Here is a 57,671-nt window from a genome sequence, read left to right on the forward strand (position 1 = left end):
ATGGGCCGCGCTGACCAAGGAGCTGGCCGGCGATCAAGCCAGCATCTACACCGCCACCAACGCCTTGCAGGACCCGCATCAGGTGCAGGCCAAGCCCAGCCTGATCGCCGCCGTGCGCAATGCCGAGCTGATGGTGTGCACCGGTGCCGAGCTGGAAGTGGGCTGGCTGCCCGTGCTGCTGCGCCAAGCCGGCAACCCCGCCGTGCAGACAGGGCAGCCTGGCCAGTTCAACGCGGCGGACTACGTCAGGAAGCTGGAGGTCCCCACCCGCCTGGACCGCGCCGACGGCGATGTCCACGCCTCGGGCAACCCCCACATCCAGACCGACCCACGCAACATCGCGGCGGTGGCCCAGGCGCTGGCCAAACGCCTGAGCGAGGTCGATGCGGCCCATGCGTCCGTCTACCAGGCGCGCCTGCAGGACTTCAACACGCGCTGGAGCCAGGCCATGCAACGCTGGGACAAGCTGGCCGCGCCGCTCAAAGGCATGCCCATCGTCGTGCAGCACAAGGGCTTTCCGTACCTGGAAAACTGGCTGGGCCTGAACGAGGTGATCTCGCTGGAGCCCAAGCCCGGCGTGGAGCCCAGCAGCGCCTACCTGTCCACCGTGCTCACGCAATTGCAGAAGCAGCCGGCCAAGGTGATCATCCGCGCGGCCTACAACGATGGCCGAGGTTCGCAGTGGCTGTCTGAACGCGCGCACATCCCCGTGGCCGTGCTGCCCTTCACCGTGGGTGGCAGTGACAAGGCCCACGACCTGTTCGGTCTGTTCGATGACACGATCGAGCAACTGCTGAAGGCCACCAAATGAGCCCCACCTTGATCGCCAGCCTGACCCTGCACGAGGTGGACTGGTCCATCGTCGGGCCGGCCCTGATCGCCGGCTTGCTGGTGCTGGCCACGCACGTGCCCCTGGGCCTGCAGGTGCTGCGCAAAGGCATCGTGTTCATCGACCTGGCCATCGCGCAGATCGCGGGGCTGGGGGTGATCGCCGCCGATGCGCTGGGCTGGGAGCCGCAGGGCTGGGCCGTGCAAGGTGCTGCCGTGCTGGCCGCCCTGGCCGGCGCCGCCTTGCTGACCTGGACGGAAAAGCGCTGGCCCGACATCCAGGAGGCCCTGATCGGCGCGCTGTTCGTGCTGGCGTCCTGCGTGGGCATCTTGCTGCTGGCGGGCAACCCGCATGGCGGCGAGCACCTCAAGGACCTGCTGGTCGGCCAGATCCTGTGGGTGACGCCTGGGCAGTTGTGGGCCGTGGCGGGGCTGTCGGCGCTGGTGCTGGCGGTGTGGTTCGGCCTGGGTGCCCGACTGGGCCGCGCGGGCTTTTACCTGCTGTTCGCGCTCGCTGTGACGGCCTCCGTTCAACTCGTCGGTGTCTATCTGGTGTTCAGCAGCCTGATCATGCCGGCGCTGGCTGTGCGAAACGCGCCACCTGGGCGTCAGTTGCCGCTGGCCTGGGGCGCGGGCGCCCTGGCCTACGCCGGGGGGCTGGCCTTGTCCGCCATGCTGGACATGCCCTCCGGCGCCGTGGTCGTTTTGATGATGGCACTGGTGTGCATCACCCTGAGTGGCCTGGTGCAGAAACGCCTTGACACACCTGGGGCCGCCTCCTCCCTTGAATAAGGGCGGGGAAAGCCCCTCCTAGGTGGGGCGCAACCGCGTCGCGGAAGCGTCACCCCTGGGTGCTACACTTTTTGGCTTTGGTTGACTGGGGAAAGTGTCCCTGGTGCCTGAAGCCCCCGCTTGCCCCGATTGGATTGATAGCTCCATGTTGCCCAAGATACTGACTTCGATTTTTGGTAGCCGTAACGAACGCCTGCTCAAGGAGTACCGGCGCACGGTGGCCAAGATCAACGCGCTGGAGCCCACTTTCGAGCCCTTGAGCGACGACCAGCTGCGCGCCAAGACCGAAGAGTTCAAGCAACGCGTTGCCAAGGGCGAGTCCCTGGACGCCATCCTGCCCGAGGCCTTTGCCGTGGTGCGTGAAGGCTCCAAGCGCGTCTTCAAGATGCGCCACTTCGATGTGCAGATGCTGGGCGGCCTGTCGCTGCACAACGGCAAGATCGCCGAAATGCGCACCGGCGAAGGCAAGACGCTGACCGCCACCCTGCCCGTCTACCTCAATGCCTTGAGCGGCAAGGGCGTGCACCTGGTCACCGTCAACGACTACCTGGCACGCCGCGACGCCGAGTGGATGGGCAAGCTCTACACCTTCCTGGGCCTGTCCGTGGGCATCAACCTGCCCCAGATGCCCCGTGAAGAAAAGCAGGCTGCCTACGCCGCCGACATCACCTACGGCACCAACAACGAGTACGGCTTCGACTACCTGCGCGACAACATGGTCTACGAGGTCGAAGACCGCGTGCAGCGCGGCCTGAACTACGCCATCGTCGACGAGGTGGACTCGATCCTGATCGACGAGGCCCGCACCCCGCTGATCATCTCTGGCCAGGCTGAAGACCACACCGAGATGTACGTGCGCATCAACGCCGTGGTGCCCAAGCTGAAGAAGCAGATCGGAGAGGCCGACCCGCGCACCGGTGAAGGCGTGATCGAACCCGGGGACTTCACCGCCGATGAAAAATCCCGCCAGATCTTCCTGACCGAGGAAGGCCACGAGAACGCCGAGCGCCTGCTGTCAGAAGCCGGCCTGCTGGCCGAAGGCGCCAGCCTCTACGACGCGGCCAACATCACGCTGATGCACCATGTGTACGCCGCCCTGCGCGCGCACCACCTGTTCAACAAGGACCAGCATTACGTGGTCCAGAACGGCGAAGTCGTCATCGTTGACGAGTTCACCGGCCGCCTGATGGCCGGGCGCCGCTGGTCCGATGGCCTGCACCAGGCTGTCGAAGCCAAGGAAGGCGTCGAGATCCAGGCCGAGAACCAGACCCTGGCCTCGATCACCTTCCAGAACTACTTCCGCATGTACGGCAAGCTGTCGGGCATGACCGGTACGGCTGACACAGAGGCCTATGAATTCCAGGAAATCTACGGTCTGGAAACGATCGTCATCCCGCCCAACCGCATCCTCGCGCGCAAAGACCAGCTCGACCTGGTCTACAAGACCGCCAAGGAAAAGTATCAAGCTATCGCTGCGGACATCAAAGCGTGCCACGAGCGTGGTCAGCCTACCCTCGTGGGCACCACCAGCATCGAGAACTCTGAACTGATCGCCCAGTTGCTGACCCGCGAAGGCCTGCCACACCAGGTGCTCAATGCCAAGCAGCACGCCCGTGAGGCCGAGATCGTGGCCCAGGCTGGCCGCCCCGGTGTGATCACCATCGCCACCAACATGGCCGGTCGTGGTACCGACATCGTGCTGGGCGGCAACATCGAGAAGGACATCCAGGCCATCGAAGCCGATGAAACGCTGGACCATGCCGCCAAGGAAGCCAAGATCGCCGCGCTGAAGGCTGAGCAGGCCGCGCTGAACGAGCAGGTCAAGGCCGCAGGCGGCCTGCGCATCATCGCCACCGAGCGCCACGAATCACGCCGCATCGACAACCAGTTGCGCGGCCGCGCCGGCCGTCAGGGTGACCCGGGCTCTTCGCGCTTTTACCTGTCGCTGGACGATCCGCTGATGCGCATCTTCGCCGGCGACCGTGTGCGCGCCATCATGGACCGCCTGAAGATGCCCGAAGGCGAGGCCATCGAGGCCGGCATCGTGACCCGCTCCATCGAAAGCGCCCAGCGCAAGGTGGAAGGCCACAACTTCGACATGCGCAAGCAGTTGCTGGAGTACGACGACGTCTCGAACGACCAGCGCAAGGTCATCTACCAACAGCGCAACGAGATCCTCGAAACCGTGGACGTGGTCGAGGCCATCACCAACCTGCGCAAGGGCGCCATGACCGACGTCGTGCGCACCTTCGTGCCGGCCGAGAGCCTGGAAGAACAGTGGGACCTGGTCACACTGGAGAAGGTGCTCAAGGACGAATGGCAACTGGAAGTGGACCTGGTCAAGTGGGTGGATGGCCAGACGGCTGCCGACGATGAAGACGTGCTCAACCGCGTGATCGAGTCCGCCAACCAGCGCTACCAGGACAAGACCGGCGTGGTGGGCCGCGAGCAGTTCGCGTCCTTCGAGCGCATGGTGTTGCTGCAGTCCATCGACACGCACTGGCGCGAGCACCTGGCTTCGCTGGACTACCTGCGCCAGGGCATCCACCTGCGCGGTTACGCCCAGAAGAACCCCAAGCAGGAATACAAGCGCGAAGCCTTCGAGCTGTTCGGCCAGTTGCTGGACGTGGTCAAGATGGACGTCACCCGCGTGCTGATGACCGTGCAGATCAAGTCGCAGGAAGAAGCCGAGCAGGCTGCCCAGGCCATCGAGAACCAGGGCGAGAGCTTCATGAACGTGACCTACACACACCCCAACGAAGACGGCACCGTGGCGCAGGAAACCGATCCTGCCACCGTGGCTGCCGAGGTGCCGCGTGTGGGCCGCAACGACCCCTGCCCTTGCGGCAGCGGCCAGAAGTACAAGAACTGCCACGGCAAGCTGGCCTGATCCAGCCCCGCTGCAAGCGCATCCCCGGATGCACCAGAAGAAGGCCCCTCGGGGCCTTCTGTCATTGGGGAATCCTTTTGTCGCCCAGGCTGCCCCCAGAGGCACAAAACGCGCCGTGAATTCACCCACGAATGCAGGAACCCACTGGCGAACCCTAAGCACATCCTGTCGCGCACGAATTGACAATGCGAGGGTCGCCACCTAGCGTGTCGTCACTTTTGCATACATGCCACGACGGCGCCTTGATGCGCCGCAACAGGAGACACCCTTGAGCACCTCGTCAAACGCATCATCGCCAGGGCGCAACCTGGTTGGCTGGTTTGCCAACCTCTCCACCCTGTTCCTGCTCATCATGATCCTGGTGATCAGCACCGGCGAGATGATGCATGGCCAGTTGCTCAAGTTTGGCGAGGTCCTGTTCAGCGATCCACAGCAGCAGGTTCAGTACTTCCTGCTGCGCGCCGACCCCGAAAAGCCCACCTGCAATGCCAACCTCAATGTGGACCAGGAAGTGGCGCGCCAGGAGGCTGAAGCAGCCAAGGGCACACCCGCGGGCGGCACGGCAGATGACGTCGACGACCTGTTCGGTGCCCGCAAGTTCAACGCCGCAGCCGTACGCGAATCGCTGACCGCCACGGTCAAGAACTGCGCCGAACGCCATGTGATGTACGACCACATCCGCGCGCACATCACGCCTCAGTTGAAGTTCTACCGTGGGCTGGAAACCAGCTTCTTCACGCTGTTCAAGTTCGGCGCCGACAACCGCGCCATGACGCTGCTGATCCTGCTGACCATCACGGCGGCCTACACCACGCTGGGCTTCCACCACATCAGCCTGCGCCCGGCCCGCTACCTGCGCGACTACCAGGCCCAGGCCTGGGCCATGCTGATCTGCAGCGGCATGATGATGTACTCGTCGGTGCGCTACTACCAGATCTCGGTTGACTCAGGCGTGCCCCTGGAGGACCCGCGCGTCTACTACATGTGGATCGTGCTGTTTGCGGTGATGTCGGCCGTCAGCGCCTTCCGCATCGTGCGCCCACCTCGATCTCAAGAGCCCACCAAGGGCAGCTGGCTGCATGCACTGGAGGCCGTGCCCCTGATTGCCAACCTGGGCATCTTCACCAGCGTGTATTTCTTCATGCACGACCACCCGTCGGGCCCGGCCATCTACGCCAACAAGATCCTGGACTTCATCAGCCTGCCGCTGGCGCTGGCCCTGCACATCTGGGCCGGCATGCTGTTCAAGCAAAGCCGCATGGTCGACATGTTCATGAACATCATGCGGCCCTGGAAGCTCTCGCCTGAGGCGCTGACCTACATCATCTTGCTGGCCGCCGGCCTGCCCACGGCTTACGCCGGTGTGTCCAGCGTGTTCGTGATCGCGGCCGGCGCCATCGTGTACCACGAGGTGCGTGCAGTTGGCGGCACCAGCCAGTACGCGCTGGCGGCCACGGCCATGTCGGGCTCGCTGGGTGTGGTGCTCAGCCCCAGCCTGCTGGTGGTGGGCATCGCTGCCTTGAACCGCCAGGTCACCACGGCCCAGTTGTTCTACTGGGGCTTCTTCGTGTTCGCCCTGACGTCCACGGCCTTCTTCATCGCCTCGCAGATCCACCGCCACAACCGCCATCAGCGTGCGGCCGTTGCCTCGCCCATGGTGGCGGTGCCAGCCATGCTGCGCGAGATGAAGGCTGTGATCCCTTACGTGCTGGTGGTCGGCGCCATTGCCATGTTCTACAGCCATGTGCTGGACACGCCCTTCAACGAAATCTCTGCCCCCAGCATCCTGCCCATCATGATGTTGCTGGTGCTGGTCTTCGACAAGAAGTTCCAGGCCCGTGATGCTGCTGCGCGCAACTTCGCACCGGTTGGCGCCGCAGCCGTGCAGGCCATGCCCATGCCCGAGCCGGCCAGCGAGACCACGCACGTGGAACCGGCCTACGCAGCCCAGCGCCAGAAGACGGCTTCGGGCGCCATCCGCGCCGCCACCACCGAAACGGTCGAACACGTCGGGGCTTACATCAGCCTGATGCTGTTCACGCAGCTGGTCAGTGGTGTGGTTGAGCGCTCCGAGATCATGACCATGGCCCCCCAGGTCTTCCCCAATGTCTGGTGGGCCATGACCTTCCTGGTGATCGCCAAGGTGATCTTGGGCATGGTGATGGAGCCGCTGGGCGCCATCGTGCTGGTCTCCAGCACCCTGGCCCCCATGGCCTACGCCAACGGCATCGAGCCCGTGCACTTCTGGATGATGGTGCTGGTCGCCTTCGAGCTGGGCTACCTGCTGCCGCCTGTGGCCTTGAACCAGTTGCTGACACGGCAGGTGGTGGGCGAAGCGGAGATCGACAAATCCGACGCCGAGGTGGCGGGAGCGTCCTTCTACAGGCGCTACGAGCGCTGGATCCTGCCTTGCCTGGTGATGTCCATCAGCCTGGCCATCGTGGCGTACGGCCCGCTGCTGGTGCAGCGCGTGGACTTCTTCAAGCCCATCGCGCACCTGTTCCACTGATTGCCACCCACACGCAATGGCAGGCCTGTGGGCCTGCCCCACAGAGAGCCTGATCCGGGCTCTCTTTTTTTTGTGTTCACGCCACCCACGAACACCGCCTGCCATTGGCGCCTGCGTTGTGCTGGCCATCTCATCCGCATTGACGCTGGCAAACGATCGGACAATGATCATGAACGCTCCGATGTCTTTCAGCCTGCAGCCTCGTCCATGTTGCCGCCTCCATCCCTCGACCTGCCCCCTCATCAGGCGCCACCTCTCTCGGAAACCAGCGAGGCCACACTCAATCCGCTGCGCACGCTGCTGATCCCCAATGCCAAACGGATCTTCATCACCATGGTGGTGTGGTCCATCCTGATGGCCTTGTACTCGCGTCTCATGGAAGAGCAAGGCATCGAAGCAGCCCGTCAATACGGCCTGTGGCTGTATTTGAGCGGCAACCTGGGCGGGGGCCTGATCGTCTTCGTCGTGAGCATGGTGGGCTGGTACACCGTGGCCAGCCGCTTGTGGCTGCGCAGCGAGGCCGCACGCCTGCGCCATGCCACGGAAGGCATGTATGCCTTGCTGCCCTGGAAGGTGTTCCTGCCCCTGATGATTGGCCTGAGCCTCATTGGCAGCACCGTGACCTACGCGATCTGGGCAGCCTTGATGGCACGCACCCAGGAGTGGGCCACCATGCGCCAGCAGATGAACCTGAGCGGCAACCTGCTCATCACGCTGCTGTACTCCACGGGCATTTTTTCGATCGACTTCTTCCGGGTGCGGGCGGCCATGCTGCACATCCGCGTCGAGACGGCGCAACGCCTGCACGTGGAGGCCCAGCTGCAGCGCCTGCAAGCCCAGATGGAGCCGCACATGCTGTTCAACACCCTGGCCAATCTGCACGCCCTGATCGAGACGCAACCGGGCAAGGCGCAGGACATGCTGTCCCACCTGATCGACTACCTGCGTGCCACCTTGAGCGCCAGCCGGACCGGCTCGGCCCCCCTGCGCGACGAGATGGCCCGCGTGCAGGACTACCTCGCGCTGATGCAAATCCGCATGGGAGAGCGCCTGCGCATCATCACGGATGTGCCCGCCGACCTGCGTGAGGTGATGCTGCCGCCCATGCTGATCCAGCCGCTGGTCGAGAACGCCATCAAGCACGGCCTGGACCCGCTGCCCGGCGGCGGCACGCTGCACATCCTGGTCAAACGCGAGCGTGACATGCTGGAGATCACCGTGCGCGATGACGGCCAGGGGCTCGATGCCGCCCGGGCCACGCCCAGCAACAGCGGCTTTGGCCTGAGTTGCGTGCAGGCGCGCTTGCAAGCTTGTTATGGCCTGGAGGCCCGCCTGATTCTGGAGCCGGGCTCGCAAGGGCCTGGCCAAGGTGCAGCCCACCTGCGCCCCGGCACCGTGGCCATCCTGCGCCTGCCCATGCAGATGCCGGCCCTGCCTGCGACCTCACCCTTGATCACACCATGACCCCGCCACTCACCGCCCTGATCGCCGAAGACGAGCCCGTGCTGGCCGATGCACTGCGTCGCCAACTGCACAAGCTGTGGCCCGAGTTGCAGCTGCTCGAAGTGGCCGGCGACGGCATCCAGGCCCGCGAAGCGGCCTTGGCACAGCAACCGGACATCCTGTTCCTGGACATCCACATGCCCGGCGCCAATGGCCTGGAAGTGGCCGAGCTGGTGATCGACGAATGGCCCATCGACCAGCCACTGCCCCTGATCGTCTACATCACCGCCTTTGACGAGTACGCCGTGGCCGCGTTCGAGCGCGCCGCGGTGGACTACGTGCTCAAGCCCATTCGGCCCGAGCGCCTGGCCATCACCTGCCTGCGCTTGCAGACCCAGTTGGCCGCGCGCCAAGGCCCTGCGGATGACGACGCGTTGATCAGCAAGACGCTGTCGCTGCGTGCGCAGCCCATGGCGCAGCAGGAGCCCCTGCGGGTGCTGCAAGCGGCCGTGGGTGCGTCGGTGTATGTCATCCCGGTGGAGGATATCCTGTACTTCGAAGCGGCCGACAAGTACGTGCGCATCATCACCATCAGCAAAGAAGCCGGCCGGCCGGAGATGCTGATCCGCACGCCCTTGCGTGAGTTGATGCCCCGGCTTGATCAAGGCCTCTTCTGGCAGATCCACCGCAGCCATGTGGTCAATGTGCGCGCCATCGAGCGGGTCAGCCGCCAGCAGCAGCGTTTGCGGGTGCACCTGCGCGGCCGGCATGAAACCCTGGACGTGAGCCGCATGTACGCGCATTTGTTCAAGGCCATGTGAGGCCGACCACTCGCGACCGTATCCGACCATTGACGCAGGGCATGCAGCCATTCGTCTCACCCCTCTTGCCAGGGCTCCGCATGGTTTTCAAGATGGCGGCATCCAGAAAATCAGGAGCCCCTCATGACCACCGCCCCATCCAGATCTGTCCGCGCGCTGGCACTGCTGGCCTTGCTCGTGGCCGCCTTGTTCGGCCTGGCCAGCCTGGTCTACCCGATCAGCATGCTGCAAGGGCAATGGCCACTGGTCAGCCAGCTGATGGCCGCACTGGTATCCCGCGACTTCGTCATGGGCGACCCGCAGACCGTGCAGCAGGTCATCCACAACTACACGCGCGGCTTTCTGGGCATCAGCGCGCACACGGCACTGGGTGGGCTGGCCCTGAGCGCCTGCACCCTGCAGTTCCTACCCACCCTGCGCCGGCGCCATCCACACGTGCACCGGGTGGTGGGCATGGTGGCCGTGGGCAGCACGGTGGGGGCCATGATCGGCGCCATGGCGTATTTGTGGGTCACGCCGGCCATCGACAACGTCTCGGGCCCCGCCTTTGCCGCAGCCTTGTGGCTTCAAGCCGTGACCACCCTGCTCTCCCTGGGGCTGGCTGTGGCCAGCATCCGCCGCCGCGAGATCCGGGCCCACATGGGCTGGATGGCCCTGATGATGGCCAGCCTGATGACGGCGCCACTGTTGCGCATCGGCGATGTCATCGTCGGTTGGCTGCTGCCCCTGAACCTGACCCAGACCACCGCCGGGCTGGCCGCGATCCTGATGCCCCAGGCCGTGCTGCTGATGGCCTGGTGGATGCAACGCGTGGGCCGACTGAACATGCCCTTGCTGCCCCCCCAGTTGAGCATGCTCCCCGCGGCGCTGCGTGCCCTGGTCTGGCTGGGCGTGGGCACCGTGCTGCACGAAGGCCTGCTGGCGCCCTGGGGCCTGGATGCCCTGGCCCACTGGCGCGGCGCCGATGTGCGCCTGCCCGGCATCGCCGGCATCTGGGCGGTGAGCAGCGCGGTGCTGCTGCCCAGCCTGCTGCGCGAGCTGCCCGAGGTGCTGCGCGGCCGCCCCATGAGCGCCCGCACCCTGCTGCTCATGGCCACGGCTGCCTGTGGTGCCTTGGCTGTTGCCGGGCAGCTGCAAGGGCAAAGCCTCGACCAGATCGGGCACCGCTTCTACTGGGCCGCCTTTGGCGCCAGCAGCCTGGCCTGGAGCGTGGCCGGCATGCTCTGGCGTGATGGCAACCGCGTGCAGGCCAACTGGCGCATCCTGGGCCTGATGAACGGCCTCACGCCCACCGTGTGGCTGCCCTACGCGCTGGCCCTGGGACTGACAGGCTGGCCGGCCGCCACCATCACCACCGGCGTGCTCACCCTGAGCTGGGGCTTCTTTGCCTGGCACGGTTTCGTGACCGCGTTCGGCATGCCCATGCCCGGCGTGCCGGCCACCACCCCGCAAACCGGCCAATCCTTGGCCTGACACGCGATTTTCCGCGGGGTGAAAGCCCATGCTGCGGCACAATCTGGCTCCTTGATCGGGCTTCGCGCTGAAGCCCACCCGGAGCCCACACAACATGCCCGTCAACCTGACTGCCCCCAACCCTTCCGATCTGCACCCCGTGCCCGGCGTCAAGCTGGGCATCACCATGGCGGGCATCCGCAAAGTCAACCGCCGTGACCTGACCGTCATCACGCTGGACGAAGGCAGTGCCGTGGCCGGTGTGTTCACCAAGAACCGCTTCTGCGCCGCGCCCGTGCAACTGTGCCGCGAGCGCCTGGCCGCCAGCAGCGAGATCCGCGCCCTGCTGATCAACACCGGCAATGCCAACGCCGGCACCGGTGAAGACGGCCTGGTGCGCGCCCGCGCCACCACCATCGCCCTGGCCCGCCAGTTGAGTGTGTCGCCCGAACAGATCCTGCCGTTCTCGACCGGCGTGATCATGGAGACCCTGCCCGTCGAGCGCATCGAAGCCGGCCTGGCAGGCGCCATCGCCGACCTCAAGGCCGACAACTGGGCCGTGGCCGCCGAAGGCATCATGACCACGGACACGCTGCCCAAGGCCGCGTCGAAGCAGATCACCATCGGTGGCCAGACCGTGACCATCACCGGCATCAGCAAGGGCGCCGGCATGATCAAGCCGAACATGGCCACCATGCTGGGCTATGTGGCCACCGACGCCAACATCGCCCCCGGCCTGCTGCAGGCCCTGGTGACCGAGGCGGCCAATGCCTCGTTCAACCGCATCACCATTGACGGCGACACCTCCACCAATGACTCCTTCGTGCTGATCGCCACCCGCAAGGCCCGGCACACCGAGATCACCGACCTGAACAGCGCAGATGGCCAGGCCCTGCGCGCCGCCGTGATCGCCGTGTCGCAACAGCTGGCCCAGGCCATCGTGCGCGATGGCGAAGGCGCCACCAAGCTCATCACCATCACCATCGAGGGTGGCCGCAACGAAGCCGAGTGCGCCCAGGCCGCTTATGCGATTGCCCACTCGCCCCTGGTCAAGACTGCGTTCTTCGCCAGCGACCCCAACCTGGGCCGCATCCTGGCGGCCGTGGGTTACGCCGGCATCGATGACCTGGACCAGAGCCTGATCGAGCTGCACCTGGACGACGTGCACGTGGTCACCAAGGGTGGCCGCCGCCCCGAGTACCGCGAAGAAGACGGCCAACGCGTGATGAAGCAAAGCGAGATCACGATCCGCGTGGGCCTGGCGCGCGGCACGGCCACGGCCACCGTGTGGACCTGCGACTTGTCGCACGAGTACGTGACGATCAACGCGGACTACCGCAGCTGAAAATCATCCGGCGGGGGCCTTGAAAAGCCTCTGCCCGCCCGCATATCGATGAATAAGGCCAGCGCGGATTCGCAAGAACACCTACAATGGCCTGACTTTTCCTGGGGCCGACCTGGTTTCGACGTGGGTGCGGATTCGGGACAGGGCATGTCGAGGACCAGCCACCTCGTAAATCCATCTGGAAACAAACTAACTGCAAACGACGAATCGTTCGCACTCGCCGCTTAACACCGGTGAGCCTCGCAACAGTTGGCCGATGGGCTGGGCTGTAGTCGCAAGACGATAGCTGCGAGGTCATTCACATTGGCTGGACTTCTACCGGGTCACTCGGTAGGGGTCAAGATTAAGTGACTGGCTGGCTTGGTAGCGTGCTGCTGCGCGATCAGGTCGGCGAGATTCAAATCAGACAGCTACACATGTAGATCTGCTCGATGATGGCTTACGGACGGGGGTTCAATTCCCCCCGGCTCCACCATTCAAACGTCTCAAGAAGTCTCTTGAGACCTAAAAATCCCTAAGTAATCAACGACTTAGGGATTTTTTTCGTCTCAACACATCCCATGGGGTGTCTGGACATCCCGGCCTTGTTGTGGGTAACTATGCGGGTAGCCTGTCTGCGCGAAAACCTGTTACCCGCAACGAAGGGGGCCAGCCATGAGCGCGAAGAATGCAACCAACAAGTTGACCGACCCGGCAATCCGAAACGCCAAGCCACGAGATACCGTCTACAACCTGCCCGATGGTGGCGGGCTAGGGCTGGAGGTGCAGCCCAGCGGCGCGAAGTGGTGGCGCCTGCGATACCGGTTCGGCGGCAAGGAAAAGATGCTGTCGCTGGGTACGCACCCAGAGGTCAGCCTCAAAGACGCACGAGAACGGCGTGACAACGCCCGCAAGGACATTGCGGCAGGCATCGACCCAGGCGCCAAGCGCAAGGCCGAAAAGGAAACACGCACCGCCCTGGCAGCCAACACGTTTGAAGCCGTGGCGCGCGAGTGGCACAAGACCGTGCACACCGCGAAGGTGTCGGAAGGCCATGCCGAACGCACCTTGATACGCCTGGAGCAAGACGCGTTTCCCTGGATCGGTGCCACGCCCATTGCCAAGATCACCGCGCCCAAGCTGCTGGAAGCCTTGCGCAAGATCGAAGCGCGCGGAGCCATCGAAACGGCACACCGCGTGCGGCATGCCTGCGGCCAAGTGTTCCGCTATGGCATCGCCACGGGCCGATGCGAGCGTGATCCAGCCGCCGATCTGCGCGATGCGCTCAAGCCCGTCATCGTGAAGCACCACGCCGCCATCACCGACCCCAAACAGGTGGGTGGCATGCTTCGCGCCTTCGATGACTACCAGGGCATGCCGACCACGCGGGCGGCCCTCAAGCTGGCACCACTGGTGTTCCTGCGGCCAGGCGAACTGCGGCAAGCCGAATGGGTCGAGTTCGACCTGGATGCTGCCATGTGGACCATCCCCGCGCCGAAGATGAAGCGCAGCAAGCAGCAGAAGCTGAGTGGTGCGCCGCATGTGGTGCCGCTGTCAACTCAGGCCGTCGCCGTGCTGCGTGACTTGGCGCCGCTAGCTGGCCATGGTCGTTATGTCTTCCCCAGCCCACGCGGTGGTGACAGGCCCATGAGCGAAAACGGCGTGCTGTCTGCCCTGCGGCGCATGGGCTTTGCCAAGGACGAGATGACCGGCCACGGCTTTCGGGCGATGGCTCGCACGCTGATGGTGGAGCGCCTGGACGTGCCGGAAGCGGTGGTGGAGGCCCAACTCGCCCACTCGGTGAAGGACAGCCTGGGGCGGGCCTACAACCGCACCGAGTTCATGGCACAACGACGGGCCATGATGCAAGCGTGGGCCGACTATCTGGACACCTTGCGACGCGGGGCCGAGGTCATCCCGTTCACGACAAAGCAATCTTGAATCACACCGTTGCCTGGCGTTCATCACCGTCCGAGGTACACCGCCGTTATTTGCTCCCTCTCGTGGCCCAGCTCGCGTGAGATGGTGAGCCTGGCTTGCCTGTCGATGGCCTTCTGTTCGAGGCTCAATTGCTTGGATGTGGGCCCGCCAGCAGCCGGTGCCTTCCAGCCGGTCAACTCAGCGTATCGCGTCTGTGCATACGCATGGCGGAAGCTGTGAACACGGTCGATTCCGGCGAAGGCAGTCTGAGCCTTGAAACGGTTGAGCTGGTCTATGTAGGACATCTCGGCCGGGATCAAACTGCCCTTGTCAGCCAGTGCCTTGGCCTGATTCAGTAGATCTCGCTGCATCTCATTGAGGATCGGGATCTCCCGCTCCTTGCCGCCCTTTGTCCATGTGGACTTGAGCACCAGCACGTCACCTCGATCGGCCCAGCCGGGCTGGATCTTGATGCTTTCTTCGCGGCGCAGGCCAAAGGCCTCTTGAAGCCGCAATGACATGGCTGTGTATGGATCGGACACCTTGCCCAGCTTGCCCTGGTCAAGCTCTTTCGCTTTGGACTCATTCGTCACGAAACGCCGATCAGCAATGCCATAGGCCGCGTTGTCACGAGCCACGATGTTTTCCTTGCCGATCTTCTCGGCCATCCAGCGCAGTGCCGACATGCGGTTCTTCATCGTGCCGGTGCTCGCGCCTTCGGCCTGCCAACGGTTCACCAGGTGTTCGATGTGCTTGGTGCGGATGCCCTGCGCCCGCAGGTTCTTGAAGCCATCTTCGTGAAGCTGGTTCGCCACCATGGTCAGCAGCCGTTCGCGGTCATGCTGGGTAGCGAAGGAGCCATCGCGGTTGCGTTGGCACATGAGCTTGAAATCGCGGTTGAGGGTGCGCATGGGCGAGGCCTTTCAAAGACTGTTCATCGATCCGCTTGCCGTGCCGGAGGCACGGACTTGTGTGTGGTGTGAAGAGGTCAGGTAAGTGTTTCTGTCCGCCCCTCACGCCGCAGCGCGATGGGGACTACAAGGGACGCGGGACACCACTCCCGGTTTGTGCAAGGTTGTTGACTGCTTGCCTGCGTTGCACGTCGCTGTAGCACTGCGCTGGCTTGCCTGTTGGCATAGCGCTATGCGCAGGGACCATTGACCCAGGGTCCGAGGGGTGTGTGTCTCACACACGTCCGGGGTGGCCATCTGACAGGTGGCCTGACGGTGCCTTGCGGTCGGGCCGCAAAGGCACGGCACAGTTGAATGTCATTGGGCTTGCAGCCCAGTGGATTCATGCTGTCAGTACGAATAGGCTCACGGCCCATTGCATGCAGCAACTGACAACAGGCTCGCAGCCCATTGTCGGCATGCTGTGCCCGATAAATGGGCTCGGGGCCCATCGGATCACTGAAGGTGGTCTGGCCATCCTTCGATCCACTTCGATCAACGCCTTGACGTTGATCGATTTGCTGGCATCACTGCGCAGCATCACTGGCGCACGTCACGGTGGTTGACAAGGCGCTCGGTCGTGCTACTGGCGTCGTCACTGTCAGCAAGCTGCCAGTGACGACGCGTGGCGTTTTAAAGCCGCACTCGTGATAACTCGGCCCCATGCGCGCAGGCATTGGATCGGCTTCGAAATGATCGCGGTCGGCGTCGGGCGCCAGCACGCGATCTGCTCAGGTGGGGACAACGATGGAGGCGGGTAACGACCGCAACGCCTTTTCTCCGCAATGGAGGGGACAAGGAGCCCGCGATATGCCCACTCAGTTGACACCCACGGACAACATGGGTCAACAGCCCATCGAGCCGCGCCTACGCAATGCCCCGGCATTCGCCACCATTGCTGATGGCGCTTGACTGGCATCAACCGCATAGGAGCCTGATTGCTGACAACCGGAGAGCAACCATGTGGCGACTCAGCGACCACAGTTTGACGTACCTCGCAGCGGGCACCAATCGACAGCAATCAATCGGTTTATGTGATTCGCGAATAGCGAATTCTTTTTTTGCGCAGCAGAAAACATGAATTAACCTATGTAAATCAACATGTTGAGATAAACGGTAGCATTTTTAAGTACAAAATCTCCGTATACGCCGTACAATCACAAAATTCAGAGAAGAGTTCTCTACGTCTTGAGGGGTTATTTCATGGTTGATGTCCTGCGAAAGAAGAGCCCAAGAGCCCCGTCAATGGCTCTGGATGAGGCGCTGGATCGCGTGATGAAAGCCTACGACAAGGACCGTTTGCATCCTGCGCCGACTGAGGTTGTGGCCCAGAACTTGGGTTACAAGAGTGCAAACAATGGTTCTGCTCTATCGGCAATTGCCAGTCTTCGATACTTCGGCCTTTTGGAGCGCCCTAGCGAAGGTTATCTAGCAATCAGTAAGGACGTAGAGGCGTATAAGTTTGCTCCTGACCAGGCGCATAAGCAGGCTTTGCTGGAAGGCTTCTTGACGAAACCGCCGCTCTACGCTGATCTACTTGAGAAGTTCGGGAGCGGCCTGCCGTCGGAAGCGACCATGCGATACGACCTCATCCAACGAGGCTTCTCACCTCAATCAGCTGATGTGGCGTTAGCCGCATTCAAACGATCAGCTGACTTCGTGGGCTACTTCTCTGCTCAACGTAGATCACAACAGGGCGATGCTAGCCTCGCCCCTGATTTTGAGGAGGATTCACTCCCGACGCCGGCCCTGGTGGAGCCAGTCCAAAAGCCTGTATCACATCCAAGGGATATGCTGGATATCGATGAAGAAACAGACCGGATTCCGGTTCGTTTGCCGGGAGGGCGTCGTGCATGGTTGCTAATTCCTTCGCCCTTCTTCGAAGGCGACAAGGTGAGACTGAAGGCGCAAATTGACCTCCTTCTCACTCAAGACGAAGAGGCGTGATGGCAATCAGAGGTAGACAAGGTTTTCTTTATTCGCGAATAACGAATACGTGGAAGAGGAGGGGCCAACTCGATGCTGAGTTACGATGGCACCTTCAATTCGCGAACTGCGAATAGGCGTTTATGCGAGCCTTTGGATCGAAGCAACCCGTATTGAAGCCTCAGGACCTCATCGTTGTCCTGAAGGTCGCGACCATGAAGGACAACGAGCCGACCTTCGCGGGGATGGCTCGCGACCTATTCATGTCGGCATCCGAGGTTCATGCGGCGGTGCAACGGTGCATCACGTCTCATCTGCTTGAGCGAGATTACGGATCATTCAGCGTAAACCGGGCGTCATTGCGGGAGTTCCTCCTCCATGGAGTGCGCTATGTGTTTCCGGTTGTCGCTGGCCCGGTTATGCGTGGATTGCCTACAGGCGTATCCGCACCACCGCTAAGCGAGCATTTTGAGCATGCCGACGCGCTACCACTAGTCTGGCCCGACCCCGAGGGGCACGTTCGGGGCATTTCGATTTGCCCGTTGTATCCCTCGGTTCCGGCTGCCTGCAGACTTGATCCGCACCTCTATCGAACCCTCGCCCTTCTTGATGCTCTGCGCGGAGGGGCTGCGCGCGAGCGAGAGCTAGCAGAACGAATGCTGATGGACTACATACAGTGAACCAAGATCCGAACGTTGCTATCGTGGAGCTGGTTGTTGCAGCGCTCGGTCCGCTGGCTGATGAGCTTGTATTGGTGGGCGGTTGTGCTGTTGGCCTGCTCATAACTGACCGCGCCCGTCCTCCGGTTCGCCAAACAGTCGATGTCGATCTTCTGACAGAAGTCGCACCGACGGCAAACTACTACGCGTTCTGCGAACGGCTAAGAGCACAGGGGTTCAGAGAGCAGCCGACAGAAGAAGTCATCTGTCGCTGGGCGAAAGGCCATTTGCTCATCGACGTGATGCCCACAGATGGGACGGTCATCGGTTTCACCAACAGTTGGTACGCCGAAGCAGTCACAAGTGCGAAGTTTCAAGCGCTACCAAATGGGCAGGCGATTCGTCTCCTCAGCGCCCCGCTGTTTATAGCCACCAAGCTAGAGGCGTTCAGATCGAGAGGTGCCGGAGACTATCTCCATCACGACATGGAAGACATAGTGAACTTAGTTGATGGGCGGGACACAATTGTTGACGAGGTAACGACCGCGTCGCAGGACGCACAAGACTTCCTTGCGGACGAGTTCGATGCGCTGCTGTCCGATCCAACGTTTGTGGATTGCCTAAGCTGGCTCTTATCTGAGCAGCAGGCACGCAAAGACATCGTCCTTGAGCGAATGCGCCGGATTGCGGGGATCTGAGTTGGAACAGGGGCGGAGAGGTCGCGGCGCGACGCGAACCACCAAGCGAACACACGACGAGCGAACGCATCGAAGGCGGGTAACCCTAAGACTTGTGGGTAACTTTGCGGGTAGCGCGCATCTGGCAAAGTACCAAACCCAGCATCCATACGGGTTCCCAGCCACAGTTCAAGTGACCCCGGCCCACCACACACCCGAACAGCGCCAAGCCTCTTGAGAGGCTTGGCGCTTTTCTTTTTCAGGCCAGCGCCAGCAGCTTGAGCACCAGCCCCACCACCGCACACGCCGCAATAACATGGATCACATTGCGCTTGTAGCGAAACAAGGCCACAGCGGCCCCGAGGGCAATCACGGCAGAAGCCACGTCAAAATGCCCTGACAAGCCCTGCGGCCACAGCACGTGGTAGCCAAAGAACAGCGCCAGGTTCAGGATCACACCCACCACGGCCGCCGTGATGGCCGTCAGCGGTGCGGTGAACTGCAGCTCGTTGTGGGTGGACTCCACCAGAGGCCCACCTGCCAGGATGAACATGAAGGAAGGCAGGAAGGTGAACCAGGTCACCAGGCTCGCCGCCACCGCGCCCGCCAGGAACAGGCTCTCAGGCCCGAACAGGGCCTTGACGTAGCCCCCCACAAAGCCCACGAAAGCCACCACCATGATCAGCGGCCCGGGCGTGGTCTCGCCCAGCGCCAGGCCGTCCATCATCTGCGTGGGGTTCAGCCAGCCGTAGTGCGTCACCGCACCCTGGTACACATAGGGCAGCACGGCGTAGGCCCCGCCAAAGGTCAGCAAGGCCGCCTTGGTGAAGAACCAGCCCATCTGTGTCAAGGGGTGCGTCCAGCCATACAAGGTGGTCAGCAAGCCCATGGGCACCAGCCACAAGAGCCCGCAGACCAGCACGATCCCGATCAGGCCCGACCAGCGAAACCGCGCATGGTCCGGTGTCGGGGTGTGGTCGTCGATCAAGGCGGCACCATAGGAGTTGTCTGCCCCACCATGCCCACCGCCGACCTTGAACCTCTCGGGCGACACCCGCCCGCCCACATAGCCCACGGCTGCGGCACCCAGCACGATCAGCGGAAACGGCAGGTTCAAGGCGAAGATGGCCACGAACGACGCCGCGGCGATGCCCCACAGCACCTTGTTCTTGAGTGCGCGCGAGCCGATGCGGTGCGCAGCCTGCGCCACGATGGCCGCCACCGCGGGCTTGATCCCGTAAAACAGGCCGGCCACCAATGGCACCTGGCCAAAGGCCATGTAGACCCACGACAGCGCGATGAGGATGAACAGCGAGGGCAGCACGAACAGGCCGCCGGCGATGACGCCGCCCCAGGTCCGGCGCATGAGCCAGCCAATGTAGGTGGCCAGTTGCTGAGCCTCAGGGCCAGGCAGCACCATGCAGTAGTTCAGGGCATGCAGGAAGCGCTTTTCAGAGATCCAGCGGCGGCGCTCCACCAGCTCCTGGTGCATGATCGAAATCTGCCCAGCAGGCCCGCCGAAGCTGATGAAGCCAAGCTTCAGCCAGAAGGCAAACGCCTCCCAGAACCCGATGGGGGCCGGCTGGCCGCCCTGATCAAACGCCACAGCCCTTGCTTGGTCACTCATGTCCAGGGAACCCGCTGTCAATGGAAGGGCCCCGAGGATAAGGCATCGTCAGCCTCGACGCATCAAGGCTCGATGCGCGGCTGCCCGTTGAGCTCATGGCGCAACTTGGAGACGGTCAGGTACACGTCCTTGCGCACCCGCGAGATGCCGCCCAGCGGCCGGTGCTCGGCGATGCTGTGCCAGGGCGTGAAAGAGCGCGCCTCGCACACCTCGGCGGCCTCCGGCGTTTGAGCTGGAATCATGATGCGGGCCACCGGCACGAAAGGCGACTTGGCCTCCTTCCACTCCACCGTCGGGTCTTCGATCGGCATCTCGGCGGGCACGGTACGGGTCTGCACCATGAAGTCAAAGCAGGCCCCGCCCTGGGCCAGCTGGGCGCGCAGGTTCTCGCCCAGGCGGTCGGCCGTGTCGGACTGCTCGTTGAAGGTGCTGCCCGCGCAGGGCTTGGCCGAGAACTTCATCTGCTCGGTGCCCAGCCTGGAGGGCGTGGTGCTCCAGTAGCGCGAATTCAAGGGGTTGAGCAGCTTGTGCCCGGTGAAGGACAGGATGATGGGCACCTCGTAAAACAGGTGCCCGGCCAACCAGCCTGTCAGGCTGAGGCCCCCGCCACTGACCGCCTTCTGGAAGGCGCCATAGTCCACCGCGTTGCGGATGAAGAACACGGGGTGGTTGGTCATCAGGAAGTCCTGCGTGCTGGCCGTCTGCTCGTCATCGAGCAGCTTCAGGCCCGGCACGCCCATGACCTTGACGGCCATGCCGCGCGCATCGTTGCTGTGGTCGTCCTGTGATGAGCCCGAGCCATTGGAGAAACGCACCACGGCGTTGTAGGACTTGGGCGTGGCAAACAAGCCTTGCGCCAGCTTGGGCGGCAGCTTGTCAAGCACACTGAAGGTCGCCTGCACACAACCATGCGACTTGCGGTGCGCATCCCTGAAAGCATGCCCGTTCTTGTCAAACCCAGCCTGCACCGAGGCCTGGATGGCGGTGACGATGCCGGCTGTGGCCGCCGCTTCACCCGCCGGAATCACTTCACCATCGGCCGAGGGCACGCCCGTGGGCACCGGCGTGACGGCGCAACCCACCTGGCTGAACACCATCAGGCTGACCAGACTGGCCAGGCGAGTCAGGGACAAGGGGCGTGCAAGCATGGGGCTCTCCGGCTGAATGATCATCGTTTATCTGAAGGTGTTCGACTATGCCCCCGGATGCATGCGTCCCCATTGGGATAATCCCGCCGATGCGCATCTTGAGAACAGACATCCAGATTCTGAGGGCCATCGCGGTCCTGTCCGTCCTGGTCTTCCACTTTGATCTGCCCGGCCTGCAAAAAGGCTTCCTGGGTGTCGACATCTTCTTCGTGATCTCAGGCTACCTGATGTCACGCGTCATCATCGACGAAATGGATACGGGGCGCTTCAGCCCGGCCTCCTTCTATTTCAGACGCGCGCGCCGCTTGCTGCCAGCGGCCATGGCCATGTTCGCCCTGGTCACGGCGGTGGTGCCCTTCGCGCTGACCATGGGCGCCCTGCGGGACTACGTCCAGCAATTGCTAGGGGCACTGGCCTTTGGCGCCAACCTGGTGCTGTGGGCGCAAAGCGGCTATTTCGACGGGCAAGCCACGCTCAAGCCCCTGCTGCACACGTGGTCCCTGGCGCTGGAGGAGCAGTACTACTTCGTGCTGCCGCTGGCGCTGGCCTTGATCGGGCGCCGCTGGCGTGCGGCTGGCCTGGTTGGCCTGTTGCTGGCCAGCCTGCTGGCTTGCCAATGGTGGCTGGGGCGTGACCCGTCCGGCGCGTTCTACCTCTTGCCTACCCGCGCCTGGGAGTTGCTGCTGGGGTCGGTGTGTGCCTTGCGCCGTGTGGAGGCGACGAGCAAGGGCTTCGACAGTGGCTGGCTCTGGCTACCCATCATGGCCTGGTGCCTGCTGCGCGGCGTGGACAGCGTGCACCCTCGCACCGATGCGCTGCTGGTCTGCCTGAGCACCGCCGGCCTGATCCTGCAGCCATCACGCATGCTGCAGTCCACGCGCCCCTGGATGCGCCCGCTGCAATGGATCGGTGATGTCTCCTACTCGCTGTACCTGGTCCACTGGCCCTTGATCGCGCTGGCCAAGAACATCTGGCTGCAAAAGGTGCCCGACACGGTCCTGTGGGCCTTGCTGGGGCTGTCTTTCGTGCTGGCCCAACTGTCGTACCAATACGTCGAGCAGCGCTACCGCAACGTCCCCACACCACAGGCCCTGCTCAGGCACATGGTCTGGCTGCTGGTCCCTCTGCTGCTGGCCATGGGCGCCCTGGCCTTGCACATGCACAACCACAGCCAGGCAGGTGGCGCGGCCCAAGGCCAGCAGCCGGTCTACGGCTTCGACGCCCGTTGCGACCAGGAGGGCGACTTTGAACCCCTGCCAGCATGCATGAACGCGCCCAGGCCGCACACCATGGTCTGGGGCGACAGCTACGCCATGCACCTCATCCCTGCCCTGCAGGCCTCGCCACCCGATGGCGGCGTGATCCAGGCCACACGCAGTGCTTGCGGCCCGTCTCTGGACATGGCCCGCCAATCACCCAAGGACCCGCCAGATCGGGGCCAACGCTGCATCCAGTTCAACCGCTCGGTGCTGGCCTACCTGCGTCAGCATCCCGAGATCGATGTGGTCGCGCTGTCCGGCCGCTGGCAATACTATTTCGATGACCCTGTGGTGGACGCACGCGGGCGCTTCATCCACCCAGGCCCGCATGAGATCGCGGCCTCGTTTGCACGCGTCGTCCAGCAACTGAAGGCCATGCACAAACGGGTCGTGCTCGTGTCGCCGCCGGCGCTGCTGGGTCCCGATGTGGACCTGGGTCGCTGTGGACAGCGTGCCGCGCAAGGCCTGTTGACCATGATGAGCACGCTTCAAACAGATTGCGCCTTTGACCGCCATCAATTCGAAACCCGGCAGGCCCGAACCCTGGCCGTGCTGGCTGAATCACAATCAATGGCTGGCATCGACATGATTGCGCTGGACAACTTCAACTGCGATGAAGCGCGCTGCGTCTCGGTCATGAACAAGGTGCCGCTATACCGGGATGCCGGGCATTACAGTCTGGAGGGCGCGCGCCTGTTAGGGCAAGGCCTGCAACTGGGCCCCCTGGTGCGTGCCAGCGCGCGCTGAGCCGCCGCAAGGTGGCTATGATGGACAACCACGCCATGTGAAAGGTCAGACTTGGCAAATCGTATTTCCGGATTCAGCAAGCTGCTTGGCGCCGTCCTGGCCGCAAGCCTGGCCACACCGGCGGCCGCGACCTACTCGCAAATCATCGCGTTCGGCGACAGCCTGTCCGACACCGGCAACCTGTTTCGGCTCACCTCTTTTCTGCCGACAGGCGGGATGCCTGGCTCGCCTTATTACCTGGGGCGTTTTTCGAACGGCCTGGTCGCAGTCGAATCCATGGCGGCCGTGCTCGGTGTGCCCGTCACCAGCCAGGCCGTTGGCGGCGCCCAGACCGGCCCTGGCAATGAAGGCGGCGCCCTGCTGTATGGCACAGGCGTGAGCGGCCAGATCCAGAAATTCGAAGCCAGCAACCACACGCTGGACGCCGGCGCGCTGTACTTCCTGTGGGCTGGCGCGAATGACTTCTACACCGGCAACAACGTCTACTCGACCACCACCTACCTCACTTCGTCGTCGAACATGGTGAGCAACATCCGCAACCTGTACGACCACGGTGCACGCGATTTCTTCGTCCCACTGATGCCGGATCTGGGCCAGACACCCGAGGCCCTGAGCAGCTCCACTGGTTACCAGAGTGCGGCCCAGGCACGCACCCAGGAGTACAACAGTGCACTCAGCACAGGCTTGCAAAGCCTGAGTGCCAGCCTGCCCGGCGTGAACATCATGGTGTTCGACACACCGGCTTTCATGCAAAAGACAGTGGCCAACCTGGCCTCGGCCGGGATGGATGTGACCGATGCTTGCTACGACGCCAAACTGAAATCTGTCTGCGCCTTTCAGGAGCAATACCTGTTCTGGGACTCTGTCCACCCGACCAATACCGGGCACTGGCTTCTGGGGCAGGCCTTTGCCGGTGCCGTGCAAGCCGTGCCGGAACCCGGAACGGCCCTCCTGGGAGTCAATGGATTGATGTTGGTGGCGTGGGCCGTTCGGCGGCAGCGGGCATCGTGACATAGGTCCACGGTCTTCGTGAACATCAGCGGGTGCAATCAGCAGGCGGGTCAACGCCACCTGTTCAAAGCCAAGGAGAGCAAGATGGCACGGCTTCTTCGGGATCTGTTCTTCGTGGCCGCCGCCACGGCGTTGCTGACGGTGGCAGCGTCAATCGGCCCGGCACGGGCGCAAGCCAGCACTCACCACCACGAAGCAGCCTCGCCTCACAAGCTCACCCTGAACCATGGGCGCAAGTGGCCCACCGATGAGTCATTGCGCGCCGGCATGGCGCGCATCCGCGACGTGCTTGAACCGCAGTTGGGCGCCGCCCACGCTGGCCAGCTCACACCTGAGCAGTACAAGGCGTTGGCCGATCAGATCGAGACCGAGGTCGGCGCCATCGTCGCCAACTGCAAACTGGAGCCCCAGGCTGACGCGATGCTGCATCTGGTGATCACCGATCTCGGCGATGGCACCGACGCCATGAAAGGCAAAAACACCCAGTTGGGCCCGGCGCCCGGCCTGGTGAAGGTGACACAGGCTGTCAACCAGTACAGCCGCTACTTCGATCACCCCGGGTTCAAGCGGCTGCGCGACCTTCACTGACCGCTGCGCTTGATTGTTATCTGGTCGGGGTGAGAGGATTCGAACCTCCGGCCTCTACGTCCCGAACGTAGCGCTCTACCAGGCTAAGCTACACCCCGATGTCGACCCTGCACACGCGTTTCACATGCCAGTCATCACGACGACCTGTGGATCGAATCAAACGATAATTCTAGCAGAGCTTCCCGGTACTCAGATGCCGGCAAGGCATCCAGGCAGCCCTTGGCCAGCTCGGCCTGCGCCTGTGCCGCTTCACGCGTGGCCTCCAGCGCGCCGGTGGCCTTCACGATGGCCACGATCTCGGCCATGCGCTCCACTTCCCCGTTGATGATGGCGTTGCGGATCATCTCGCGCTGCTCCGGGGTGCCGCGCTGCATGGCCACCAGCAAAGGCAGCGTGGGCTTGCCCTCGCGCAGGTCGTCGCCAATGTTCTTGCCCAGCTCGGCCGTGCTGCCTTCGTAATCCAGCAGGTCGTCGATCAGCTGGAAGGCGGTGCCCAGGGCGCGACCATAAGCGGCGCAGGCCTCTTCCACATCAGGTGTCGCATCGGTGATGACGGCCCCCAGACGGGCGCTGGCCTCGAACAGCTTGGCGGTCTTGTATTCGATCACGCGCAGGTAGTCGTCCACCGTGATGTCGGGGTCGTGCATGTTCATCAGCTGCAGGACCTCACCCTCGGCGATGACGTTCGTGGCCTCGGCCAGGATCTCCATCACGCGCATGCGGTTGGTCAGCACCATCATCTGGAAGGCGCGCGAGTACAGGAAATCGCCCACCAGCACGCTGGCGGCATTGCCGAACATGGCGTTGGCGGTTTTGCGGCCGCGGCGCAGGTCGGATTCGTCCACCACATCGTCGTGCAGCAGCGTGGCCGTGTGGATGAACTCCACCACGGCGGCCAGTTCGTGGCGCTGGGTGCTCTCGCTGCCCAGCGCACGCGCGATCAGCAGCAGCAGCATGGGGCGCACGCGCTTGCCGCCCGCATTGACGATGTAGTGCGAGATCTGGTTGACCAGGGCCACCTGAGACGCCAGCCGGCGGTGGATGACCTGGTCGACCTCGGCCATGTCAGAGGCGGAGAGTTGACGGTAACTGGCGATGGGGGCGGAGGAGGAGGTCACGCGGTCGGCAGACAAATGGAACCCGCTGACGCGGGCAAATCGGGGTACGGCAGGTGGAGATTATGTAGGAAGCAGGCGTCACCATGCCCTGGGGCGGTGCATCCAATGCTTGCAAAGCGGCGGACAATACACAGCTTCACGCCCATTGCAGACGATTGCTGTCATGACCACGAACCGCCCGAACGCCGTCAGTCTGGCCATCATCGGCGCCGGCCCCGCCGGCCTGAGCCTGGCCCTGCAGGCCGCCCAAGCCCTGCCCCACGCCCGCATCACCGTGTTTGACGCCCGCCCCGCGGACAAGGACATCTCGGGTGACGCGCGCACGCTGGCGCTCTCGCAGGGCACGGTGCAGGAGTTGCAACGCATGGGCATCTGGGACGCCATCGAGGCCAGCGGCCGCAGCGCCCCCATTCTGGAAGTGCATGTCTCGCAGCAGCAACCCACCGTGTTGTGGCCCGGCCAGCAGCAGCCCGAGGTGCGTATATCTGCCCAGGAACAAGGCGTGCCGCAACTGGGCGCCGTGGTGAGCTACGGCACCCTGGTCGCCCCGCTGCAACAAGCCTGGTTGCACGCGGTGGACCAGGATGAGCACCGCTGCGCCATGCGTTTTGCCACGCCTGTGCGGGGCCTCAAGACGGTGGACGACGGTGTCGAGGTGGACGCCGACATCGCCGAGCAGTTCGATCTGGTGGTGGTGGCCGAAGGCGGCGTGTTCTCGGACCAGGCCAAGCTGAAATGGCCAGAGGGCGTGAGCCACGACTACGGCCAGACCGCCTGGGTCGGCCAGGTGCAACTGGACGACGAGGGCCGCCCCGGCATGGCCTTCGAGCGTTTCACCACCTCGGGGCCGGCCGCCCTGCTGCCCCTGCCACCCGGCCCGGTGGTGCCTGGTGGGCCCAGTGGGCGCCGCGCCGCCCTGGTCTGGTGCGTGCAGCAAGCCGACGACCCGGTGCGCGAACTCAACGACGCGCAGCGGCTCACCCTGCTCAACACCATCTTTCACCCGGCTGTGGGCCGCATCACGCAACTGTCGCCGCTCAAGGCCTTCCCGCTGGGGCTCAACGCGCACCGGCAACTGGTCAATGAAGGCGCGATCGTGCGCATCGGCAATGCCGCGCAGACACTGCACCCGGTGGCGGGCCAAGGCTTCAACCTGGGCATGCGGGATGTGCACGTGCTGCTGGACGCGCTCAAGCACACGCCCTGGTCACCCGAAGACGATGTGGCCACACGGCAGATGAAGGTGCGGCGCGCCTTGCGCGAATTCGAGCGCCGGCGTCAGCCGGACCGCTGGGCCTTGCTGGCCACCACGGACTTCCTGGCACGCAGCTTCACCTGGCCTGCGCCGGTGCTGGCGACCTTGCGTGGCATGGGTATCGGGGCGGTGGGGGCGCTCAGCCCGGTCAAACGGCTGCTCGCGCGCTCGATGATGTTTGGCTGGCGCTGAGCGCGCCTGCCTGCTGGCTCACGTGGTCACGGGCTCAGCCAGGCTCATTCAGCGCTGGGCCACGTAGACCACCGACAGGTTCGGGGCCTGACTCAACTCGGGCACGCTCTGCGATTGCGCCACATACAGTGCGCAGGCAGCCAAAGCGGCAAACAGGGAGTTTTGCAACAGCTTCTTGCGCATGATCGGCTCCAATCGGGTGAATGCCTTCATGCTATGAAAAAGCGCCCGATGCCAAGGACGAAGAACCGCAGGCAAAAGGCCCTATTTGCCGCCTTGATCCCGCACGGTCTCCACCTCCAGGCTGGCATCGCAGCCACTGCCCGCTGAAATCATGCGCCGAGCCCAGCGTAACCACACCGCCCGGCCCGCACGCCGCCACCAGGCGTCCTGCCCACCTGGGCGCGCCACCAGCAAGCCACAGAAGTAACGCCGATCCGGCTCGGACCAGACCAGGGCCTTGCACGCCCCATGGCGCCGTCGGCTGACGATCACCCCCACCGGGCAAGGCTCAGCCAGGCAGCACACTCCGCAGCCATTGCAAGGCGCGCCCAGCGCCGGTTTGGCGGGCGCTTCAGGATGAATGTGGATGACCTGATGCTGCATCGGCATGCAGCATGCCATGGGCGCCCTCGTGGCGATCACCTGAACAGCCGTGCAACACGCCTCAGGGTTTGAGACAATCACGGCCATGAACACCGCGACCTCCCCCTCTACCGCCGGCCAGGCCCTTGATCAGCCAGTCGAACAGTACATGAGCGCCGTGGGCCAGGCCGCCCGCGCCGCCTCGTCCGTCATGGCGGCCGCGTCCACCGCCGCCAGGAACAACGCCCTGCTGGCGCTGGCCGGCCAGATCCGCGCGCACGCTGGCGAGCTCAAGGCTCGCAACGAGGCTGACACCCTCGCCGCCGAGAAAAACGGCCTGGCCGCCCCCATGGTGGACCGCCTGCGCCTGACCGACAAGGTCATCGAGACCATGGCCGAGAGCTGCGAGCAAGTGGCCTCCCTGCCCGACCCGGTCGGCGAGATCACCAACATGCGCCGCCGCCCCACCGGCATCAGCGTGGGCCAGATGCGTGTGCCCATCGGCGTGTTCGGCATGATCTACGAGAGCCGCCCCAACGTCACGATCGAAGCCGCTTCGCTGGCCATCAAGAGCGGCAACGCCTGCGTGCTGCGTGGCGGCTCCGAAGCCATCCATTCCAACCTGGCGCTGTGGAAGCTGGTGCAAGCCGCCTTGACGCAAGCGGGCCTGCCCGCTGACGCCGTGCAACTGGTGCAGACCACCGACCGTGCCGCCGTGGGCCAGCTCATCACCATGCCCGAGTACGTGGACGTGATCATTCCCCGTGGTGGCAAGGGCCTGATCGAGCGCATCAGCAAGGAAGCGCGCGTGCCCGTGATCAAGCACCTGGACGGCAACTGCCACACCTATGTGGACAGCGAGGTCGACCTGGACCTGGCCGTGAAGGTGACCGACAACGCCAAGACGCAAAAGTACAGCCCCTGCAACGCGACCGAGTCGCTGCTGGTGCATGTGAACCAGGCGGCGGCCTTCCTGCCCCGCATCGGCAAGGTGTTTGCCGACAAGGGCGTGGAAATGCGCGCCGATGCCCGCGCCAAGGCCATCCTGGCCGACGTACCGGGCGCCAAGGTGGTCGATGCCACCGAGCAGGACTGGTACGAGGAGTACCTGGCCCCCGTGATCGCCGTGAAGGTGGTGGACACGCTGGACGAGGTCATCGCCCACATCAACAAGTACGGCTCGCACCACACGGATTCGATCCTCACGACCAACCACCCCAACGCGATGCGCTTCATCCGCGAGGTGGACTCGGCCAGCGTGATGATCAACGCGTCCACGCGCTTTGCCGACGGCTTTGAATACGGCCTGGGCGCCGAGATCGGCATCAGCACGGACAAGTTCCACGCACGCGGCCCGGTTGGCCTGGAAGGGCTCACCTCGCTGAAGTTCGTGGTCCTGGGGCAAGGTGAAGTGCGCACCTGATGCGCGTTCATTGAACCCTGCCCACGAGCCCGGCCCCCATGCCGGGCTCTTTGTTTTTCAGCTCACCCGCTCATCCGGCTTGCCCTCATGCTCGACCTCAATGCGCTCAATGTCAGCCTGATGCTGCTGGCCTCAGCCGCCGCAGGCCTGGTCGATGCCATCGTGGGCGGCGGCGGCTTGATCATCGTGCCCTCGCTGTTCGGCCTGTTCCCTCAAGCGGTGCCGGCCACGCTGCTGGGCACCAACAAGGCCGCGTCCATCTGGGGTACGGGCTGGGCGGCCTGGCAATACGCCAAACAGGTGACCTTGCCATCGTCGCGCCTCATGGGCGCCATCATCGCCGCCATGCTGGGCGGGCTGATCGGGGCCTGGTTGGCCACGCTGGTGCCGGCTTCGCGCTTTCGTGCTGCCCTGCCGATCGTGCTGGCCGCCGTGTGGCTCTACACCCTGTGGCGCAAGGACATGGGCCGCCACCACGCCCCGCACTGGTCACACCAGACCGAAATGCTGCTGGCCACCGGCATCGGTGCCGCCATCGGTTTTTACGACGGCATCTTCGGCCCGGGCACAGGCAGCTTCTTCGTGTTTGCGCTGGTGCGCCTGCTGGGCTGGGACTTCCTGCATGCCAGCGCTGGCGCCAAGCGCCTGAACTTCGCCACCAATGTGGCGGCACTGGCCTGGTTCATCCCGCATGGGCATGTGGAATGGGCACTTTCGCTGCCCATGGCCGTGGCCAATGTGGCCGGTAGCACGGTGGGCACCCGCATGGCGCTGCGTCATGGCGCCGGCTTTGTGCGGGTCGCCTTCCTGATCGTGGTGGGCGCCCTCATCCTCAAGACGGGCTGGGACGCCTGGCTGCGCTGAACAGCCCCGCGCCACCTGCCCTGGCCCTCACTTGGCCGTGGCGCCTTCCAGATAAGACTCCACCTCCGCACGCGGCACCTGTGGCCCCACATAGGGGATCCAGCCGATCGTGTGCGCATGCAGGCTCTGAATGAAGAGCTTGCCATCGGCCTCGGTGGCCGCCGTCGTCTCGGGGTAAGCGCCAGAAGGATCTTGCAGATCGTCCACCACATGGCCACGCTCGTCATACGCGATCACGTGCCCATAGGCCTTGGGTACCGGCCACAGGAAGCGCGGCAGACGCAGCGTCAGCTTCCTCATGAAGGGGTAGCGCGAGGCCGCGTCGATCACGGGGCTGCGTGGCTTGGTCAGCCCGACCCACAAGCGCCCTGAAGCGCTGCGCGTGAGGTTGTCCGGGAAGCCCGGCAGGTTGTCCACGAAGACACGTGCGGCGCCTTGTTTGATGGCCTGATCCAGGGTGGGCACGCCGTTGTCGCCTTCAGCCGTGCGCACCACCGAGAGCTTGGCCAGGTCCACCGCCAGGATGCGGTAGGTGCCCGTCTCGGAGATGTACATCGTCTTGCCATCGCGCGAGAACTCGATGCCATTGGGAAAGCACATGCCCGTGATGGCCACGCGGGCCACCAGGGTGTCAGGGTCCTGCGCGATGATGCGCCCGGTGCAGCTGTGCTCCAGCACGTCCAGCACGCTGGCCTCGAAGGTGCTGCCCCATTCCTTGGCGCCAAAGCGGCGCGAGGCATCGGTCAGCCACAGGACACCGCCCGGCCCGACCTTGACCGCATCGGCATAACGCACGCGGTCGTCCGGCACGGGGTGCTGCACCTTGCTGAGCAGGGTCTCGACCTTGGCATCGGCCCCACGGCCCGTGATGCGCACCAGGCCACGCATGGCGTCGGCCACCAGCAGGCGCCCTTGTGCGTCGATGTCCAGCCCCAATGGCCGCCCACCCGTGTTCGCCACGATCTCGGGCTGCTGCCCGTCCGTGTTGATCTGCAGGACGTCGCCATTGCTCAGACCGGTGTAGAGCACGCCAGCTCGGGCCACGATGAACTCCGGGCCTTCCTGCCCGCTGGCCAGCGACCATTGCTGCAAATCGGCCAGCTTGTCGTTGACCGCATGGGCGCCCGTGTAACCCGCGTCCTTGGGCGGCTGCCAGGCAACCGGGTCGGCGGGTGTCGGCCAGAAGGCCAGGTAACCCAACAAAGCGACCACCGGTGTCACCCAGGAGGCCAGCCAGTGCATGCGCCCCAGGTGCAGGCGCGCCCCTACAGCCATGGATGGTGTGTGTTTCATCTCTTGTCTCCTCAGGGCAGTACGGTGTTTACCCGCATCATCGTGTCACCCGGCTGCATTGTCTGGGCAATCCGGCCAGCCAATTGCATTTGCCTATTAGAAAAATGCAAACAGTTGTCTGGACGATTCAGCTGCGCAACTGAAAAATGAGAACCATTCTCAATGACACCCCCCCGCCGAGGAAAGGAACACACCATGGCCAAAACCGCCACTTTCGGGCTCATGCACGTGGCCACCTCGTTCACCGTGACCTACGCCTTGACCGGCAACATGGCCGTCGCCGGGGTGGTGACTTTCGTGGAGCCGCTCGTCAACACCGTGATGCACTACTTCTTTGACAAGTACTGGGATCACCCTCGCGCCGAGTCCGCCCGCCGGGCCGTGGCCCGCATCGGCCAGCGTACCCATCAAACGGCCGGCCATGAAAAAAGCCCCGGCACGATCAACGCAGCCGAGGCCTGACAAGCACGCCACCAAGGGGCGGCCCGGTTTATTTCTCGACGAAAGCGCGCTCGATCACGTAGTCGCCGGCTTCGCCTTGTGAGGGCGAGATGTGGAAGCCGCGCTCGTCCAGGATCTTGCACAGGTCGGTCAGCATGGATGGGCTGCCGCACATCATGGCGCGATCGGTGGCGGGATTCAGGGGCTGCATGCCCAGATCGGCGGCCATCTTGCCGTTGACGATCAGGTCGGTCAGGCGGCCCTGGTTGCGGAAAGGCTCGCGCGTCACCAGCGGGTAGTACAGCAGCTTCTCGCGGATCAGGTCGCCCAGCAGTTCGTGGTCGGGCAGCTCCTGCGAGATGTAGTCGTGATAAGCCAGCTCGCTCACGGTGCGCACGCCATGGACCAGCACCACCTTCTCGAACTTCTCGTAGGTGTAGGGGTCCTGGATGATGCTCATGAACGGGGCCAGGCCCGTGCCGGTGCCGAACAGGTACAGGTTCATGGCGGGCTTGAGGTCATCCACGACCAGGGTGCCCACGGCCTTGCGGCTGATCAGGATCTTGTCGCCGACCTTCAGGTGCTGCAGGCGCGACGTCAGGGGGCCATCCTGCACCTTGATGCTCAGGAACTCCAGGTGCTCTTCGTAATTGGCACTGGCGATCGAGTAGGCGCGCATCAGCGGCTTGCCGTTCACTTCCAGGCCGATCATCACGAAGTGGCCGCTGGCAAAGCGCAGCGCCGGATCACGGGTGGTCTTGAAACTGAACAGCGTGTCGTTCCAGTGGTGGACGTGGGTGACGGTCTCTTGGTTAAACGCGGCCATGTTGAGTGTGTCCTGCGGGCGAACTTGCCCTGGGTATGCCTGACGAAAACCCTATATTGTCCCCCATAACGCAGCCCGGCTTGACCCGCCCCCCGTGTATTCGGGGCTTTTGCCTGGGTTCTTGCAACGCATTCGCTTGGGCTATCCTCGAAACGCATCCCGGCGGCTTTGGCGCCACGCCGAGCACCACTTCACATCCTGAAAATGACCGCATCCCCCTCGTCCACCAGCACCTCGGCCCCAGACCCGCGCACCGCCCTGGTCGTGTTCTCGGGCGGGCAGGACTCCACCGTCTGCCTGGCCTTGGCCCTGTCGCGCTATGCCCACGTCGAGACCATCGGCTTCGACTATGGCCAGCGTCATCGGGTCGAGCTGGACTGCCGCCAGCAGGTGCGCACGGAAATGGCCCGCGCCTTCCCCCAGTGGGGCGCACGGTTGGGCGAGGACCACATGCTGGACCTGGGTCTGCTGGGCCAGATCTCGGACACCGCACTGACCGCGTCGCGTGCCATCGAGATGCAGGCCAATGGTTTGCCCAACACCTTCGTGCCCGGGCGCAACCTGCTCTTCCTCAACTTCGCGGCGGCCCTGGCCTACCGCCGCGGCGCCTCGGTGCTGATCGGCGGCATGTGCGAAACCGACTACTCCGGCTACCCCGATTGCCGCGACAACACGCTCAAGGCCCTGCAAGTGGCCATCAGCCTGGGCCTGGACAGCCCCATGACCATCGAGACGCCCCTGATGTGGCTGACCAAGGCCCAGACCTGGCAGCTCAGCCACGACCTGGGTGGCCAGGCGCTCAACGACCTGATCATCGAGCACACCCACACCTGCTACCTGGGCGACCGCCAGCACCGCCACGCCTTGGGTTATGGCTGCGGCAACTGCCCGGCCTGCCAGCTGCGGCAAGAGGGTTTTACCGCGTTCCGGCAGCAGGGGTGAAATCATGATTGCCTGTACAGTGCGGGCCATTCAATCGGCGTCCATCGGCGTCAAAGGGATGGCCTTGTGAACACCTCCAACATCATCTTTCTGGTCATCGCCGCCTTGCTGGTTTTCTGGGCCGCCGGCGCCTACAACCGCCTGGTCCGCCTGCGCAATGAAATTGGCAACGCCTTTGCCCAGATCGATGTGCAACTCAAGCGCCGCCATGACCTGATCCCCAATCTGGTCGAGGTGGCACGCAAGTACATGGAGCACGAGCGCGAAACGCTGGAGCGCGTCACCGCGGCGCGCGCGCAGGTCATGGCCGCCACCGACCTGGTCAAGACCAAGCCCAACCAGCCCGGCCCCATCCTGAGCCTGGGCATGGCCGAAGGCGTGCTGGCCAGTGCCATGGGCCGATTCCATGCCGTGGTGGAGTCCTACCCCGAACTCAAGGCCGATCAGCGCCTGCGCGACCTCAGCGAAGAGCTGACCCATACGGAAAACAAGGTGGCCTTCTCGCGCCAGCTGTTCAACGACGCCACGCTGGACTACAACAACGCGGCCCACCAGTTCCCCACCAACATCGTGGCAGGCGTGTTCGGGTTTCACACGGCGTCCATGTTGCAAGCCACGGCCAGCGAGGCCGAACGCAACCCCGTCAAGGTCAGTTTCTGACCCCAGCGCCCGCTTCTTGTCATGCAGTTCCGACAACACCAGCGCGAAGCCCATATCCGGACAGCCCGATTGCTCGGGCTCTTCGCGCTGCTGCTGGCTGGCTTGAGCATCACGGTCAACCTGCTGCTGGCCCTGCTGTACAAATTGCTCATGCCCTTCAGCGTGGGCTTTCCCGGCCTCTTCTTCGAGACCAATACCGGGCTGATCTTGCTGTTCGTGCTGGGCGGCTGCCTGGTGGAGTCGCAGCGCCTGCGCGATGGCGGCGGCCCGCGCGTGGCGCACTGGCTGGGCGGCCGCGAGGTGCGCAACCCCGATGACGCCACCGAGCGCCGCCTGCTCAATGTGGTCGATGAAATGGCCCTGGCCAGCGGGCAGCCCGTGCCCCGCGTGTATGTGCTGCCCAGGGAAGACGCCATCAACGCCTTTGTCGCCGGTTGGGGCCCCGAAGACCTCGTGCTGTGTGTGACACGTGGTGCGCTGGAGCGGCTGACCCGCGCGGAGCTGCAAGGCCTGGTGGCCCACGAGTTCGGCCACATCAAGGAAGACGATCTGCCTTTGTCGATGCGGGTCTTGTCACTGGTGTGGGGCCTGTCACTGGTGCACGGTTATGGCCAGACCTTGATGGCCCCGGACGACAAAGGCCACGTCGGCCCGCTGGCCTGGCTCGTTGGCCTGGTGTTTTCGATCACGGGCTGGCTGGGCTGGATGGCCGGCCGCATGCTGCAGGCCGCCGTGTCGCGCCAACGCGAGTTTCTGGCAGATGCCTCGGCCATCCAGTTCACGCGCGCCCGCGATGGCCTGGGCAATGTGCTGCGCAAGCTGTGGCACGACCAGCAGATCCTGGCCGGCCGCATGCGCCACCCTGCCGCTGGCATGGTGTCTTACCTGCTGCTGCACGAGCCGGGCGCCGCCACCTGCCTGTCCAGCCACCCCCGCCTGTCAGAGCGCATCCGCCGTGTTTGTGGCACCGTGCTGCCCCCCTTGCCCGCGCCCTTGGTGCACATCGACACGGTGGAGCCGCGCCACAGCGCTGACAGCCTGCCGCCGGCCCTCGCCGCAGCCGCCCCGTTGAGCCCGCAGGCGCAGGCCCAACAAGCACGCCAGGAGCAGCAAGCCGCAGCGCGTGAAGCCCTCAGCCGCCTGCATGGCCGGGTCGGCCCCACCGAGCACCGGCTGATCACGCTGGCACTCATGATGAACATCCACAACGAGAGCGAGCGCGCCTTGTGGCAGCGCATGGCCGGCACGGTGCACGACGCGCAACGCATCCTGGATGACGTTGTCATGCTGCCCGCCAACCGGCGTGTGCCGGAGTTCGAACGCCAGACCGCCCTCATTGCCCGCGAGCCCATCGAGCAACGTCGCGCACTGGTGGAGAGCGCACGGGACCTGCTGAGGGCCGATGGCCGCGTCAGCCCGCGCGAACGCCTGTGGTGGCTGGCCTTGCGCCATCGCGTGAGCGAGCGCCAGAACCGCCAGGCCTATATGCGCCCCACCACCGGTCAAGGCCAGGAGCTGCATCACCTGGGGCCCAGCGAACTGAGTTGCGTCGTCCCGCTGACGACCTACCTGGCCCGCTTCATCCCGGTCGAGGAAAGCGCCGAAGGCTGGGCCGCACCCAGCCTCGCCTGGTTCAAGGGTGTGATGGGCCGCTGCGGCAAGCCGGTGGACACACAGCCCGGCCCACCGCCGGATGCCGATGCGCTGGTGCACGCCCTGGCGGGTGTGCAGGAGCTGTCATGGATGCTGCGGCCCTTGCTGCTCAAGGCCTGGGTGGAAGAAGCCGTCAACCACAGCGCGCATGGCGTGCTGTCAGACCAGACCGCTGACGCACTGCGCCTGGCTGCCGGGCTGATCGATGCCCCCCTGCCCCCCATGCTGGAGGCGCACTACCCCAAGCCGGATGCGAAGGCCTGAGCGCTATCAGTTGCCCGCGATCAGTTGTCCGCGTCGCGGCTGCCCGCCTTGGGCAGGCGCGTCAGGCCCAGCAGGCCATTGCGCAGCTCCTCAGGTGCAGCCGGCCCGATGTACATGCGCATGTAGATCTGATAGGCCAGCTCGTCCTTGATGGCCATGGTACCGCCGCCGTCACCGGTCAGCGCCCTGCCGTTGTGGGTGGCCATCCAGCCTTGGCCGGGCACCCAGTCCAGATTGACCACATCGCCCTTGGACACCCGCTTGACGTTTGCATACGCCGCACCGATCTGGCCGATCGGCCCGATCAGCTTCTTGAATTCTTCATCCGTGGCCGACTGTTTGAAGTCAGACAGGAAGATGCGGGTGATCGTTGACGAGGTGAACTCGCGCAGGATGTTGAGCTGGATGCGGCGCACGCCATCGAGCTTGTAGATGGCATCGGGTGTGGTGCGTTTTTCAGGCAGGTACAGCGCGGTCACGTCGGCCTTGAAATAGCCACGCTTGCGCACTGCTGCACCATTGAGCACCAGCCTGTGCCCGTAGGCCGTGACGGTCTCCGGCAGTTCCACGCCCTCCAGTTCCACCGCCGCATTCGCGGGCGTGGCCCAAGGCAGCAAGGTAGACGCCGCGGCACCGGCCAGCAGTTGCCGGCGCAGCGTGTTCACGGTCTCGTCCTGATCTTGATTCAAGTTGTCCGACATGGCGATGCCTCCAACCCGACAGGGATGATTACAAGGGCTTGGAAACAGTCAACCAGAAAGCCTGGCCTTCCGTGCGATTGCGCGCATCGAATTCCTTGAGGAACTTGCCCTCCAGCAGCATTTCGCCACCGTTCTTGAGCCAGCCAACGGCGGGGCCTGCGGCGTTCACGCTGGCTTTGTTGCCGTTGATGATTTCCTTGGGGCCGCCCAGCGCCGTGATTTGAGCCCCCGAAAAGCCGCTCAGATTCTGCGTGTCCTTGGTCAGCTGACGCACGAAGTAGCCTTGCAACCCAACGCGCACATCGTCACTGACAAACTTCATCAGCTGCCAGTCCAGATTGAACATATTGCCGGAGAAATAGCCGGTGTCCTTGTTGCGGGTGTTGAAGGACAACACACCACGCGCACCTACGTCCCAACCGTCGCCGATGAAGGCGTATTGCACCGAGGGACGGAAGGTCACGAAATTGCCGTAGCCGGGGTTCACGCGCTGCGTAGCTTTGTAGTCACCGGTGGGCAAGACGATGGTGGGGGTGAAGGTCACCGCCTGGTGATCGCCGATCTCCCAGTGCAACAGAGGCGCGAACTCGAAATCACCGATGCCGATCTCGCTGCCGTTTTGCGATGCGGCTCTGGAAGCCAGGAGCTGATCCAGCGTCACACCGGGAATCCCAGAGGGGGCCGCACCATAGGGAGAAGGCGCCGAGGCACCAAAGGTTGCCTTGCGTTGCACCAGGGGCAGCATGGCAGTGAAACCCACGTTGGCGCCCAAAAAGCGGGTTGAATCCAGAAAAGTCACGCGAGGCAGCAAAGCACGGTTGTCGGCCTTGATGGTGGTGTTGGCGCGGATGCTCTGTCCAGGAATGGCCGAGGTCGCAGCGTTGCCGTCATTGCCTTTGATCTTGCTGGCGTGATAGGCCACCATGGGCATCTGCACATACCAACCCGGCACCAGTGGCGTGGTCATGTCGCTACCACCGATACCGGCTGAATAACGTTGCTGACCATTTTCAGCGGCCATGGCCTGCGTGACACCGGCCAGCGCCAGCACCAGGCTCAATAATTTGACGGATGTGGCAGAAACAAATGATTCACTGCGGCGGGCCATCATTACTCCTTGAAACTCGAAACTGACGGGATTCGTTTAATTAGCCATTAAGGCTTTTGCCCCGATTGGGACACCTACTTTGCCCTGCCTCGCTGGGGAATGGCACAGCGTTGTAGTCGACAAACGACACAAAATTCACGGCCATGGGCTTGGCGTTAAAGGTCCCCTCTCGAATCAGGGGGGACATACACCAGGGTTTACTCGCCCTCACCAAACTTGTCGTTGATCAGCGCAACCAGGGCTTTGGTGGCTTCTTCTTCTTTCGCGCCATCGCATTCAAGCTCTACGGCAGACCCCAGGCCCGCGGCCAGCATCATCACGCCCATGATGCTTTTGGCATTCACGCGGCGATCATTGCGGCTCATGTAGACCTCGCAAGGAAAACTGCTGGCGAGCTTGGTCAGCTTGGCTGATGCGCGCGCATGCAGGCCCAGCTTATTGCTGATGGTGACGGTGGTCTTGATCATGGGAAGTAGGTTGGCTGACCTGGTTGTGGGGCCGGCTGGTGGCAATTTGCATGACCCCTTGCGTGCCCCCCGCCACCGCGCGGGTGATCAAGGTCTCAAGGGGTTCACCGGCGTAATTGAGGGCGCGCCAAAGCATGGGCACATTGGCCCCGGTGACCACTTTCACATGCACGCCATCGGCCAGGCGCTGCACGCAATTGCAGGGCGTCGCACCAAAGACATCGGTCAGAACCAGGGCCTCGCCGCGCTCGTCGCCCTCCAGGGCGCGCTCCAGCAGCAGGCGCGCCTGGGCCTCGACCTCGTCAGCAGACAGATTGGGCTGGACATCCAGCACCTGCATGCGTTCGGTGGCCTCGGGGAAGCAATGCTGCGCGGCCAGCTTCAAGGCTGAAGCCAGCGGCGCGTGCGCAATGATGAAAAGGCCTGCCATACAACTCGGATTATCGGCAACTCAGCGGGGAAATTGCAGCCCATTGAAAAAGGCTTGCGCCACATCTTCACTGGTTTGGGCCTTGACCGCATCGGCGGGGCGCCACACCGATGCCTGGAACACGGTCATTCCGTGGGAAAAATGCCACGTCCGGATGTCCATGTCCAGCGGACGCCCCAGGCCATCCGGCCGCTGGGCCTGGAAACGCCAGCCGTGCGCTTGCGGGGTCGGGGTCATGCCGGGCACCGAAATCGGCCCCAGATCCTGCTCGGACAGGGGCGCCCCGCTTCCGGCCATCTGGCTTGCCGCCCCCAGGTTGCGCCGCATCGACAGGGTCAACTCGTGCATGGCCGGCGACAACAGAGCCACATCAGGCAAGGTCAGGTAACTCAAGGCCCAGGTGCCGGCCTCGGTCTGGCACGACAGCATGTGCATCGTGGCGCCAGCAGGCAACCCTGGCCAGGGCACCACACGCTCGTGTGCGTCGGGCTTGCAGGGGAACAGTGCCGTGAGCCCATCGGCCTGCGCGGGACGCACCTCTCGCCAGTTCAAGGCGGGCGAGCAGGCTGACGTCAGCACGAACAAGGTCAACGCCCACACCACAAGCAGGGGGGACAGGGCAAGGCGATCAAGATAAATTCGGACCATTTGCCCATTATGCAAAGGCTGTGACAACCCTCACCCATGCGCGGGATGGACAAGGCGCATGCCACAGACAAGACTGCAAGCCGTAGCACAAAGAACGTAGCATGAACAGCGCCCTGAACCCCAAGCTCAACCTGTCATCAGACTTGTTGGCCGGGCTGTCGGAGGACGCCAGCCCCTTGCAAGGCATGCCTGCTGACCTGCCGCATGCCGACCAGGCCGTCGACACGGAACTGGCCCGCTGGCACGAATTGCTCGGCCAGGTCGGCCGCGAACTGGCTGAACCGCTCACCGCCGCGCTGGAGCGCGTCACCACCCTGACCACCACGGGGCGCATCGACCGCGCGGGCTTGCGTGCACTGCGCGACGAAGTCGACCGCGCCCGCCAGACCGGCATCTGGTGTCAGCAGATTGCCCGCCTGGCTTCGGGCCGCATCCGCCAGTCCCACGAGCGCGTGCACCTGACCAACACCGTGCAAAGCGTGCTGGCCTACCGGGCTCGCGAGATGCACGCCAAGGGCCTGCAGCTGTCGCAATCGCTGCTGCCCATCGAGATCAATCTGGACGCCTCCATGCTGTTCGGCCTGCTCAATGCCCTGATCGACTGGTGGCTCGATTGCGCGCATGGCACGGTGGAAGTGCGCGTGGACACCCGCAACTGGCCGGTGCGCGCCCAACTGCACTGCGCCTTTGCCCACCACCCACCCGATCAGCCCACACCCGCGGCCGACGCGATCAACAGCCGCGTCGACACCATGCACTGGCACCTGCTGGAGCAAACCGCACGCACCCTGGGCCTGGTCTTTGACAGGCAGATCGATGCCTCCCATGTGCGCCTGCGCCTGGAGTTCCCCGACACCGTCCATGCGCTGGCCCACGCCCCCGAGGCCGATCACGACGACCATGGCTTCGTGGACTCGGTGAACTCCAAGCCGCTGGCCGGCAGCCACGTGCTGGTCATTGCGGGGCGCCGCGACCTGCGCCTGCAGATCCGTGAATCACTCAAGTCCATGGGGCTGGTGCTGGACTTTGTTGGCTCGGTCCGCGAGGCCATCGAGTTCTGCCGCGAAGGCCTGCCGCACGCCATCGTGTTTGAAGGCGCCTTGCGTTCACGTCAGTTTGACCAGTTGGCCAGCGGCATCCGGCAGGAAGTGCCCGAGTTCGTGTTCATCGAACTGGTCAATGAAGGGCGCACCTTCGACATCTCGTCGATCAGTGCAACCGGTATGGCACGCGTGGGCTGCGATGGCATCGCCAACGCGCTGCCATCGGCCCTGGTGTACGAACTCTCGCGTGTGATGTAGGCCTGCCGGCGGGCGCCGGGACAGGTATACCAAGGCCGGGGGCAGGCCGGTTTCAGGCCGGCTCGGCCAGCAATTGCGCCAAAAGGCTGTGCAAAGCGGCAAAATCGGGCTCACCGACATACCGTTTGACAATCTCACCCTTTTTGTTGACAACAAACGTGGTCGGCGTCAGTTGCACCTCGCCAAAGCCCTTGGCCAGATCACCCGAGTGGTCGATGGCCACACGAAAAGGCAACTGTCTTGATTGCGCAAACTGCATGACGTACGCAGGCGGGTCATACTCCATGGCTACAGCCAGTGTTTCCAGGCCCTGGCCTTGGAACTTCTGGTAGGTGGCCACCATCTGCGGCATCTCCTTGACACAGGTGCTGCAACTGGTGGCCCAGAAATTGATGAGTGTGACCTTGCCCTTCAGCTCAGCCATGGTGTGCTTGCTGCCATCCAGCTGGGTAAAGGGCAGATTGGGTGCTGCCTGCTGGGAGCCTGAGAAACAGGCCGACAACAGCAAGGGCAGCGCCAGTGTCAGCATTCGGCGGGTCAAGTTCATCCTGGTTACCCTAGCGAAAGATGTCAGATGGAAAGAAAAATGGATCGTCGCACCGTATTGTCGTCTTCCTGGGCCACCGTGATGGGGCTGCTCGCACTCGAAGCCCTGCCCTCGGCAGGGTGGGCCGCCGCTTTCAGCCAGGCAGATGCCTCGGCAGCCCTGAAAGCCGCACTGGAACGTGGCGCGCAGGTGGCCGTCAAGCAACTGGGGGCCACCGATGGCTTTCTGTCCAATGACAAGGTGCGCATCGGCTTGCCCGAGGTGCTGGAAAAGGCCGCGCCCATCTTGCGCACCGTTGGCCGTGGCGCACAGCTTGATGAACTGGTCACCTCCATGAACCATGCGGCAGAGAGCGCGGTGTCGCTGGCCCAACCGTTGCTGCTGCAGGCCATCAAGAGCATGTCGCTGCAAGATGCCCAGCGCATCCTTCAGGGTGGCGACAACGCCGTGACCGAGTACTTCGCCACCAGAACGCGCACACCGCTGAGCCAGAAGTTCCAGCCTGTAGTGAGCAAGGCGCTCGAGAAGTTGTCGATCACCAAGCAGTACAACGACCTGACCGGCAAGGCCAGCAAGCTGGGGCTGATCCAGGGCCAGGCCGTGACCGTGCAGGACCATGTCACGCAGCGCGCGATGGACGGACTGTATTTCGTGATCGGCGAAGAAGAACGCCGCATCCGCAAAGACCCCATCGGCACGGGCAGCGCCCTGCTCAAGAAGGTTTTCGGGGCTTTGTGACCGGTGTGCTGGCGGCCTCGGCAGAGGCTGCTGCCGCCGCGCTGTCTGCCCGGCTGCCATTGACCTTCTCGACCTGCGGGTCGGCCCAGGGGCCGCTGATCTTGAACTCCTGCGTGCCTGCGTCGGCCACCTGCTTGCGCAAGAGCATCTGCGCAATGAAGGTGCCCAGCCCGATCACCGGGTTGATGGCGGCATAAGCCAGCGAGGCACCACCCGCGTTCACCTCGGGCACCACGTACACGTGCAGGTTCTGCGTTTCACGCGCCAGATCAGCCTGCCCTTCCATCAGCACCACGGCTTGCACGCCACGCATGCGCAGGTTGCGCGTGGTGGCCTGGCCCTGGCCGATCTTCACGTCGCCATCGATGCTGTCAAAGGCAAAGCCTTGCTGGAAGATATCGCGGAAGTCCAGCGTCAGGCGGCGCGGCAGCGACTGCAGGCTCAAGACACCCAGCAGCTTGGCCATGCCCGGGTCCACCTTGAGGAACTGCCCTTCGCTGATCTGCACATTGATGTCGCCCGTCATCGACAAGGCATCGGGCTCCATGGGCGAGCCCAGCCAGCTCACCTGGCCCGTGAGCTTGCCCTTGCCACCCTTGATGGTCTGGGGCAGGCCCAGGCGGTTGAGCAGGTTGCCGCTGTTTTGCAAATCCAGCGTGAAGCCGAAAGCCGAACGCGGCTTGAGTTTGGCCGTGCCGCCTGGCCGGCGCGCGGCGCTTTGGGCGCCCAGGGCCGTCCAGTTCCCGCTGGCGCTCAGTTGTGCTTCGGGCGTGATCATGCGCAGCTTGGTCATGCGCCATTCCGGCACCGGGGCCGCCCCCGCCATGGGCACTTGCCGGTTGATGGCATCCACCTCCAGGCGCCCCAGCGGCACACCACGCCACTCCAGTTGATCGATGACCACGTCCAGTGCGGGCAAGGTGGTGGTGGCATCGGGGGACAGCATCTGCTCGGTGGCACGCTCTTCCAGCGCCTGGGCTTCGGCCGCCGGCACGGACAACCTCGACAAGCGCGCCACCACGCGGCTGCCACCGGTGGCCAGGGGCGCTGTTTCAGGCACCCATTCGATCAGGCCGGCCACCTGCTGCGCGTCCAGCTGCACGCGCCACACGCCCGGTGAAGGGTGGGCCAAGGTGCCTGACACGTCCTTGAGCGTGCGTTGCTGGAAGGTCAGCGCCCCTGCCTTCACACTCACGCTGTCAGGCAGGTAGCTCTCGGATGGATCAGGTGCATTGCCTGGCGTTGCGCGCCCGTTGTCGGGCTGCCTGAAGAGCCCCACCACGGCGGACCAGGCATCCAGGTCCAGCGCCGGCACGACGGCCTGCGCCGACACGCCCTTGGCAGGCAGGGACAACAAGCCCGTTGCCTCGCTCATGCCCGCCTGCACCAGGCTGATCGCCCCTCGGGTGACCCGTGACTGCTCGCCACTGGTATCGCGCCGCAGGTCCACGCGCAGCCAGGGAATGGCCGTGGCCGTCATCTGCAGCACCTGGGGGTTGCCCAGGTCCACGATCAGCGCGTCACTGAGGCCTTGCGCGTCTTCCTGCCTGTGGATCACCTTCAGCGGCCATGCGGCCTGCGCAGGCTTGTTGAGCGGGGCAGGCAGGCTGGTGGACATGCCTTGCAAGTTGGAGCTGATCTGCACCTCCGGCAGGCTGCGTTTGCCTTGCGCATCCAGCCGCCCCATCGACACCGTCACGGTCACGGGTGACTCGCCCGTGAAGCGTTGCGCCAGCTTCTGCAGGAAGGGGATCTCCTGGGCCTGGCGCAGGCCTTCGGCCGACATGCTGCCCTGCGCCACGAAGCGCGTCACCCCGTCCGAGCTGCGGCGGCCATCCACGTCCACGGCATGGCCCCAGACCCGTGCACGGGCCTTCACGTTCAGATCGGTCTCTGTGAAGGCGATCGTGCCTTGCAGCGCGGCAAACTGCGGCACGGACGGGTTCAGGCGCAGGCTGGCCCCATCGGCGTCGGTCATGAGCACATTGCCCTTGAGCCGGGTGTCGTCGGCATGGTCAAGCGGGATGTCCAGCGACAGGTGCATGGTGGCCTGGCCACTGGACTGGGCCGTGCCCAGCACATTGCTGGTCCATCGCCCGATGGGCGAGGCCGACAGGAAGCGCACCATGTCATTGAGCGGGCCTTCGCCCTGCCCCTTGATGGTCAGGTGCGGGTCCTTGTGGCCCAGGTCATCAATGCGGCCCTCCACATCGTGCAGGCCAAACTGCCCCGAGCCCACGCCACCCAGCCGACCACGCGCCTCCTGAATCAGCATGCGCTGCCCCTCGAACAGCAGCAGCCCTTCCAGCGACGTCAGGGGGGGCCAGTTCACCGGCTTGGCACCCGGCTGCGAGCCCATCAGGCCTTGCGGCACATAGTCCAGCGACACGTCATGCAAAGGCACCCTCACACGGAAACGACCGCCCTTGTCGTCCTTGAACGGGAACTCGTTGAGGTCCCCCTCCACATCGAAGGAGACCTTCTCGCCCCGACCACTGCGCAGCGCCAGGCGCACATAGTCGCGTGGCGCCTTCGGGATCGCCATGGGCAGGTAGCGCCAGACTTTGGTGGCATCGGCCCGCTCCAGGCGCCCTGTCAGGCTCAGGGTGCCCGGAAAGCGTGACACCGGCTTGCCATCGACGGGCGACAAGCCTGTACCGGTCTGCCAGCTGCCCTCCAGCTGCCCGCTCGCATCGGCATTGGCGAACGAAGCCTGGCTGACATCCACCTTCAGGCGGGCCGGCACCCCTGTGAGCCCGGACGGGGTGACCGTCCACGCCACCCGGGCCTGCAAGGCCGTCAGCGGGATGTTCGGCTCTTCGAACACACCAGGGAAGGCAATCCACCCCTGCTTGACTTCCAGATCCGCATGGCCACCAGACTCATCTGCGCTCACGCTGACCGTGGCCTGGTCCATGCCCGGGCGACTGTCCTTGTCAGACGAAGCCCAGCCCAGGCCACGCACGCGGCCACTGGCCTTGTAGTGCACGGGCGCTTCCAGCAAGCCATCCCAGCTCCACTGCAATTGTTCGACGACACCATGCGGCGCCACATCTGCCAACGTGGTGCGCACGCCGGGCGCCAGGGGCAGACGGTCGGCCAGTTGGGCCAGCAGATGAAGGTCCAGGCGATCGGCCTGCGCCTCGCCACCCCGCGTCAGCCCCCATACCGCGTCAGACAGACCTGCTGCGGGCCAGGGCGCATGCCGCCAGACCAGGTTGCCGCTGCTGGTGGGCCAGACCAGGCCATCGCTCAACACGAACGACAGCTTCTGGAAGGCCAGCGACGACACCTGCGCCTCATGCGACACCGCCACCAGGCCATTCAGACGCTTGAAGGCCAGCGGGGCCAGCTTGGGCGACAGACGGACATTCACGTCCGTCAGCCCCACATCCAGCTTCAGGCCACTGGGCAGGCCCTTGGCCAGGCTCATGTCGACCTGCACCGCGCCACGCCCACCCTCCACGTCGATGGGCAAGCTCACGTGCTGCTTGAGGCGTTGCACGTCCACAAACGGCATCGACGCGCTCACGGTGCCTGACCAGGTCTGCCACTGGCTGGGCCGCGTGGCGTCCAGCTCCCACCGCTCCCAGAAGGCCACGGCCTGGCCATCCTTGAGTGGCACGCCAGAGGCCATCCACAAGGGTTGGGTCATGGCGGCGGCCACCTTGAAACGCTGCCCGAACTCGGCTGGCGGCGTGGCCTCCACCGTCAACTCGTGCACGCGCCGTCCCAGGCCGGGCCGGTTACGCAGGGTCAGGTCCAGCTGGCCAAGCGTCAGGGTGGGCGCCCCCTTGAGTTCATCCGTCCAGCGGATCGTGCCCCGCGAGATCTGGACCCGCGCCTGAGACAACAACCAATCAGCCGCCCCTGAGCCCCCGTCGCCACTGCCGCTGCGGTCGATGCGCAGGCCCGCCACATGCCATTGGCCTGCGGCATCACGGCGCACATCCAGCTCCGGCGCCACCACCACCAGTTGGTCCAACCGCAACTCGCCATCGGCCAGCGCGCGCGGCGACAAGGTGGACAAAGACACGCGGGCCGTGACCTCGGGCAAGCGCAAAGCCACCCGCCCGGCGGCATCCAGCAACTGCACCTCATGCAAAGACAGCGTGGGCCAAATACCATCAGCACGGCCTGATACGTGCCCGATGCGCACCGGCACCCCTATTGCTTGCGTGGCCTGTTCGGCCAGGTCAAAGCGCCAGGCATCGATACGCGGCAGAATTTGGAAAATCAGGACGCCCCATGCCAGGGCCCCCAACAACAACAGCACCCCCGCCAACACGGACAACACCACCATGACCCGACGCCCCACGCGCCCCAAAGTCAGGACGGAGGTTTTCAGGATGCCGCGTTGGCTGGAGCGAGATCCAGCCCGGCGTGTAGGTAGAGATTCGGGGGTCGAAGGCATCAAAGGGGGGCATCATCCGTCGAACCACCTACATTTCAGGCCACTCTGGTGCTCTACCATCACAAGTTGGTACAGCCCCAGGGATCGACAACCGATAACCCTAGCACAGACCACCTCCCTGGCCATTCGGTTCCATGCTTGATTTCCCATTTGACGCTGTAAAGACAACGACCCAGGCCGAGCGATCGCGCTACGTTCAACGTATCCGCCGTCGTTATCCGGCCGAGCTGGCCGCCTTTGCCGACACCGCCCCCGGTCAACCACGTGCCGCCCAGATCAGTGCGCTGATCGAGCATTTGCTGGCGCAAGGGCGCGAGCTGGGCGCTGCCTTGCGCGTGGCCCGCCAACTGGTCATGGAACGCCTGGTGGTGCTGGACGTCGAGCAAGGCGCTGCCATGCTGGACATCACCGCCACCATGACGGAGCTGGCCGAAGTCACCCTGGACTACGCCCTGCGCGCAGCCGAAGCCGAAGCCGATGACAAGCACGGCGCACCGCTCAACGAACAAGGCCAGCGCATCGACCTGTGGGTTGTCGGCATGGGCAAGCTCGGCGGGCGCGAACTCAACGTCTCGTCCGACATCGACCTGATCTATGTCTACGAGGAAGACGGCCACACCACCGGCCTGCGTGACGACATCGGCATCGTCAAGGGCCGTGTCACCGTTCACGAATACTTCAGCCATGTGGCCCGCCGCCTGTCCACCCTGATTGGCGACAACACCGAAGACGGCTTCGTCTTCCGCGTGGACCTGGCCCTGCGCCCCAACGGCAACTCCGGCCCCTCGGTGGTCAGCCTGGGCATGCTGGAAGAGTACTTCCTGGTGCAAGGCCGCGAATGGGAGCGCTTTGCCTGGCTCAAGAGCCGCATCATCGCGCCGCGCCGCGCCATGCCGGGCGGCGAGCATCACAAGCGGGCCCTCGCCCTGCGTGACATCGTCATGCCCTTCGTCTTCCGCCGCTACCTGGATTACGGCGTCTTTGAAGGCCTGCGCCAGCTGCACCGCAAGATCCGCGACGAGGCCAACCGCCGCGCCGCCGGCCGCCCCGAGCGCGCCAACGACGTCAAGCTGTCACGCGGCGGCATCCGCGAAATCGAATTCACCGTGCAGCTGCTGCAGGTGGTGCGCGGCGGGCAGTTCCCCGAGATCCGCACCCGCTCCACGCTCAAGGCCCTGCCTCGCCTGGTCGCGCGCGGCCTGATCCCCAGCGCCACGGCCAACTGGCTGGCCCAGGCCTACACCTTCCTGCGCCGCATCGAGCACCGCATCCAGTATCTGGACGACCAGCAGACCCACCTGCTGCCCACCGACGACAAGGACCTGGCCTGGATCGCCGACAGCCTCGGCCTGCTCGGGCGCGAACAAGGCACCCCGCTCAACCCGGATTGCCACAGCGGCACCTGCCAGTTGCTGGACGCCCTGTGCAGCGTGCGCGAGTTCGTTGCCACCGAGTTCGACTCCCTGCTCCACGACGGCCGCAGCCCGGAAGCCGGCAACGGTGGATGCCGCAGCTGTGGGGGCCCACCCCTGCCCGTGGACAGCGACGAGTTCCTCGCCAAGTTGCCCGAACCCGTCGCCACGCGTGTGCGCGAGTTCGCCCAGCAGCCCAAGGTGACCATGCTGTCGGACACGGCCAAGCTGCGGCTGGCCAAGCTGATCGGACGCGCCACCAAGACAGCCTACGGCAAGGACGGCAAGACCCCGGAAGCCGACTGCCTGGGCCCGGACGCCGTTCTGCACTTCATCAACTGGCTCAACCCCCTGCTGCGCCGCGACAGCTACCTGTCCCTGCTGGCCGAGCGCCCCGAGGTGCTCAACCGCCTGCTGCGCCTGCTGGGCCTGGCCAAATGGCCGATGCGCTACCTGCTGCGCCACCCCGGCGTGATCGACGAGCTGGCCGACCCCCGCCTGATGGAAGGCCGCTTCGACCCCATCGGCTACCAGAAAGAGCTCAACGAGCGCCACAACGCCTGGTCCCGCGCCGGGCAGCTGGACGAAGAGGCCCTGCTCGACACCCTGCGCCGCGCCCACCACGCCGAGGTCTTCCGCACCCTGGTGCGCGATGTCGAAGGCCAGCTCACCGTCGAACAAGTCGCCGACGACCTGTCGGCGCTGGCCGACGCCACCTTGAACACCACCATCCAGTGGGCCTGGGGCCACCTGCAGCAGCGGCCGGGCAAACAAGGTGCGTACGCCGTGGGCCGCCAGCCGCACTTTGCCGTCATCGCCTACGGCAAGCTGGGCGGCCTGGAGCTGGGCTATGGCAGCGACCTGGACGTCGTCTTCCTGTATGACGACACCCAGGACACCGAGCCCGCCAATGCCGGCCCCGACACCGCCGGCCCCATCGATGCCTATGTGCTGTTCGCCCGCAAGCTCGTCACCTGGCTGACCCTGCGCACCTCGGCAGGCGAGTTGTTCGACATCGACACCGCCCTGCGCCCCAACGGCAACTCCGGCCTGCTGGTCACCAGCTTCCACGCCTTTGACGACTACCAGCGCCAGCGCGGCAGCAACACCGCCTGGACCTGGGAGCACCAGGCCCTGACACGTGCCCGCTGGTGTGCCGGCGAGCCGGCCCTGGTCGAGCGTTTCGAGGCCACCCGCCGCGCCGTGCTCAGCGCCCCGCGCGACCCGGCCGCCTTGCGCGAAGAAGTCACCAGCATGCGCGAACGCATGCGTGAAGCGCACACCTGCCCGCCTACCGAGTTCGACATCAAGCACAGCCCTGGCGGCATGATCGACGTCGAATTCGCCGTGCAGTACCTGATCCTGGCCTTCAGCCACCAGCACCCCGAGTTGCTGGACAACAAAGGCAACATCGCCCTGCTCGACCGCGCCGAACAAGCCGGGCTGCTGCCCACCGGCGTGGGGCATGCCGCGGGACAGGCCTACCGCGAACTGCGCCGCATCCAGCACAGGGCCCGCCTGGACGACGCCCCCACCAAGTTCACGCTCGAACAAATGCCCACCCTGGAGCCGCTCAAACAAGCCGTCCAGGCCCTTTGGTCGGCCGTCTTCCCCGCCGACCCGCCGGCCGTGTGAGCGCCCACACCAGGTTCGCCATCGCGCCTGGCACCTGGGCATGGCTGCTGGTCAGCCTGATCCTGGGCGTGCCGGCCGCCATCGCAGGCTGGGTGCCGCTGGAGCAGCCCAGCACCCAGTGGCCCTTGTGGGCCCAAGCGGGGACGCTGCACCCTGATGCCGGCTGGCACCAACCTGCCTGGGTTTTCTGGACCAGTGCCTGGCTGCACGGCAGCAGCGCCCACTTGTCCAGAAACCTGATGGCGCTGGCACTGCTGGCCGTGCTGGGCGCCAGCGCGCGCATGCCCCCGCGCGCCGCCCTGGCCTGGCTGCTCGCCTGGCCGCTCACCCAGATGGGCATGCTGCAGCAAGCCCTGCACACCTATATTGGCCTGTCAGGCGTGCTGCATGCCGGCTTTACCGTCGTGGCGCTGCATCACCTCACCCACCCTATTCAAATGGATCGGCATCAAAGAATCCTGGGTTTGATTCTCCTGGCTGGCCTGATATTCAAAATCCTCATGGAAAACCCCTGGCAACACACCCTGATTCGGCCGGCCGGCTCGGATATAAATGTGGCCCCCTGGGCGCATTTGAGCGGAGCAGCCGCAGGCGCTGTTGTATATCTATTCACTTCTGTTACCACGCGGGCGCTGAGTGTGAAAAGACTGACACGCAAGCAACGTACACTCAATTGAGCACCCCGAGTAAACCCCCGGGAACTTCAGGGCCGCTACAAGATCATGCATTGGTGCCGAAAACGGCCCGTGCAAAAACCAACTGACACAACCACATAAGTTCGACCATGCAAACCCGCCTGCAAGCCATTGCCCGTCAACGCTCTATTCGCCTGATGGCGTTGCTGCCCGTCGTCGTTGCTGCCACCCTGGCTGCCGGCTGTGGCGACAAGTCCAAACACGAGGCCAAAGCCAGCCAGGCCGCCGTTCGCGTCAACGGTGACGAAATCACCGTGCACCAGATCAACCAGTTGCTGGAACGCCAGCAAGGCCTCAAGCCCGAACAGGCCGAAGCCGCCAGCCGCCAGGCCCTGGAAGGCCTGATCGACCAGCAACTGGCCGTGGCCAAGGCTGAAGAGCAAAAGATCGACCGCGACCCGCAAGTCGTGGCCCTGCTGGACTCCACCCGTCGCAGCATCCTGGCTCGCGCCTACCTGGAAAAGGCCTCCGCCGCTGGCGCTGGCACCCCCACAAGCGATGAAGTGCGCAAGTACTTCGACACCAAACCAGCCCTGTTCTCGCAGCGCAAGGTCTATGCCCTGCAGGAATTCACCGTTCCCGCCACGCCCGAGCAGACGACCGCCACGATCGAGAAACTGAAGGCAGCCAAGACGCCCAACGAATTCGTTGAAGTGCTCAAGAACAGCGGCCTGAAGTTCAACGCCCAGCAAACCACCCAGGCTGCCGAAGGCCTGCCCCTGGGCATCCTGGACCAGCTCGCCAAGGTCAATGACGGTGAAGCCCTGTTCGTGACCGCCAAGGACGGCTTCAAGGCCGTGCTGGTCGTGGCCAGCAAGAGCCAGCCCGTCACCTTCGAGCAAGCCAAGCCTGCCATCGAGCAATACCTGACCGTCGAGCGCCGCCGCGAGTTCGCCCAGAAGGAGCTGAAGAACCTGCGCGCTGCTGCCAAGATTGAATACATCGGCAAATTTGCCGAAAAAGCAGCATCTGGTGCAGCCCCCGCTGTTGCCAGCGCACCTGAAGCAGCCGAACCTGTTGCTGCGGCATCTGCGCCTGCTGCAACAGAACCCGCCGCTTCCGCAGGCCTGGATCCCGCAGCCTTGAACAAGGGACTTTCTGGATTGAAGTAATCACCAAAGGCCCTCATCATGAACGAATACCCACCTTTTCGGTGTTCGTTCACCTGATGAGGGCATGTGGTTGGGAGATGTGCCATCTCATGGGGGTGGACCAGAAAGACAAAACGAAGACTCAATTTAGTCCAACTCGACATGAAGACACTGCGCATTCTCGGTACTCGCGGCATCCCCGCGGCCCACGGTGGCTTCGAGACGTTTGCCGAGCATCTGGCGCTGTATCTGCGTGATCGGGGTTGGCGAGTTGTCGTTTACTGCCAGGAAATCGGGCAAGCCCCGACGGGGCATGACACCTGGCAGGGCATCGAGCGTGTGCGGATCTCCGTCCCTGGAGACAACTCGATTTCCACCATGCGGTTTGACTGGCTGTCCATCCTGGACGCGGCCAAACACAATGACCTGTGCCTGACCCTGGGCTACAACACGGCCATCTTCAATACCGTGCTGCGCCTCAAAGGGGTCCCCAATATCTTCAACATGGACGGCATCGAATGGATCCGTGCCAAGTGGAGCAAACCGGCCAAAACCTGGTTCTGGATGAACGACTGGTTCGGCTGCTGGCTGGGTAACCACCTGATCGCCGACAACCCGGCCATCAAAACCCACCTGATGACGCGCGTGCCCGCCGACAAGATCACCATGATCCCCTACGGCGCCGTACCCGTGACCCAGGCGCCTGACGCCCCTGTTCGCCAATATGGCCTGGAGCCCGGTCGTTACCTGACCGTGATCGCCCGCCCTGAGCCCGAAAACTCCCTGCTGGAAATCGTCCAGGCCTTTTCGGCCAAACCCCGTGGCTACAAGCTGGCGGTATTGGGCACCTACCAGGCCAACAACCCGTATCACGCCGCCGTTCGCCAGGCCGCCAGCAAGGAAGTTGAATTCCTCGGCGCCATTTACGATGCGCCTACCGTACAAGCCCTGCGCTTTCACAGCGCGGCTTACGTGCATGGCCATCAAGTGGGCGGCACCAACCCCTCGCTCGTCGAGGCACTGGGCGCGGGTAATGCCGTGATCGCCCACGACAACCGCTTCAACCGCTGGGTGGCCGGCCAGGGTGCCAGCTACTTTGACTCGGTAGACAAGCTGTCCACCTGCTTTGACCAACTGCTGTCGGACAACGGCACGCTCAGCCGCATGCGTCAGGCCAGCCGCGACCGTTTCGAACAAGCCTTGACCTGGCCCATCGTGCTCTCGCAGTACGAAGACCTGCTGATGCGCTTCCTGCCCTCCAACCAGCCCGCACGCCGCGAGTTTCACGAAACCGGCATGGGCCTGGCAGCCAAGCAACGCAAGGCCACCCACAAAGCCAAGTAAGCGCAACGACAGCATGCCATCCCGACTTGCCGTTGTGCTGGTCAACTGGAATGGCTGGCGGGACACGATCGAGTGTCTTGAAAGCCTGCTCCCTACCCTGCCCGATGATGCCCGCGTACTGGTTTGCGACAACGCATCCAGCGACGACTCCCTGCGCCACCTTGCCGACTGGGCCAAGCAACGGGCAGGCGGGCCAGTCGCGTTTGCACGTTACGACCGGGCTCAGGCGGAGCGCGGTGGCCAGGCTCAAGACCCTCAAGTGGTCCTGATCGACACCGGCGGCAACCTGGGCTTTGCTGGCGGCAACAACGTTGGCATACGCTATGCCCTGGCAAGCGGCTTTGACTACATCTGGCTGCTCAACAACGACACCATTGTGGATGAGCACACTGCATCCGCCCTCATCGAACGCATGCAGGCCGACCCACGCATCGGCATGTGCGGCTCGACCATGTACTACTACGACACCCCCAAGATCGTGCAGTGCCTGGCCGGATCCAGCTTCGACTTCGACGCGGCCGTCGGCACGCCTGTCGGCTACGGCAAGCCTTATGACCCTGCCACACCCATTGAGGCCGTGGAAAGCCGCCTGGACCACATTGCCGGCGCCTCGATGATGGTCTCCAGAGCTTTCGTCGAGCAGGTTGGCCTGATGGAAGAAGCCTACTTCCTGTATTTCGAAGAGATCGACTGGGCCGTGCGCGCCAAGGGCCGCTTCACGCTGGCCTGGGCACCTCGCAGCTTCGTCTGGCACAAGGAGGGCGGCTCAATCGGCTCCAGCCACCGCAGCCGGCCTTCGGATCGTTCACTGCGCCACATTCTCGTGAACCGGCTCCGCTTCACGCACAAGCTGGCGCCGCAACACGAACGCACGGTGCGACGGCACATGACATGGGAAACGCTGGTCTACCTCAAGCGCCGCGACTGGCATGCTGCCCAGATCTACGCCTTCGCCCTGACCGGATGGCGCTTCCTGCTGCCCCCCGGCCTGTGACCCGACGGTGATCTAGAGATGGCTGCGCATCACGCGCAGCACCTCACCGGCCCGGGCATAACCGAACTCCGCCCGCGCACGCTGGCGTGCCAGCAAGTCCTCGCCATCCGTCAACGGCCCTGCTTGCAATGCCCGCTCAATGGCTTGCGCAAACGCTTCAGGCTCCGACGCAATCGCAAAACAGGCCGCCACGTGCGCCGGCAGGCCGGCCACACCTTGAGGCGCAGACACCAGCCGCCCGGGGGCGTACAGCATCTCCACCGATTTCACGTTCACGCCGCTGCCGCCGAAAATCGGGTTGACCAGCACCCGCGCATTGCGCAGCACCGGTGCCACATCAGGCGGGTTCTCCAGCAAGACCACGTTGCGCGATTCGGCCACCGCCTGCACGATGGCAGGCGAAGGTGCGCTACCAGCCACCTGCAAACGCAAGGCTGGATGTTGTTGGCGCAAGCGCGGCCACACCTCCTTGAGCAACCACAAGACGCCCTCCACATTGTTGGGCGTGCGCAGGTTACCCAGATAGGCCACATCGAACTCCGGCTCATGGTCCAACGGTGCCAGCAAGGTATTTGCTTTCTCAGGCTGCACCAGCGGCGGCAGCCAGGCGCCTTGCGTGAAACCTTGTTCGCGCCACCAGTTCAGGTCGTCCATCGAGATGTCGAATGCCACCCGCGCCTTGCGCCAGGTGTCGAACTCCACGCGCTTGAGATGCGGCAAGTTCAGGCTCCAGGCGATCCGGTCACGCCAGGATGTGGCACGCGACACCTGCCCACGCATGTAGCGGTGCTCGATGTTGTGACTGCGGTAGAACAAGGGCACGCCATAACGTGCTGCCGCGGCCTGCGCCAGCCAGGCCGGGTACACCGCATCCTGCCACACGGCCTGGGGTTTGAACGCGTCCAGGCTACGCCAGATCTCGGCCAGCTCCGCACCATTCGGGATTCGCGAAGCCACATGCGAGGGCCAGCGCGCCAGGCGGGCCAGGCGCTTGAAGCGATCTGGCCACGAGCCCGTGATCGGCAAGGCATGCACCACCGATGCCACGCCGCGCAAAGCATCCACATGCGCTTGAGGCAAACCGCGCCCTTGCTCGGCATACCAGGTCACCAGCGCCAGGTCAGCGCCTGCCGCCTTCAAGGCATTCAAGCGCGCCCAATCATCCACCAGCCCGCCATGCGTGGCGGGGTAAGGCATCTGGCAGGAAAAATACGCGATCCGCATCACGGTGACGGCGTTTGAGTTGCGCGGCACACGGCCTGGCAACGCGCCAGGATCGTGCGGGCAAACGTGTCGTACCGATACGCGGTTTGCGCAAACTCACGGGCCTTCACGCCCATTTGCTGCACCAGCGCATCGTCAGTGGCCAGCCGGTCCATGGCTTGTCGCAGCGAGCGCGCATCCTGTGCATCGATCCAGATGCCAAAACCCAAGGCCTCGATGTCGATGTCCACCGAGGCATTGCGGGTCATGATCACCGGCTTGCCACAGGCCATCGCATCGAGCAGGCTGGTCAAGCCAGCCAGGCCCTGCACATGCTGCATGGGAATCACGATCGCACGGGCGTCCCGGTACACCGAGGTCAGCTGCCCATAACTCAAGGCATGGCCCGAGCGATCACTCACCACGGTCACGCAACTGGCGTCCGCCTGATGAGGCTTCGTTTGCTCCGAGCAGACGATCACGGTGCGATGCTGTCCTTGGGCTGCGCAATCGGCCAGCAGCTGATGGTCACGGTTGGCCTTGCCCGCACTGACAAAATAGTTGCGCCCAAAACCATGATCCCAGACTGGCTGCTGGTCATAGAAGGCCAGGTCCACCCCCCAGTCAACCGTCTCCATGCGGTCTTTCAGGGCAGGCCATGCCGCCCGGGCATGCTCGCACGCCTGCCGACTGAGAAAGAGCAGGCTGTCATGGCCCCTGACAAAGCGCTCGCCACCCCGCAACCGGCCCGAGACAGGGTGATGGATCACCGCCACGATCGGTTTGCGAAACAAGCCCAGCGTGCGCAAACGGGACAACAACCAGGTCTCGCTCTGACATGCCGAATAGACCACGTCGAAACGATGCTGCTGCAGCAGCACGGCCACTTGCGTGCGCAGCGAGGCAGACAGCGTGGCCCCATGAAACGGGAAGACCACCGCCTGTGCACCCATGGCCTTGAACAAAGACGCACCCCATGAATGCTGCGCGGGGTAACTGCCCTCGGCAATCAACTTGAGCGCCGTCGATATCGAATAGTCGTTCAGCACGGCAACACGCATCGTGTCGGGCGTCGTCGCTTGCGCTTTCACCATGGCCGCCTCACCGAGTCTGCAGGGACAAGAGCCCCCGCATCAGCACGTCGGCCGAGCGCCGCCACGCGAACTGCTCTACCTGGGTCTGCGCACGTTGTACCAATTGCGCACGCGCAGCCGGCGTCATGGCCAAGGCGCTCTTCATGGTCTCGAACAACTCGTCGGTCGACGCCGGGTTGAACAACAGGGCGCCATCACCCGCCACCTCAGGCAAGGACGTGGTGTTGGACGTGATCACCGGCACGCCGCTGGCCATGGCCTCCGCAACCGGCATGCCAAAGCCCTCGGCAAACGCCGGGTACACAAAAAGCCCTGCATGCCGAATCACGGCTGGCAGCACGTCGTCCCCCAGATGGCTGAACAGCATCACCTGGTTGGCCTTGGCCGCACGCTCGATCGCCTGCTTCACATCGGGAAAGCCTGGGTCTTCCTGCCCGACGATCACCAGTGGCGGTGCTGTGGGCCCCAAGCGCGCCCAGGCCTCGATCAAGGCCAGATGGTTCTTTCTGGGCTCAAGCCGTCCCACCACCAGGATGTAATGCCCGGACACCAGGCCCAGATCAGCCACCTGCTGTGCGCCATCCTGGCCCGGGTAAAAGCGCAGGCGGTCTACACCGTTGTAGGTCACCTGCACCTTGCCTGGCTCCACGCCATACAAGCGGCACAACTCGCTCTTGGAGTATTGGCTGACGGTCAACAACAGCGCCGCCCGCTGGGCCGCCATGCGGAACGTGAAGCGGGCCTCCTTGACGAAGCCAGGTGAGAAGAACTGCGGATGGGTCTCGAACAGCACGTCGTGGATCGTGCAGGCCACGGCCGAGGGCCGGACAAATGGCACGCGGTATTGCGTGTGCAGCACATCGATCCGATGGCGCCAGCACAGGTAAGGCAAGCGCAAGCCCAGGCGCACCAGGCCATGGCTGCCTGGCATGTGCACCAGCTTCACATTCGCCAACCTGAACTCGCTGTGCTGAGCAGCCAGGGATGCGGTGTCACCCAGAAAGAACACGAAATCGACATCCGGGCAGGCCTTGATGGCCTCCCTGTAGATGTTCAGAACATGGCTTCTGGATCCCTGAAATATCCCGTCCCATTCGTGAAAGTCGACGCCCAACCTGAATCGTTTGCCAGGGTTCATCGACAACGATCAGTACTCGTTCATGACGACGCCGGCCATCTTGGTGGCGCCCCTGCTGAGCGGGCCAAGCAAATTGCGAAGGGAGTCTGTGCGGGTCTTGTCCTTGCGGGCAATGGCAATGGCCGCACCGCAACTGGCTGCGATCACACGCGCATCGATACCCGAGGAGGCAGACGGCGTATCCACGATGACGTAGTCGAACTTGCCTGGCAGATCCTTGAGCAACAAACCGAAGGTCTGCCCTTGCAGCAATTCCAGGGGGTTGGGTGGGACGATGCCGACCGGCAGCACAAAGAGGCTGGGCAGGCCCGTGACCTTGCGCAGCACATTGCCACCGGCGCGACGCGACAAGATACCGCTGAGGCCACCACGGTTCTCGACACCGAACACCTCGTGCAAACGGGGCGAGCGCATGTCCGCGTCGATCAGCAAGGTGCGGCCACCCAGCTGGCTGAGGACCACGGCGATGTTGGCCGCAAAAAACGTCTTGCCGTCGCCCGAATCAGTGCTGGTCACCGCCAGCGCCACACGCTGATCACGGTTGCTGAACACGGTGCTGCACAAATGGCTGCGGATACCCCGGAAGATCTCAGACTGCTCGCAGAAGGGCTTGTTGGCCACCAC

Annotated in this window: 48 protein-coding genes, 1 tRNA gene and 1 other RNA gene (2 of these 50 cut by a window edge); 30 read left to right on the forward strand and 20 right to left on the reverse strand. The window is 64.2% G+C overall.

From position 1 onward, the window contains the following. The 10 genes from HY019_RS12870 to HY019_RS12915 all read left to right on the forward strand — a co-directional run. Positions 1-811, forward strand: partial view of a zinc ABC transporter substrate-binding protein gene (locus tag HY019_RS12870; protein WP_290692689.1) — the 3' portion only. Its footprint begins 104 nt before the window's first position; only the last 811 of its 915 coding nucleotides appear in the window; its start codon lies beyond the left edge, outside the window; the stop codon is at positions 809-811. Beyond that, complete coding sequence (locus HY019_RS12875) at positions 808-1,620, forward strand: metal ABC transporter permease (RefSeq protein WP_290692691.1); 813 nt, start codon at positions 808-810, stop codon at positions 1,618-1,620. The genes HY019_RS12870 and HY019_RS12875 overlap by 4 nt, the downstream gene beginning before the upstream one ends. 145 nt (positions 1,621-1,765) lie before the next feature. Then, entirely contained in the window at positions 1,766-4,510 is a 2,745-nt protein-coding gene (secA, locus tag HY019_RS12880; RefSeq protein WP_290692693.1) for a preprotein translocase subunit SecA, read from the forward strand. Between the two features lie 268 nt (positions 4,511-4,778). Continuing rightward, positions 4,779-7,019: a TRAP transporter large permease subunit gene (locus HY019_RS12885; protein WP_290692695.1), complete on the forward strand. Its 2,241-nt coding sequence runs from the start codon at positions 4,779-4,781 to the stop codon at positions 7,017-7,019. 207 nt (positions 7,020-7,226) lie between these two features. Beyond that, positions 7,227-8,483, forward strand: a complete 1,257-nt coding sequence (locus HY019_RS12890) for a sensor histidine kinase (RefSeq protein ID WP_290692697.1) — start codon at positions 7,227-7,229, stop codon at positions 8,481-8,483. Further along, positions 8,480-9,283 (forward strand): LytTR family DNA-binding domain-containing protein, encoded by an 804-nt coding sequence (locus tag HY019_RS12895; protein ID WP_290692699.1) that lies wholly within the window; start codon positions 8,480-8,482, stop codon positions 9,281-9,283. Before HY019_RS12890 ends, HY019_RS12895 begins: the two co-directional genes overlap by 4 nt. A 123-nt stretch (positions 9,284-9,406) precedes the next feature. Beyond that, the gene (locus HY019_RS12900) at positions 9,407-10,756 is read left to right on the forward strand and encodes a DUF2306 domain-containing protein (protein ID WP_290692701.1); all 1,350 of its coding nucleotides are present in this window, start codon (positions 9,407-9,409) and stop codon (positions 10,754-10,756) included. A 94-nt stretch (positions 10,757-10,850) separates the two neighbouring features. After that, a complete protein-coding gene (gene argJ / locus HY019_RS12905) occupies positions 10,851-12,080 on the forward strand; it encodes a bifunctional glutamate N-acetyltransferase/amino-acid acetyltransferase ArgJ (RefSeq protein WP_290692703.1) in 1,230 nt (409 codons plus the stop codon). 103 nt (positions 12,081-12,183) lie between these two features. Next, positions 12,184-12,555: a transfer-messenger RNA gene (ssrA, locus tag HY019_RS12910) on the forward strand. Positions 12,556-12,734: 179 nt separating this feature from the next. After that, positions 12,735-14,000, forward strand: coding sequence for an integrase arm-type DNA-binding domain-containing protein (locus tag HY019_RS12915; protein WP_290692705.1), 1,266 nt, complete (start codon positions 12,735-12,737; stop codon positions 13,998-14,000). A 23-nt stretch (positions 14,001-14,023) separates the two neighbouring features. Here HY019_RS12915 and HY019_RS12920 read toward each other — a convergent pair whose 3' ends face one another. After that, entirely contained in the window at positions 14,024-14,890 is an 867-nt protein-coding gene (locus HY019_RS12920; protein ID WP_290692707.1) for a phage integrase N-terminal domain-containing protein, read from the reverse strand. A 419-nt stretch (positions 14,891-15,309) separates the two neighbouring features. Between HY019_RS12920 and HY019_RS12925 the strand changes: the two genes are divergently transcribed. The 3 genes from HY019_RS12925 (at position 15,310) to HY019_RS12935 (ending at position 18,212) form a co-directional block, all read left to right on the forward strand. After that, complete coding sequence (locus HY019_RS12925; protein ID WP_290692709.1) at positions 15,310-15,495, forward strand: hypothetical protein; 186 nt, start codon at positions 15,310-15,312, stop codon at positions 15,493-15,495. Positions 15,496-16,174: 679 nt separating this feature from the next. Then, the gene (locus HY019_RS12930) at positions 16,175-16,876 is read left to right on the forward strand and encodes a hypothetical protein (RefSeq protein ID WP_290692711.1); all 702 of its coding nucleotides are present in this window, start codon (positions 16,175-16,177) and stop codon (positions 16,874-16,876) included. A 655-nt stretch (positions 16,877-17,531) separates the two neighbouring features. After that, on the forward strand, positions 17,532-18,212 hold the full coding sequence (locus HY019_RS12935) for a hypothetical protein (RefSeq protein WP_290692713.1): 681 nt from the start codon (positions 17,532-17,534) through the stop codon (positions 18,210-18,212). A gap of 238 nt (positions 18,213-18,450) precedes the next feature. On the opposite strand, the gene chrA is transcribed toward HY019_RS12935, so the two are convergent. Together chrA and HY019_RS12945 are read right to left on the reverse strand one after the other, a co-directional pair. Further along, entirely contained in the window at positions 18,451-19,818 is a 1,368-nt protein-coding gene (gene chrA, locus HY019_RS12940) for a chromate efflux transporter (RefSeq protein ID WP_290692715.1), read from the reverse strand. 62 nt (positions 19,819-19,880) lie between these two features. Next, entirely contained in the window at positions 19,881-20,966 is a 1,086-nt protein-coding gene (locus HY019_RS12945) for a catalase family protein (RefSeq protein ID WP_290692717.1), read from the reverse strand. An 89-nt stretch (positions 20,967-21,055) separates the two neighbouring features. Here HY019_RS12945 and HY019_RS12950 point away from each other — a divergent pair, with 89 nt between their 5' ends. The 3 genes from HY019_RS12950 to HY019_RS12960 all read left to right on the forward strand — a co-directional run bounded on the left by HY019_RS12950 (position 21,056) and on the right by HY019_RS12960 (position 24,571). Then, on the forward strand, positions 21,056-22,972 hold the full coding sequence (locus tag HY019_RS12950) for an acyltransferase family protein (protein ID WP_290692719.1): 1,917 nt from the start codon (positions 21,056-21,058) through the stop codon (positions 22,970-22,972). Between the two features lie 51 nt (positions 22,973-23,023). Continuing rightward, positions 23,024-23,983: an SGNH/GDSL hydrolase family protein gene (locus HY019_RS12955; protein WP_290692721.1), complete on the forward strand. Its 960-nt coding sequence runs from the start codon at positions 23,024-23,026 to the stop codon at positions 23,981-23,983. An 84-nt stretch (positions 23,984-24,067) separates the two neighbouring features. Beyond that, positions 24,068-24,571 carry a hypothetical protein gene (locus HY019_RS12960; protein ID WP_290692723.1) on the forward strand — a complete coding sequence of 168 codons (504 nt, stop codon included), beginning with the start codon at positions 24,068-24,070 and terminating at the stop codon, positions 24,569-24,571. Between the two features lie 21 nt (positions 24,572-24,592). On the opposite strand, the gene HY019_RS12965 is transcribed toward HY019_RS12960, so the two are convergent. Then, a tRNA-Pro gene (locus HY019_RS12965) sits at positions 24,593-24,669 on the reverse strand. A 36-nt stretch (positions 24,670-24,705) separates the two neighbouring features. Then, positions 24,706-25,704 (reverse strand): octaprenyl diphosphate synthase, encoded by a 999-nt coding sequence (gene ispB / locus HY019_RS12970; protein WP_290692725.1) that lies wholly within the window; start codon positions 25,702-25,704, stop codon positions 24,706-24,708. 148 nt (positions 25,705-25,852) lie between these two features. Here ispB and HY019_RS12975 point away from each other — a divergent pair, with 148 nt between their 5' ends. After that, positions 25,853-27,136, forward strand: a complete 1,284-nt coding sequence (locus HY019_RS12975; protein ID WP_290692727.1) for an FAD-dependent monooxygenase — start codon at positions 25,853-25,855, stop codon at positions 27,134-27,136. A 48-nt stretch (positions 27,137-27,184) separates the two neighbouring features. Here HY019_RS12975 and HY019_RS12980 read toward each other — a convergent pair whose 3' ends face one another. Together HY019_RS12980 and HY019_RS12985 are read right to left on the reverse strand one after the other, a co-directional pair. Continuing rightward, complete coding sequence (locus tag HY019_RS12980; RefSeq protein WP_255352699.1) at positions 27,185-27,319, reverse strand: hypothetical protein; 135 nt, start codon at positions 27,317-27,319, stop codon at positions 27,185-27,187. Positions 27,320-27,400: 81 nt separating this feature from the next. Next, positions 27,401-27,760 (reverse strand): hypothetical protein, encoded by a 360-nt coding sequence (locus tag HY019_RS12985; protein WP_290692731.1) that lies wholly within the window; start codon positions 27,758-27,760, stop codon positions 27,401-27,403. A 67-nt stretch (positions 27,761-27,827) separates the two neighbouring features. Between HY019_RS12985 and HY019_RS12990 the strand changes: the two genes are divergently transcribed. Next, positions 27,828-29,144, forward strand: a complete 1,317-nt coding sequence (locus HY019_RS12990) for a glutamate-5-semialdehyde dehydrogenase (protein ID WP_290692733.1) — start codon at positions 27,828-27,830, stop codon at positions 29,142-29,144. A gap of 87 nt (positions 29,145-29,231) precedes the next feature. After that, positions 29,232-30,008, forward strand: coding sequence for a TSUP family transporter (locus HY019_RS12995; RefSeq protein WP_290692735.1), 777 nt, complete (start codon positions 29,232-29,234; stop codon positions 30,006-30,008). A 27-nt stretch (positions 30,009-30,035) separates the two neighbouring features. Here HY019_RS12995 and HY019_RS13000 read toward each other — a convergent pair whose 3' ends face one another. Then, positions 30,036-31,301, reverse strand: coding sequence for an SMP-30/gluconolactonase/LRE family protein (locus tag HY019_RS13000; protein ID WP_290692737.1), 1,266 nt, complete (start codon positions 31,299-31,301; stop codon positions 30,036-30,038). 195 nt (positions 31,302-31,496) lie between these two features. Between HY019_RS13000 and HY019_RS13005 the strand changes: the two genes are divergently transcribed. Continuing rightward, positions 31,497-31,763, forward strand: coding sequence for a DUF2061 domain-containing protein (locus HY019_RS13005; protein WP_290692739.1), 267 nt, complete (start codon positions 31,497-31,499; stop codon positions 31,761-31,763). A 28-nt stretch (positions 31,764-31,791) separates the two neighbouring features. Here the strand turns inward: HY019_RS13005 and HY019_RS13010 are convergent, their stop codons facing one another. Next, complete coding sequence (locus HY019_RS13010) at positions 31,792-32,568, reverse strand: ferredoxin--NADP reductase (protein WP_290692741.1); 777 nt, start codon at positions 32,566-32,568, stop codon at positions 31,792-31,794. Between the two features lie 204 nt (positions 32,569-32,772). Between HY019_RS13010 and queC the strand changes: the two genes are divergently transcribed. The 3 genes from queC to HY019_RS13025 all read left to right on the forward strand — a co-directional run bounded on the left by queC (position 32,773) and on the right by HY019_RS13025 (position 36,087). Continuing rightward, the gene (queC, locus tag HY019_RS13015; RefSeq protein ID WP_290692743.1) at positions 32,773-33,510 is read left to right on the forward strand and encodes a 7-cyano-7-deazaguanine synthase QueC; all 738 of its coding nucleotides are present in this window, start codon (positions 32,773-32,775) and stop codon (positions 33,508-33,510) included. 66 nt (positions 33,511-33,576) lie between these two features. Then, positions 33,577-34,170: a LemA family protein gene (locus HY019_RS13020; protein WP_290692745.1), complete on the forward strand. Its 594-nt coding sequence runs from the start codon at positions 33,577-33,579 to the stop codon at positions 34,168-34,170. A 21-nt stretch (positions 34,171-34,191) separates the two neighbouring features. Next, positions 34,192-36,087, forward strand: a complete 1,896-nt coding sequence (locus HY019_RS13025; RefSeq protein WP_290692747.1) for a M48 family metalloprotease — start codon at positions 34,192-34,194, stop codon at positions 36,085-36,087. A gap of 20 nt (positions 36,088-36,107) precedes the next feature. Here HY019_RS13025 and HY019_RS13030 read toward each other — a convergent pair whose 3' ends face one another. From HY019_RS13030 to HY019_RS13050, 5 genes are all read right to left on the reverse strand, one after another. Next, positions 36,108-36,788 (reverse strand): chalcone isomerase family protein, encoded by a 681-nt coding sequence (locus HY019_RS13030; protein WP_290692749.1) that lies wholly within the window; start codon positions 36,786-36,788, stop codon positions 36,108-36,110. A gap of 28 nt (positions 36,789-36,816) precedes the next feature. Then, the gene (locus tag HY019_RS13035; protein WP_290692751.1) at positions 36,817-37,896 is read right to left on the reverse strand and encodes a transporter; all 1,080 of its coding nucleotides are present in this window, start codon (positions 37,894-37,896) and stop codon (positions 36,817-36,819) included. Positions 37,897-38,093: 197 nt separating this feature from the next. Beyond that, positions 38,094-38,363 carry an HPr family phosphocarrier protein gene (locus HY019_RS13040; RefSeq protein ID WP_035038820.1) on the reverse strand — a complete coding sequence of 90 codons (270 nt, stop codon included), beginning with the start codon at positions 38,361-38,363 and terminating at the stop codon, positions 38,094-38,096. Next, positions 38,332-38,793 carry a PTS fructose transporter subunit IIA gene (locus HY019_RS13045; protein WP_290692754.1) on the reverse strand — a complete coding sequence of 154 codons (462 nt, stop codon included), beginning with the start codon at positions 38,791-38,793 and terminating at the stop codon, positions 38,332-38,334. Before HY019_RS13045 ends, HY019_RS13040 begins: the two co-directional genes overlap by 32 nt. A 21-nt stretch (positions 38,794-38,814) precedes the next feature. Further along, positions 38,815-39,441, reverse strand: coding sequence for a hypothetical protein (locus tag HY019_RS13050; protein WP_290692756.1), 627 nt, complete (start codon positions 39,439-39,441; stop codon positions 38,815-38,817). 101 nt (positions 39,442-39,542) lie between these two features. Between HY019_RS13050 and HY019_RS13055 the strand changes: the two genes are divergently transcribed. Next, positions 39,543-40,742, forward strand: coding sequence for a hypothetical protein (locus tag HY019_RS13055; RefSeq protein ID WP_290692758.1), 1,200 nt, complete (start codon positions 39,543-39,545; stop codon positions 40,740-40,742). Positions 40,743-40,794: 52 nt separating this feature from the next. Here the strand turns inward: HY019_RS13055 and HY019_RS13060 are convergent, their stop codons facing one another. After that, positions 40,795-41,289, reverse strand: a complete 495-nt coding sequence (locus tag HY019_RS13060) for a TlpA disulfide reductase family protein (RefSeq protein WP_290692760.1) — start codon at positions 41,287-41,289, stop codon at positions 40,795-40,797. 39 nt (positions 41,290-41,328) lie between these two features. Between HY019_RS13060 and HY019_RS13065 the strand changes: the two genes are divergently transcribed. Continuing rightward, positions 41,329-42,027: a DUF4197 domain-containing protein gene (locus HY019_RS13065; RefSeq protein ID WP_290692762.1), complete on the forward strand. Its 699-nt coding sequence runs from the start codon at positions 41,329-41,331 to the stop codon at positions 42,025-42,027. Here the strand turns inward: HY019_RS13065 and HY019_RS13070 are convergent. After that, positions 42,002-46,330 (reverse strand): YhdP family protein, encoded by a 4,329-nt coding sequence (locus HY019_RS13070; RefSeq protein ID WP_290692764.1) that lies wholly within the window; start codon positions 46,328-46,330, stop codon positions 42,002-42,004. The two genes, HY019_RS13065 and HY019_RS13070, sit on opposite strands and share 26 nt — an antisense overlap. Positions 46,331-46,575: 245 nt before the next feature. On the opposite strand from HY019_RS13070, the gene glnE reads away from it, so the two are divergent. From glnE to HY019_RS13095, 5 genes are all read left to right on the forward strand, one after another. Beyond that, a complete protein-coding gene (gene glnE, locus HY019_RS13075; protein WP_290692766.1) occupies positions 46,576-49,488 on the forward strand; it encodes a bifunctional [glutamate--ammonia ligase]-adenylyl-L-tyrosine phosphorylase/[glutamate--ammonia-ligase] adenylyltransferase in 2,913 nt (970 codons plus the stop codon). A 92-nt stretch (positions 49,489-49,580) separates the two neighbouring features. Further along, entirely contained in the window at positions 49,581-50,165 is a 585-nt protein-coding gene (locus tag HY019_RS13080) for a rhomboid family intramembrane serine protease (RefSeq protein WP_290692883.1), read from the forward strand. Between the two features lie 107 nt (positions 50,166-50,272). Next, positions 50,273-51,295 (forward strand): EpsD family peptidyl-prolyl cis-trans isomerase, encoded by a 1,023-nt coding sequence (locus tag HY019_RS13085; protein ID WP_290692768.1) that lies wholly within the window; start codon positions 50,273-50,275, stop codon positions 51,293-51,295. A gap of 141 nt (positions 51,296-51,436) precedes the next feature. Further along, entirely contained in the window at positions 51,437-52,618 is a 1,182-nt protein-coding gene (locus tag HY019_RS13090) for a DUF1972 domain-containing protein (RefSeq protein WP_290692769.1), read from the forward strand. Between the two features lie 13 nt (positions 52,619-52,631). Continuing rightward, positions 52,632-53,612, forward strand: a complete 981-nt coding sequence (locus HY019_RS13095; protein WP_290692771.1) for a glycosyltransferase family 2 protein — start codon at positions 52,632-52,634, stop codon at positions 53,610-53,612. A 12-nt stretch (positions 53,613-53,624) separates the two neighbouring features. On the opposite strand, the gene HY019_RS13100 is transcribed toward HY019_RS13095, so the two are convergent. The 4 genes in view from HY019_RS13100 to HY019_RS13115 are tightly spaced (at most 9 nt apart) and all read right to left on the reverse strand, a layout consistent with a single transcriptional unit that may run on beyond the window. Then, positions 53,625-54,866: a glycosyltransferase gene (locus HY019_RS13100; RefSeq protein WP_290692773.1), complete on the reverse strand. Its 1,242-nt coding sequence runs from the start codon at positions 54,864-54,866 to the stop codon at positions 53,625-53,627. Next, positions 54,836-55,909 (reverse strand): glycosyltransferase, encoded by a 1,074-nt coding sequence (locus HY019_RS13105; protein ID WP_290692775.1) that lies wholly within the window; start codon positions 55,907-55,909, stop codon positions 54,836-54,838. The genes HY019_RS13100 and HY019_RS13105 overlap by 31 nt, the downstream gene beginning before the upstream one ends. A gap of 7 nt (positions 55,910-55,916) precedes the next feature. Next, positions 55,917-57,047, reverse strand: coding sequence for a glycosyltransferase family 1 protein (locus HY019_RS13110; RefSeq protein ID WP_290692777.1), 1,131 nt, complete (start codon positions 57,045-57,047; stop codon positions 55,917-55,919). Positions 57,048-57,056: 9 nt separating this feature from the next. Next, positions 57,057-57,671: the 3' portion of a polysaccharide biosynthesis tyrosine autokinase gene (locus HY019_RS13115; RefSeq protein ID WP_290692779.1), read on the reverse strand. Its footprint extends 261 nt past the window's final position; 615 of the gene's 876 nt are visible here — the last part of the coding sequence; its start codon lies off the right edge, out of view — the gene reads right to left on this strand; the stop codon is at positions 57,057-57,059.

The organism is Aquabacterium sp., from assembly GCF_016195855.1.
Taxonomy (GTDB): domain Bacteria; phylum Pseudomonadota; class Gammaproteobacteria; order Burkholderiales; family Burkholderiaceae_C; genus Aquabacterium.

What these genes read in the sequence shown, in the direction of transcription:
- HY019_RS12875 (WP_290692691.1), top strand. Translation starts at nt 808, where the DNA reads ATGAGCCCCACCTTGATCGCCAGCCTGACCCTGCACGAGGTGGACTGG.
- secA (WP_290692693.1), top strand. Translation starts at nt 1,766, where the DNA reads ATGTTGCCCAAGATACTGACTTCGATTTTTGGTAGCCGTAACGAACGC.
- HY019_RS12890 (WP_290692697.1), top strand. Translation starts at nt 7,227, where the DNA reads ATGTTGCCGCCTCCATCCCTCGACCTGCCCCCTCATCAGGCGCCACCT.
- HY019_RS12895 (WP_290692699.1), top strand. Translation starts at nt 8,480, where the DNA reads ATGACCCCGCCACTCACCGCCCTGATCGCCGAAGACGAGCCCGTGCTG.
- HY019_RS12900 (WP_290692701.1), top strand. Translation starts at nt 9,407, where the DNA reads ATGACCACCGCCCCATCCAGATCTGTCCGCGCGCTGGCACTGCTGGCC.
- argJ (WP_290692703.1), top strand. Translation starts at nt 10,851, where the DNA reads ATGCCCGTCAACCTGACTGCCCCCAACCCTTCCGATCTGCACCCCGTG.
- HY019_RS12915 (WP_290692705.1), top strand. Translation starts at nt 12,735, where the DNA reads ATGAGCGCGAAGAATGCAACCAACAAGTTGACCGACCCGGCAATCCGA.
- HY019_RS12920 (WP_290692707.1), bottom strand. Translation starts at nt 14,890, where the DNA reads ATGCGCACCCTCAACCGCGATTTCAAGCTCATGTGCCAACGCAACCGC.
- HY019_RS12925 (WP_290692709.1), top strand. Translation starts at nt 15,310, where the DNA reads ATGCAGCAACTGACAACAGGCTCGCAGCCCATTGTCGGCATGCTGTGC.
- HY019_RS12930 (WP_290692711.1), top strand. Translation starts at nt 16,175, where the DNA reads ATGGCTCTGGATGAGGCGCTGGATCGCGTGATGAAAGCCTACGACAAG.
- chrA (WP_290692715.1), bottom strand. Translation starts at nt 19,818, where the DNA reads ATGAGTGACCAAGCAAGGGCTGTGGCGTTTGATCAGGGCGGCCAGCCG.
- HY019_RS12945 (WP_290692717.1), bottom strand. Translation starts at nt 20,966, where the DNA reads ATGCTTGCACGCCCCTTGTCCCTGACTCGCCTGGCCAGTCTGGTCAGC.
- HY019_RS12950 (WP_290692719.1), top strand. Translation starts at nt 21,056, where the DNA reads ATGCGCATCTTGAGAACAGACATCCAGATTCTGAGGGCCATCGCGGTC.
- HY019_RS12960 (WP_290692723.1), top strand. Translation starts at nt 24,068, where the DNA reads ATGGCACGGCTTCTTCGGGATCTGTTCTTCGTGGCCGCCGCCACGGCG.
- HY019_RS12975 (WP_290692727.1), top strand. Translation starts at nt 25,853, where the DNA reads ATGACCACGAACCGCCCGAACGCCGTCAGTCTGGCCATCATCGGCGCC.
- HY019_RS12980 (WP_255352699.1), bottom strand. Translation starts at nt 27,319, where the DNA reads ATGCGCAAGAAGCTGTTGCAAAACTCCCTGTTTGCCGCTTTGGCTGCC.
- HY019_RS12985 (WP_290692731.1), bottom strand. Translation starts at nt 27,760, where the DNA reads ATGGCATGCTGCATGCCGATGCAGCATCAGGTCATCCACATTCATCCT.
- HY019_RS12990 (WP_290692733.1), top strand. Translation starts at nt 27,828, where the DNA reads ATGAACACCGCGACCTCCCCCTCTACCGCCGGCCAGGCCCTTGATCAG.
- HY019_RS12995 (WP_290692735.1), top strand. Translation starts at nt 29,232, where the DNA reads ATGCTCGACCTCAATGCGCTCAATGTCAGCCTGATGCTGCTGGCCTCA.
- HY019_RS13000 (WP_290692737.1), bottom strand. Translation starts at nt 31,301, where the DNA reads ATGAAACACACACCATCCATGGCTGTAGGGGCGCGCCTGCACCTGGGG.
- HY019_RS13005 (WP_290692739.1), top strand. Translation starts at nt 31,497, where the DNA reads ATGGCCAAAACCGCCACTTTCGGGCTCATGCACGTGGCCACCTCGTTC.
- HY019_RS13010 (WP_290692741.1), bottom strand. Translation starts at nt 32,568, where the DNA reads ATGGCCGCGTTTAACCAAGAGACCGTCACCCACGTCCACCACTGGAAC.
- queC (WP_290692743.1), top strand. Translation starts at nt 32,773, where the DNA reads ATGACCGCATCCCCCTCGTCCACCAGCACCTCGGCCCCAGACCCGCGC.
- HY019_RS13025 (WP_290692747.1), top strand. Translation starts at nt 34,192, where the DNA reads ATGCAGTTCCGACAACACCAGCGCGAAGCCCATATCCGGACAGCCCGA.
- HY019_RS13030 (WP_290692749.1), bottom strand. Translation starts at nt 36,788, where the DNA reads ATGTCGGACAACTTGAATCAAGATCAGGACGAGACCGTGAACACGCTG.
- HY019_RS13035 (WP_290692751.1), bottom strand. Translation starts at nt 37,896, where the DNA reads ATGGCCCGCCGCAGTGAATCATTTGTTTCTGCCACATCCGTCAAATTA.
- HY019_RS13040 (WP_035038820.1), bottom strand. Translation starts at nt 38,363, where the DNA reads ATGATCAAGACCACCGTCACCATCAGCAATAAGCTGGGCCTGCATGCG.
- HY019_RS13045 (WP_290692754.1), bottom strand. Translation starts at nt 38,793, where the DNA reads ATGGCAGGCCTTTTCATCATTGCGCACGCGCCGCTGGCTTCAGCCTTG.
- HY019_RS13050 (WP_290692756.1), bottom strand. Translation starts at nt 39,441, where the DNA reads ATGGTCCGAATTTATCTTGATCGCCTTGCCCTGTCCCCCCTGCTTGTG.
- HY019_RS13055 (WP_290692758.1), top strand. Translation starts at nt 39,543, where the DNA reads ATGAACAGCGCCCTGAACCCCAAGCTCAACCTGTCATCAGACTTGTTG.
- HY019_RS13060 (WP_290692760.1), bottom strand. Translation starts at nt 41,289, where the DNA reads ATGAACTTGACCCGCCGAATGCTGACACTGGCGCTGCCCTTGCTGTTG.
- HY019_RS13065 (WP_290692762.1), top strand. Translation starts at nt 41,329, where the DNA reads ATGGATCGTCGCACCGTATTGTCGTCTTCCTGGGCCACCGTGATGGGG.
- HY019_RS13070 (WP_290692764.1), bottom strand. Translation starts at nt 46,330, where the DNA reads ATGGTGGTGTTGTCCGTGTTGGCGGGGGTGCTGTTGTTGTTGGGGGCC.
- glnE (WP_290692766.1), top strand. Translation starts at nt 46,576, where the DNA reads ATGCTTGATTTCCCATTTGACGCTGTAAAGACAACGACCCAGGCCGAG.
- HY019_RS13085 (WP_290692768.1), top strand. Translation starts at nt 50,273, where the DNA reads ATGCAAACCCGCCTGCAAGCCATTGCCCGTCAACGCTCTATTCGCCTG.
- HY019_RS13090 (WP_290692769.1), top strand. Translation starts at nt 51,437, where the DNA reads ATGAAGACACTGCGCATTCTCGGTACTCGCGGCATCCCCGCGGCCCAC.
- HY019_RS13095 (WP_290692771.1), top strand. Translation starts at nt 52,632, where the DNA reads ATGCCATCCCGACTTGCCGTTGTGCTGGTCAACTGGAATGGCTGGCGG.
- HY019_RS13105 (WP_290692775.1), bottom strand. Translation starts at nt 55,909, where the DNA reads ATGGTGAAAGCGCAAGCGACGACGCCCGACACGATGCGTGTTGCCGTG.
- HY019_RS13110 (WP_290692777.1), bottom strand. Translation starts at nt 57,047, where the DNA reads ATGAACCCTGGCAAACGATTCAGGTTGGGCGTCGACTTTCACGAATGG.